Here is a 49,543-nt window from a genome sequence, read left to right as displayed (position 1 = left end):
CCCTTTTGTCTCCTGTTTTTCGCCAACGCCCAAACGCTTGGAATCCCGTTCTCCATCGTCGCGTTAAACAAATACAGATCATATCCCGCCACCGCCTTCAAACGGTCGACCATCAACCGCAATTCCTTGTCATCAGCAGAACCTGGGTCAAGGCGAGGGATCGGCAGTTGCGCGTACCAAGTCATCAGGAATGAATCGCGTTCCACCACTTCCAAAATGCCGTAGAAAATGGCCTCCTCCAAACTTCCGCCTAACGCGCATCCGTTGGAAGTTTCATAGACAAAGCCATCCCCCCCACATCCCAAGCTGTAATAGGCGAGCAACTTCGGAACCAGAATCGGACGCTCCTCTAGAAACGAATATCCCCATACCCAATCGATTGGGCGGTCAGGATCAAACGGTTTGAACGGAAAACCAGGCCGCGCATACTGTTCCTTTGTGTGCACCCCTACCTTGACGGGATGAAGGGCTTGATCTGCGAGATTGCGGTAACTGTCTTGGATCACTGTCCGTTTGCCACGAGGGGCCAGACCAGAGTACCGCTCCAATCCCTCCAAAATGGCAGTCAACTCGCTTTCTGCATAGGAATGAGTCCGGCCTGCTGATCCCTCATCCGCCGTGAATAGCGGCAGATTCACGCTCGCATCGGCAAACGGGGACATGAGGTCATGCATTTTCCCATTCAGAAGGCCAGTCCGGTAATCCAGATAGTCTTTAACCAGAACTTCCTTCAGGTCATCCATCGAACGGCAGCGGTAACTGTCGGTGCTGATCTTCGGACTTGGTTTAAGCGTGATTCGGGCCTCTGTCGGTGAATCGTCAGGCAATCGACCGCAAACCGGACATTGCGGATCGGGCAAAAAGAAGTGGCGTGAGCTTTTCAGCGTTTTCAGGTTGATCAAAAACACCCGTCCTTCCGAGTGGGCCCGTCTGCCTTGCAGCACCCTCTCTGCCTCCGCTACAACCAGATGAGCCACCTGCAAAAGCCCTGTGCGCGATGCCCACACGTCACGTGACCTTCCCCCGTACGCCGCCAGTCTCTGCTCAAGCTGCCACATTTCCTTGCGGTCGAATCCTGCCATGAGACGTCGCCAGTCCGCACACTGGGAGCACCCCGGCGTGCCCGGACGAACCAGCGGCCCGACCACGCCTTCGCCAAATGAAACAAAGCCGCGTAGCCAAGGGATGCCGCTCGGTTGCAACACCTCTTCCGCCTTTTGATGAACGGAGGGATGCCAGGCATCGTGCAACACCAGAGCCAAATCTGCCGCTTTTGGTACTCCTGCCTGTATATCCGTCTGACGAACGACCTGGCATTGGGTGGACAGTTCTTCAGATACGAAGTCCGCCAACTGCCCTTCTCCGACAACCATCACGACAGCGCTCACCGAGATTCCTCCTCTCGTAACAACACACCAAACACTCCTGCCAGTTCCTCTTGCAAAAATGGCTCCAAGGCCAGATCCAAGACCAAGAGCCGCTTGTGGTTCCGTTTCAAAATCTGCAAAGCGGACTGCAGGACCTCCGATTGTGCCTCATCTTCACACCCGGGGATTGCAAGGCTTTGCGGCACCTTTTCTTCAAGAAGTACGGTTGATGCCTCCAACGCTTGCATCGTGAGGCACGTCGCCTGGTTTTGTGCCTTCGTCAGCGCCTGTTGCAACGCCTTCCGCAAGGCGAGTGTCACATTCAAGCCTACACTGCCATACCAGCGGCCGCCCGTACCGACCCACACCACAGGGAATCCGGACACTTCTTCTCCCAAGCCAATCGTCGGTTCACCTTGCATCGTGGTCAATGCCTGCAAATAAAACTGGCAACGTTCATCTTCTACCGCTCTCAACTGCACATGAAAGACAGGAGTCTTCTGATCCTGTCGCTTGCGCAGCTCCTCATCCAGACACTTTTGCAATCCGCGGCAAACGCCTTCCGCAACCGTTTCCCCCGCTCCGACGCCGACAAATTCCTGCGGTTCTACCATGCCATCCTCAACGAGCAGCCCGACCATTCTCGACACATATGCTTCAATCCCGGCCAGCCCCGCTTCCCGCCGCGCTTCCACATGCGTCAGACCGGTACAAACTATGTCCGGCAACAGCTCAGCCGGTCCCTCCGACAGCGGATCGGCTGCCTGAACGCGGCACTGAGCCAACGGAAGCTGCTTCAGGTCCCCTTCCTCCCAAATATGGAAAATCCCTGATTCCTGCGATGTCAGCAGGCTGAAGTAACGAAGCAATCCATTCGACTCTCTCCTGTCCGCACTCCGTTCGAGCCGCAGATCGAGATCTTGAACCCATTTGGCTGCACGCCCGGTCACCAGCGGATGGGGCATGAATGAATGCCAGTTTCCTTCCAACGTCTCCAGATCCAGCAGGAAGAATTTATTTTTCCCTTCCGATTCGGTCACTCCTGTAACCGATTTAAACCATTCAAACACGATCACATTCGCCAACATCGCTCCTGCTGTGGAAGAGAAAGTGTGCAACTGCGGGTCTTTGCAAAGCGCAGATTGGTGCATGCGGCGCCACGCCGACTCCCAACAACTGTCAGAGTCAGGATGCACCAGTGGACCCGCCAGGCCCACCTGCTGCAGACATATGGCCGGGAGTAACACCTTCTTCTCCTCCCTGCAAACTGCATGAAGAACCCGCAGTTCCTCGACATTGCCCTCCTGCGACACATACAAAATCGCATCAAATGGCTGCACAGCCCCCTGCCAGGAACTCATCCCCTCCTTATGCAGAGTGACCTCCTCCATCGCCACCTCGGGGTCCGTTCTGCGGGCATGTGCCGCCAGTTCCGCCAACCGCTGCCGGTTGGTCTGTACCGAATCCGTGATCAGCACGTGGAACCGGGACAATCCAGATTCGAACAAGGCAGCAACCAACGAGACAAAAAACGGACCGGAGCCGACCGCCAACACTTTGGACTGACAATAGGACTGAAAACGGTACGCGCCCGAGCCACCAAAACTGTCCAAGAATTCAATTTGTGAAGCATACTTTTTGAGAACCTCATCCGGCAATTGATGTGGACGGTCTTGGCTCACATCCCGGACAAAGCCGTTTTGGTACAGGATTTCAGCGATTTCATACACCCGGTTCCGGTATGGATCCGACAATCCGTCTGTTATATCCTCTAACGTGTGCTCCCCGTTGAACATCGGTATGAGTTTTTCAATCCACTGATCGATCGTCCTGCCTTCCAAACGGAACGAGACTGAGTTGTTCCGAAAATACACACCGCCGTTGGGATCAGGGAGAAAAAACGTATCCCCTTTCACTTTCAGACGCATCGAAGGGTTCAAATTTGTCATTCCGCTCCTCCTTACCGTGAGCTGTTCTCAAATCTGCACCATTACTCTAGTATCTTATGTACGGCAATTTGTCCTTTATGGCTGATTTTAAGAGAAGAACCCCTGCCAGCCCAAAAAAATATCTGTGCAGGGGTGACCTCTTCTCCTCAGGCAGCCATGGTTTCCACTAGGAAACGATCCATGAAATCAACCACGGCAATTACCGCAACGAGCGCAATGGAAGCATTGGGCACAACGGAAGCATTGGACACAATTGAAGCATTGGACACAATTGAAGCATCTGTGACAATTGAAGCATTGGCGACAATTGAAGCATTGGCGACCAGCGCATTGGCGACCAGCGCATTGTTGAGCCAGCTCAGGATCATACTGGCCTTGATTTTCCCAAGGCGTCACCTCGCACTGCATAAACTCGTCAACGCTCAGCTTTTCGAGTTCTTTTTTGCATTTTTTGCAATCATCCATTTTTACAACCTCCGTTTATAAAATGAATAGGTAGCGCCAGCTCCGTAATCAGGAACGGGCATGAAGAACAGAACGAAAATAATCGATTGTCCGACGGGTGAATTCGAACCAAATACTCCGATCATCGAATATCTCCCTCGACAAAATATCTTATGATACACTATCCGCTCTTGTTACGGCTTCGAATAATATATTGAATCTTCGTAAAACGGAAGGAAGTTTACTTCACGGGATAGATCCTGACGGCGCATCCATCAGGCAATTTCTTTTCATTTTTTAACTGCCTATTACGCTTGGTTATCAGCCAGATCTCGATTAAATGTAATTACATGTGAAGTTTTGTCATGTAGGGAAGCTAGCGCTTTGCAAAAAAGCGTTTAGCAGTCTTTTGGTTTAGAAAACAGGTCATTCAAGGTCTCTGATATATTTCTTATATTTGCGATATTCTTTAAAAAAGGCCTTAACTTGATAGCAATGTGATTTTCCCTCGAATTAAATTTTCTCCTTCCGTAATCATCAAGGTTTTAACGAAAAAAAGAGCCTACTCTAAGCTATGCTTAATGCAGGCTCTTTCAATGTTTCCATTTAAGGATGTTGGTCTTGATCTCCTTCAGTCTGGGTTTTGCTAATGTGTTGGATATTGCCAGTACCAGTATTGATAGCAATTGGGTCCCTAGGTCCATAGCAGTTTACGCCACTACCATTGCAAATCATAATTTTATCAACAAGTTGTTAAGAAAAAAGTGCCTCCAATACAAAAAAATGGGTTATGTTGTAGAAAGGATGTATTTTTTTCATTTTGGGGATATAAAGTGATCTTAACTTCTCTAGCTGATGGACAACTAATCCTTTCTAGCCACCCAAATCGTCCAGTAGTCTTGTTCGACAATTTCCTGTGTACTACGATTGCGCAATCGTTCGCTTATATACTGAACCAAATATTTCAGTTCTGGATCTGATAGCTCGTGCAAAATGGACCGACCTGTTCTCGCTAAGAGATCATCCTTGAGTTCTTCAAGATCCGTGTAAATTTTTCTTGTCTCACATAATTTATGTTCATCAACGGATCGAAAACCCACCTTCAGCAAGGCTTCCTTTACGGTTTTGCTATCGTGTCTTCGTTTGGCTTCTTTGTCAATGAGTCTTGGATATACTTCAAAGAAATACCCCCGAATATGATTCTCATTCGGCGGTTGCAAGGCATCCTCCATGGTACGACTCTGCACAATTAAGATGCCGCTATGCTTCAATAATCGATAAGCCTCACGGAAACAGATTCCAAGTCCGTCAGATGGTGAATGAGTGCTCTTTCCAGAATCACATCATACTGAGAACCTAGTAAGTTAGTAGCAAGTGCATCCCCTTCAACAAAAGTGATTTGGGGATAGTCCTTGCAGTTTTCTTCAGCACTTTTGATCATTTCTTTAGAAAAATCGATTCCAGTAACATGTTCTGCGCCCATCTCGGCAAATGCCTTACAGTAAATACCACCACCGCATCCAACATCTAAAACATTTTTACCTTTAATATCAACGATATTTCGGATAGCGGACATCCAGGATGAATCAGCCCGACGTGTAGAATATGTGAAACGGTTGTCCTTAGAATGAAAGTCAATCGGCATGAGATACACCACCTAACTCGCTCTCAATCAGAAGTATGGAAAGACTGACCGTGACAGAGTTTGTCAAGCTCACGTTCACCCATACTCCCAACTTTCTGACCTTTCAAAATGGATTCGTGGCAAATCACGCAAATTCCTGTCAGGGCGGCAGATTTGTATCAAAGTACAGCTCAAATCAAGCATAAATAAGATTTAAAATGCGAATAATTGCTGTTCTATTCGGATCTTCTAGAATAGTGAATATCTGTTGAATTTGACTATTTCTGATATAAAATGGTTTGTGCGATACCGATGAAGTATTCGGATTCGCGGATAATATGGTTAATAACAACTTTAGCGGTTAAATTGTCTTTGATGGCTTCACTTTGATCCCTGATTTGCCTGCACAGCTCGATAAACTGTTCGCTTTGATCGAGACAAAATTTCACTAAATGTAATACATCTTGATAAACCTCAGGTGTAACATCATAACCAGAACGGATGACTGTTTCAATGAACCTTATTATACGCTGGTGTGTTTCGCTTAAAACCTTCTCCCATTCTTTTAGCGCCTCAACATATTGTGTTTCCAGATTTTTTACCAGTTCTCGAATAACAACCGTATGTTCTTCTTCTTGATGCTTCCAAAATTCAGCCTCATCCAAAATACGCAACGGCATTTGATCTCCATAATAATGTTGCATTTTCTTACCTGGCCCCCATTCGATATTTTCCTATTATTTAAATAAATGTATTCACAAAGATTGACAAACATGATTGGAATGACTCCTATTGAGGGCCTGTGGAGAGCAGCTGAACCAAAAGCCGAATAGGGGTGGAGGTAGTGAATTTCGAATTTGCGTAGAAGCTGTAGGTGGAGTAGCTCATTCATATAAACCTGCTCTTTTTTGTATAATATTATTTAGAAGATAGGGAATTTTATTTATGAAGTAATCATTTTGATTCTCTTTCTGATGCTTAAAAAGGGGGATGGTCATGGAACAAGAATATCTCTCTTGTGTACAGGAGGATTTTCGCTCGATCAAGCGTACCGGAGAAAAGGCAATGCAGCAACTCACTCTGGAGGAACTTCATTTTTCACCGGCCAGTGAATCAAACAGCATCGCTATTCTGGTTAAGCATCTCTCCGGCAATATGCTGTCGCGCTGGACCGATTTTTTGACCACAGATGGCGAGAAGCCCACACGGGATCGAGATGCAGAGTTTGAAGGGAGTTATGCTTCAAGAGAAGCTTTGATGAAAGATTGGGAAAAAGGTTGGCAAGTGGTTTTCGATACCATTGCAAGCTTGCGGCCAGAGGATTTGCTTAAAACAGTGACCATCCGCGGGGAGAACCATACCGTCATTCAGGCAATCCAAAGACAAGTCATTCATTATTCGTATCATATCGGACAGATCGTTTATCTTGCTAAATTAGTGAAAAATGAAGATTGGCAAAACCTGACGATTCCAAAGGGAAAATCACGAGAATATTTAGAGGAGATGCGCAAAAAAATAGAACAAAAAAAAATCCCTCAGATTAATGGGATTCAGCTTGATGGCAAACCTCCAGCCATATTTGACTCACCAACAACAAACTCATCACCTTTTTCGATGGGTTGCTTTTTTCTGTTAAAACCTTATTATTCCATATTCATTAAATATTCATATTGCTGGGAAGGAAACAAAATATATTTCATTGAATGTGGTATTAATTTACTGTTGAATAAAAAGTCAACTTAAATAGGGAGGGGGCTTGAGTGAAGAATCTATTTACCTCTTTCCTTGGCATAGTAATGGGATTATTCATCTTTTCAAGTACTACCTTCGCTGCTGATAATGGAAATGACGGTATTGACAAAAACTGTTCGGATTTTTCTACTCCCGAAGACGCTCAAGCATACTTTACAAACGATGGTGGTTCTGCAGCCAGAAATATTGACGATTTAGATGAAGATCAAGATGGAATTCCATGTGAAAATTTATCTTCGACAGGGGGAAATGACACGAATAACGGAGATAGTAGTACTAACAACGAAGACAGTAACACGAATAATGGCAATCAAAATACTGGTACATCCGAAAATCCTGGAACAAGTGATACGAATAACACAACCGATCAAGTAGGTGAAAAACTGCCCAATACGGCTACCAGTTATCCCAATTCAATGCTCTTGGGTTTCATTCTTCTCTTAATAGGGGTATTGGCTCTTAATCTTAAACGGAGTAAATAAATACTAGTTTTGGTATAAGATCCTGATAAAAAACGATTTTGGTCATAATCGAAAATAAAAGCATCGTTCAGTAAGAAGTTGAAAGATACAGAAATAATCAGTAAGATAACATAGTGTTTCCTAAAGAATGATACTTATCTAAAACTGGCCCCCTTTACCAGGAGTGACAGTCATGAACAAAGCATGGTCACCAGAGCATGTCGTATCCAAAGCACAAGCTGTACAATTAATCCAAGAGCAGTTTCCTTGCTTATCGGTTTCAAATATCAAACCCTGTGGTGAAGGATTTGATAATACCGTTTTTAAAGTCAATGATGCCTATGTTTTTCGCTTTCCACGCCGGGAATTGGGAGCTCAAATATTAGCTGTTGAAAATCGTTTCCTTCCTCTCCTGGTATCCAAACTCTCGATCACGATCCCAGAACCACTCTTTTTTGGAAAGCCTTCCACTGACTATCCCTGGATATTTACAGGATACCGTTTTGTTCCCGGAGAGTTACCAAGGAATGTATCGCTTGGACAACGGATCTCATCTGCTTCCATCTTGGCAAAATTTTTGCAGACATTACATGAGCTTCCCATCTCAATCGCTCAGAAATATAGAGTTCCTTTTGACCGATATGGCCGGTTGAATATCCCAAAAAGAAAGCAGCAACTGCAACAGTATCTGCAGCAACTGAAATCAGTATCTTTTCCTCTTCGATATCATCAGATTGAAAACATTATGAATACAGTCCCAACCAATCCCCCGATGGCCCCTTTAACCGTGGTTCATGGTGATTTGCATTGCAAAAACATTTTGGTAGATTCAAGCGGTACCATTTGCGGCATCATCGACTGGGGAGATGTACATATCGGTCACCCGGCCGTCGATTTATCCATTGTATACAGTTTTTTACCTCCAGAAGGGCGAAAACAATTCTTTGCGATCTATGGAAATGTACCGGAAGAGACCCAACGGGTTGCACAGTTTATAGCTATTTATGTTGCCGTCGTCCTATTATCTTATGGCTATGATTATCAAGATGAAGCCGTTATGAAAATAGCTAAGGACAGCATCTCCCTTGCACTTATGACTCAATAGGTCTCATTATCCATTTTTCAATAGAGCTTTGATCACTTAAAAATGGTCGATTAAAACAAAAGATAAATCATTGATCCCGTAACAAAAGCCGATCATCCAAAAGCCTACATAGGACGATCGGCTGATTTCACAAACAATCCTTTGGAGATCAGACCTGGCTGGAAATCCCATCAAACAAATCATGCTCTTGTTTATTAATGGGTCTTATGATCCGTTGCCAAGCGAGAATGAAGTAGTTTTTACCAGGAACATTCGAATCATCGCCAGCCAATACACCGGGAAATGCTTTATCGACAGACATATTTTGTGTTTTATGTTCCAACAGCGCTTTCATCACTTGAGGTTTGTATTTCTCGCACTCAATAATGGTGGTGATGGATGAATCAGGGTCTGTATAAACTTTTCTCCCCATTTTCTCTCCCATTGATGCCGGGATCGTCACATAGTACAGTTTTTTTACCGAGAAAACATTACTTTCTGTCACAGCTTTGTACGTAGCTTGCGAAATCGCGATATGATCCTTATGACCTGAAATTCCGTGCGGAGCAAAAGTTACAACCACCTGCGGAGCAATCTGTTTTAAATAGGCCATGATATCTTGACTTAATGTTTCGACCGGTACATCCGATAATGTACCATCTTTGTAGTTTAAAAAATGAAGATGATGCAGTCCCAGGTGAGCCACTGCGCTCTTCAATTCCTGTTCACGTACTTTTGGCAACTCTTCAGGAGAACATTGAGGCGGATTTCCTGTTTTTCCAGCCTCACCACGAGTTGCACAGATCAAATGAATCTCCACATCTCCCTGCTCAGCATATTTGGCAATCGTCCCGCCAACCGTAAACGATTCATCATCTGGATGCGCATAAACAAATAAAAGCCGTTTCATATGGAGACTTCCTTCCTTTTTATGTATATATTTATTATGAGTCAATAAAAGAACAGAAGCAATTTTAAAATTCCTCTATCACCCGTTTTATTACCCAGGAAATGGTATCATTGTAAAAAAACGATGAGCAAATTACCCTAAATAACGTTACAAAAGAATGATTTTGTAACCTTTTTAATAATATAACCTTTAAATAAAGCATTCATCATCGTAATATGCAATGAAAATTTTACACTTCGGATTACGTGTACTCCTCCAACTCTATAAATAAATGTTCACTTAATCCGAACCAAAAATTCTTATCCTTGCAGATGGCAGAACTGACACTTTAAACTTTAAAATATTTATATATCATGAGCCAAGAGTATTTAAATTCATAATTTATAAAAACTATATACTAAATACATTTTATTACTTGTATTTCTTATAAAATTGACATAAAAATCCTATCTATGCTAATTTAATTTCATAAATTAAATTTAAATAAAAAATGAGGTGATTAAAGGATGCGAAAATTCCCTTATCTATTATTATCATGTTTACTGATTTTGTCTGCTTGCTCTGACTCGGAAGCAACAAAAGTAGCCCCATCTTCACATAAAACACCTTCTCAGCAACAAGAACAGTCTATTGCTAAAGAACCTCCTATTCCAAAAGCGCCAACCAGCCTTCCAGGACTGCTAGAGTTTCCACCAGGAAAATTATTAATAGAAATGCAAAATGATGATGCCGGAATCTACTCATTTGCAAAAAAATACGTCGACCTAATGCCTAATTCCATGAAGGCTGATCAAGCTTATGATCGTCTGCTCTATTATTTTAATGAAGACTGGCAACACGTATTAAAACTTATTGATACCTATGACCCGTCCTTACGGATAAAACCGGAAAAGCTAAATCTATCTGACCAGTCCCCTGTCAAGATCAACATCAATATACTTTTGGATGCAGGACAAAAGACTGCTACGAAAGTAAGCAATCATCGTACTTTATTAGATATTCTCAAGAGAGAAATCGAAAATTCACTTCTTGAAATGAAGCCAGAAAATACCGTTTCATATCAATTTTCATTACGTACATATGGTGCAAAAACCGATCAGTATGCTCTTCTTACGTCTGATTTATCCAGTATTACTCAAAAACTTTCAATTATACAATCTGGCAACAAACAGGCCTCGATGTCTGTCGCATTACGTCAATTAAAAAATGATCTTGCAAAAGAGACTGCTACGAATACCATTAATGTTGTATACATCATAAGTGTAAATGATAGTTTTAAAGATAATCCAGATCAGCTTGCCAAAGAGCTGTCAACATCCGACATCCAAGCTTTAGTCAACGTATTTGGTATAAATGTTGATCAACTTGAAACTGAACGTCAACTAAAATCCATTGCAGCATCTAGCCAGGGTTTATATAATGACTTCAAACTCAATAACGACCAACTGCAAAGTAACAATCTTTCTATACCCAAATTGATTCCGAAAATCGATGAATCTAAGAGTATTTCAACCTGGGGTCAGATTATTTCAGAATTTAAACAGAGAGCCTTTGGATCTATCACCAAGGGTACTAATATCTCTCCTCATGGCTTTTCTTATGACGGTAATCCAAAAATGACGGCTGCACTCGATATGTTTGGAATTAAAATTGATCAAACTGAAAAAAGCTTTCTCTATGATCTTTTAAAGAAAAGACAGGAACTGATTAGCCAAACTGTACAACCAAGAATCCAATCCAAATTTGATCAGCTAAAGAAAAACTACGATTCAGCAGCAAATACAAAGCCATCATCATAAAAAAAGAAACATGCCGCTTATTTATTACCTAGGTGGCATGTTTCTTTTTTTCAGGTGATGGTCACCATAACGCTACTGGGTTCGCAAGAAAAAACCTTAGCTCGTGTGAATATCGAGCTAAGGTTTTTATATATCGAATCGAACCGACGTTAACGCAACTGTGGAACTTTCTCCAACTCTTTTTCAAATACCTCTGGCAGTGGAGCAGGGTATGGGTTTCCATACTCATCCCGTTTTACCCAGATAATATCCTGTTCGCCATAGGCCAATTTCTGTCTGTTTCCATCTGGACCCAGCTTGTAATATTCAAAGAACAGTTTGGCACCATATTCATACCGCTTGGATAACGACATTTCTACTTGAATGGTATCGAACGGTACTGCTTCGCGGAGGTGTTTCACCTGACTGTAAAGAGCGAGCCATTCACCCTGTTCACCTACTCCATGATACAATTCAGGAGCCAATTTATAGAAGAATTGATCGCGAACCTTGCTTTGCCAAATGGAATAGTTAGAGAAGAAGATGTTACCTACCAAATCCGATTCTTCTAAAGTGGTTTCGATCGTCGTCTTCTGCAAGATCATGCGATTTGCAGGACCTGTTTTAACCTCAAACAACTCTTTTCCCAGCAACTGGTCAGACAAGACAGTGGCTTTTCGCTCAAGAGAATGTCGATGCCGCATAATCGTTAAATTATCATCTAAATACTGTCTGAAATAATCCGGGAATGGACTTGGTCTTACTGTTCGCTCTGAATCATGACCGACAATCTCCACCCAAGTCAGGCCTTGTCTGCTAACCGCAATCAATTCCAAGTCTTTATCTTTTTTCACCTTATGCCAGTAATAAACCATTTCGATATAACTGTCATTTTCGATACGATCCACTTGAACATGAACTTCCATCACATCATGAGATCCTGCCTCGCCGAAAACCTCGGTTTGTACAAAATTGGTAACCATTCCATATCTTCCTGTAGCGAACTGCTTTCTTACACGTTCACGAACGGAGGACAAGGCTAACTCTCTTACTTTTCCGACCCAAGTGGCGTAACTCGAGATTTCTGTCCTTCTTCCCAATGTGAAAGAAATGGGATGAGTAAGTGCAAAACGATGAACAAAGCCGTAATCTGGATGAAATTCATCGTTAAGTAGTACTGCATTTGATTCAGATTGAGACATCTCCGATGAGACCACAATTGCTACCATTCGTTTCGTCGGCTTTGATAATTGTACAGGGATGGTAAGCACCGTATGATTCGACTGTTCCGTCTTCACCTTTAATAAAACGGCTTCGTCCAAAACTTCTCCGATGTCAATACCTTGGACATTTGCTCCGCTTGCTTTTTTCACAGCCTCTATACCAGCCCAGATGCGACTTCCAGCTTGGGCTACAGAATCACCCGATTCTTTTAAAGTCTGAATCAGGGATTGATACTTCGTTGTCAACAAGCGACTCCACTCTTCTTCGTCACGGTGGCTTTCGATCGGCAAGATATCACAGCCTTGTTCGGCCTTGCCAAGTACACAAATGGTCACTTCATCATCATGAGAGAAGGAAACATGGTAATCACTTGTGACAGTACCCTGTTTCAGTACGACGGGTTTTCCTGTTTCATTCCATGTGACCGAATAGACCTCATTAGCTCCAGCTTTCACAAGTGCTCTTTTAAATAGCGGAATCACTCTCGCCCGGCGCTGATCTTTCTTTTGCTTGTGAATCCCTGGCAAATGAGCTATGGTCATCACTGGAACTTCGATCTGGAACGAATCGGCAGATGCTTGAATCGCTTGGGCAAGTCGCCGTTCATCGGGGAAAGCGATTGTAACAAGCTCTTCAACCGTTGGGCGCTCCGGTTTATGCTCCATGATGTGTACCTTATAGCCCGCCAGAGTTTGGACTACCTGATTCTTTTCATCCAACACATCAACGGTATAGATATAGTAAGAATCCCCCTTCTCTTCGAGTCTGGCTACAGATTTCCATGTTCCTTTCATGTTTTCATAGAGTCCAAGTTTCTCGAAGGAAGCGATTTGTACTGGCAAGCACACATCTTGCGGTACGACCATCTGTACCGATTGCAACAAGGCATCATGATGATACGGATCGCCAAGCAAAAATTCTTCCATCGATTCTGCACGGGCTGTAAACTGACAGCTACCCGTTTTCTGTTCTTGATTGTATTTCACGTCATAGACCTTTTCGATGCGCTGATATAGAGGTCCCTGGAACATAAGTGGACCATAAAGATCTTCTTTTGGTTCAATGGCCAAAGGCTCCTCAGGGAAGGATACATCCTGTTTCTTCACTTCCACTTCTGAAGGGAATACAAAGGTTGCTGCAAAATGCGCCTTCGCAAAGCCCGTCTGTTCTGTTCGAATCTCTGTCACTACCCGTCTGTCTTCCAACACTTCTGCACGGACTTCAACTGTAACGCCTTTTTTCGGATCCAGCACAATTGGCAGTTTTAACTGAATATCCTCGATACGAACACGGCTGAAATCTTCGATTCCCGTTACATAAGAGACGGCTTGAGCCATGGCTTCCAGACCAAATACCGTCGGGAACAGATATGTTCCATTAAAAACATGGTCTTTTACATATGAATCTCTTTCAAGATCCAAGTGAACCCGAGTCACCAGCTCCACTTCCGGATAGTCGGTGACAATTTCTTCAATGAACCGAAACTCTTTTTCCCGTTTGACCGGACGTGGATGCCAGGTATCCAAACCATCTATTTTTGCTGTAACGACCACTTGTTTGGCCTGCGGATCATGATGGAACAGATGAACAAACCGTTCAACCCCTTCGGAAACCGGAATCGCATAGACTCCTTTCTTTTCCAGGAAATTGATACTGCCTGATCGTGCACCCATACCTACTTCATCCCATACGCCAAAAGCAACAGCCAACACTTGTGTTTCAAGATGTTCTTTTTCGAAACGGCGTAAGATGAGCTGCAACACTTCATTGGCAAATCCATAAGAAGTATTTCCGGCCATACCAGACAGACCCGTCAAGGAGGAAAATCCGATAAATAGCTTCGGTGGTTGGTCTTTCAACACGTCACAAAGGTTTAAAGCTCCGAACACCTTAGGTCCAATTTCTCTTAAAAAGGCTTCCAGAGTAATTTGCTCAGCCCGTCTGGAGTGCACAAGACCCGCACCATGAATCACACCTGTCACTTGTCCCAGCTCTTCTTGGACGGTTTTGATCAATTGTTCAACGGCACTTCGATCTGTTATATCACATTGGTAATATTGACAAACAAGGCCTTCTTGCCGGTAGCGCTCCAACGTTTTCTGAACTTCTCGGCTTTTCTCCAGAGCCGAGCTTCCAACCAGAGCCATCTTGGCTCCTGTCGATTTCGCTACCCCTAGAGCACACTCGGCTGTAATCCCCTTGGCACCACCGGTAACAAGGATCACATCCTCTTTTGTCCATTCAATCAAGCGTGAAGGATACGATTTTGGCCGTTGCACAATCGCCTGTGGAACACGTCTTACATTGTGCTCATCATATCCAACGGAAATAAAGGCATCTTCAGCGGAAATTTCCAGCAGCACATTTTTCACAATGGCTTGTGGTTTCAGTGCCGGACTCAAATCAATGACGCGAATCTTGGCATTCGGACGCTCCAAATGAAGACTAGCTGCAAAAGCATTTGCTGTACAAGTAGCCAATTCAATTTGATCCAAACGTGTTCCGAAGTAGCCACCACCATACTGAATATAGGTGATCGAAGCTTTATAGCCATAATCTTTCACTGGCTGGACCACACTTTGCAGTCTCTTCACGATTTCGGCAATATCTTCGTTCGTATCTGTTTTGGGCAGAATGACGACAATATGGCTAAACGCCTCATTCTTCAACAGATCTTGATCTTGCAACTCTCCAAATGTCACGATTTCCTGTGGGATCTGGTAATGATTCAATTCCTGCGACAATGCTTGAGCCAGAGCATGACGTTTTTGTTTCGCCACAATCAGGAAACGAGATGTCTCTGGAAAAGCAATATCTTTTATTGTCAACGGTTTTTCTACATAGTCGACCACAAAATTACGCACCCAAGTTCTCTTTGAGCTTTGTGGCTGTTTTGAAACGATCACTTTCGGTTTCTCCGGTTTGTGTTCGATCAATTGCTCCAGTTCCCGTTCAATATCCTTGAGTGTGGCGTTCGCAAACAATGTGGGATCCAATTTGCCTTCCAAATGAAACTCTTTGGCTACCTGACTGACTAATTCAGCCGATTTAATGGAATCCAGATTCAAATCATCCAACAAGCGCAAGTCCATACTGATCGATTCTCGTGGATAACCGGTTAACTTTGTTACCCATTTTAACAGGGAGTCTGCAATCGAGTTTTCGCCAGCATCCTCGCTTTTTTGTGGAACCAGGCTTTCCAAAGCTTGACTTACTTCTTTCAAAGTTGCATTGGCAAACAAGCTGGGATCGACACGGTCTGCCACGCCAAGTTCCTTTGCTACATTGGCAACCAGTTCAGCTGATTTGATGGAATCCAGATTCAGATCATCCAACAAGCGCAAATCCATATGGATCGATTCTCGTGGATAACCGGTGATTTGCTCTGCTTGCCGGATCAGCAAATCAGCGACATCATGACTTTTTCTTTCCTCGACTGCTTCTGATAGCTGATCAGGAAGTAGTGCCTGAACTTCACGGACAACCTCCTCAAGTGTTGCATTTGCAAATCCACTTGGATCAATTTGGTCAGCCACGCCAAACATATGGGCCAATGAAGATACAAGTTCAGCTGATTTAATGGAGTCCAGATTCAAATCATCAAGCAGGCGATGGTCAAGCCGGATTGAATCCATCGGATAACCTGTCCGCTCTGCTGCTAACTGTATCACAGCTTGTTCAACATGATGTACAGACTGTAGAGCCGGTTGAGAAACCTGCCTTGCAACTGGTTTCTGCTCAACGGTTTGTTTCAATTGAGGTACAGAAGACATTACATTCATATGTTTCAAGTCAGCCCGAATCACATCAAGTATAAAGGAGCCTCTCTCCTTCAGATACTGATTGATCACATCCGCAGGCAAATCTTTCGCTTCAGGCAAGTTGAACGAAACATCGATCTCGCCAGCATCCCCTGGGGATGGTACAGATAAAGGATTTTCGCAAGGATTGACGATAAAATTCTTTTCGCTAGCGGGAACAAAAGGACGAACCAAACGGTTTTCGTACAAGGCTTCCCAATGGACTTGTCCGCCTTGTACAAAATAAACGGCCAGGAATTGATGCAAATCATAATCCATACCCGGTCTTGACTCGACAGGGAAACATGCGATCGTACCCTGGAATTGATCATTCACCAAACCTGTTAACACACGCCCTGGTCCCACTTCCACCAACAGATCACATTTTTCTTTCATCGTGGAAATGAGAGAAATAAAATCGACCTGACTGATCACTTGATTGGCAAAATATTCTTTGCCATTAGAAAGACTTTTTAACTCTTTCCCATCCATTCCAGAAATAAACGGTACCGATAATTTCACGGACTCCACCGGAACGGGTGCATGCTCACGCAATGTATTCGCAGCCTGATGCACCAGCTCAGAATGGAAAGCATTGGAAACAGGTAACATGACCGCTTGAATCTGACGATCCTGCGCAATCTTTACTGCTTCAGCAACCGCTTCTTTCTCACCCGAAATCACTGTTTGCATCGAACTGTTTAAATTGGCAACTACCACATAACCAGACACTTCTTTTAAAATCTTTTCCACTTCTTCCTGATTGCAACGCAGGCTAGCCATCGTACCCGCCTCTTCTTCGGAAGCAGACATGGCTTTTCCTCTGATCGCGGCAAGTTGGAACAATGTTTTTTCATCGTAGGCACCAGCCGCATATAGAGCAGATAATTCACCCAAGCTATGACCAGCGACTACATCCGGCTTGATTCCCAGACGCTCCAGGAATTTTGCCCACAAAACAGAGGCCAAACAAATCGTAGGTTGAGCTACTTCTGTCTGGCTTAACTGTTTTTCCCATTCCTTGATTTCTTCCTGGTTTCGTGCCTTATCCAGAGGACGGAACATACGTTCTTTTCCTTGCGGCAACACTTCCCATACTTGCTCCGCCAATTCTCTGGCCCAAGGGAATCTTTCGAACAAGGTACGCGCCATATTTACTTTTTGCGATCCCTGTCCGGGGAAAAGGAAGCCAACCCGGTGCTGATTCACTTGATTGCTGATCCATACTTGCTTCTCCAAGTCAGCATAGACTTCACCTTCAGCCGGGAAATCGTTTGCCAGCTTCTGTTCCATAAATTCCAATCGCTCATGCAAACGGTCAGGATGATCTGCGATCAGTGCAGCCCTGAACCTCGCTCCTGCTTTGACATTCTTTGTCAAATGGCATGCCAGATCAACAAGTTCAGCGATACTCATACCTTCGGCCATTTTACGAACTTGTTTCACTTGAGCGAGCAAATCTTCTTTTGAGTCTGCAGCCAACACAAACAATTCGGTATCTTGATTCGAAACGAGCAGCGCTCTTTCTTCAATTTCCGGTTTTAATTCTTGCTTGGGTAAATCAGCGGATTCCAACGTTACATGGCAGTTAATGCCGCCAAAGCCCATTGCTGAGACACCCGCACGCATTTGCTGATCAGGTTCCCGAACTTCACCTTGCAAGATGGGATAAATACTTTGTGCGGCCGTATAGAAAACATCATTGGGTTCCTTGCAGGCTGCTGTTGGTACAAGCACACGCTGATTGACCGACAACACGGCTTTGATCAATCCGCCAATTCCTGCTGCTGCTTTGGTATGGCCAACCAATGATTTGAAGGAGGTCACACCACATGAACGCGATTCAGTTTTCCCAAATGCATCTCTGGCCAATGCAATTCCTTCCAATTCTGTGCGATCTCCCACAACGGTTCCTGTACCATGTCCTTCAATAAAATCCAACTCATGTGGAGAATAACCAGCCATCTCATATGCCCGGCGCAAAGCAAGAGCCTGGCCTTCTGCTTTAGGTGCTGTGACGCCACCTTTTCCATCCGAAGAAATTCCCCATCCACGAATGACAGCATACACATAATCTCCGTCTCTTCGGGCATCTTCCAGACGTTTTAGAACAACAAAGCCACAACCTTCCCCTGGAATAAATCCACTGGAATTCCGGTCATATACGTTCATATCTTTACTGGTTAAAGCTCCAGCTTTGGCAAATCCAACGATTTCCATGGGGTCCAAGCTGATATCGATTCCTCCAGCCAAAGCCAGATCCAGTTCACCATTGGCTAATTTACCAGCTGCTGTAGCCACAGCAAGCAAAGAGGAAGAGCAAGCACCATCGACCACATATCCGCCACCATGCAGATCGTAATAATTACAAATCCGGCCTGCGATGGTATTCGATAACCAGCCTGCCAAAGAATCTTCTGTAACAGGTGGAAACGCAGATTTATATATGTTTTCCATATGCTTTTCCAGCTGATCGATTAACTCGTTAGACAAACCTTGAGATTTTCCTGCGGCTCTAAGCGTTTTACGAACATATGGCCAACGAAGTCTCATGATTTGGGAGCGTGTAAATTCACCTGTTAATGTATTTCCCAATAAAACACCTGTTTTTGTTTTGGGTAAATTTTCACGGGAATATCCAGCATCCGATAACGCTTGCGTAGCAACTTCCAACGCTAGCCAATGAACAATATCAGAAGATTCATATGTAGTTTTTGGAATCCTTCGGCCAGCCCAATCAAACTCAAAGCCATCAATAAGGGCTGCATACCGGGTATATGTTTTATCTGGGGTGTCAGGATTTGGATCATGATAATCCGCTAACGGCAAACGTTGATCCGGCATTTTACGAAACTGCCGCCGACGGGAGAGAATGTTTTCCCATAATTCCTTAATATCCTTTGCTCCCGGATAATGGCATCCTATTCCGACTACAGCAATAGGATTATCATTCATAATAACAATTCCCTCCATTTTTTATATTATAATTTAATTATACTATACTACTTTTATAAAAAAGCGTACCATTTTTATAGGTAAAATTTTTATTAATAAAATTCATAATAAATAGTATTTTCTCTCTCAAGACACATAATAAAGCCATCTATAACCGATAAATACAATTCCAAACAAATAAGCTCGCTTTATTCGCGAGCCAAGACAGTCTGATTTTATAAGTATCTGCTTAAAAGATATAATGAGTCCATATGGCAGTTTTTAATTCTGTCACGATTTGACTCATATAGAAAAGACAAACTGAATGACAAACTTATATGAATCAGAGAAATGTTGCCATCAAATAGAAGGGCAGAAATTTAATACATTTCCTCCTTATAAAATGGTTCTATGTAGGAAAGATAGAGGTCAATGTAATCTCCTGCCCTGATCATCTCTTCAACCAGGAAGCTGTCATTAAAACTGGACACTGCTTGCTGGAAGGCTTCATCGCTTTCGTAGTACATATCCAGTTGGAATAAATATTTGGTTTCATCAAGTTCTACGTTTGGACTGATAAAGGAGAATGGGACGAAGTGACATAACTCAACATGGGAAATCCCTTTGATCTTAAGGATATTGGGAATGATCTGAGTCCGCAAATAGTTTGCAAATGCATCTGTATCTTTGGTTTCTTCATGGTAACGAAAGAGCATCGTAAATTTCAGTTTCATATTCAATCTCTTCCCTTCTAAGAGACTAATTATAATTATTATAATGAGTCATTTACAAAGTTTTTCTATCAAAAACAGAAGAATTTGGTTGCGATTTTAGTATAGGAATAAATGGAGATTTTTTCAATTCCTTAATGGCTTAAATGCCAAAAATAAATTATAACTTTCATTCTTTTACTTATTAATTCTCTATTCACATCGGTTTACCCTTGTATGTAAGGAAAAAATTTTTTATGAACTGAAACCGTTACCAAATTCAATGAACTTAAGACCTCTCTCCTAAACTAATGTGCAATTTTTCTCCCAGCCAAAAAAACATTGCTCATAATGGCACACAAGATAAACCCGATCGTCAACCCAACGACTCCCTTCCATTCGAACCAGGGCCATATGACACCAGGCAGCCAGGCACCCAAACTTCCACCCAAATAGTAAAAGCATTGATAAAGGGAAGTAGCTGCTCCTTTCGATTCGCAGGCCATATCTGTGACATGGGCTGTGGCCGATGATTGGGAAGAGAAGTTGCCAAAGGTCAAAATCGAAGCACCGATGATCAAGGCCAGGACCGATGGATATAGCGTAAGCATAATTCCCAGAGCTCCAATCAGATGTCCAGCGGCCATCATGGTTCTACGCCCCAAGCGATCAGACAAAAAACCCGTTAATGGAGCTGAAAACACGCCAAAAAGATATGTAAGATAAAGTGCAGAGATTTCACTGACACTGAGATGAAATGGTTTCTCTTGTGCATAAAAAGGCAAGTAATTGAAAAAACCGATAAAGGCGAAAAACTGGGAAAAGCCAATGAAAAAGGTCCCGATCAAAGCTGGATTTTGCAAATGAGAGAAAAACACCTGTTGAGCGGGTTTCGATTGATTCTGTGATGTGGGCAGAAACAGGAGGAGTATGCCAATCACCAATGTACATAAAGCAATGAAACCAAAAACTTCATGCCATGAATATCGTTCGGCAATTGGCCCCGAAAGTACTCTTCCGAGTAACCCGCCCGTCACCGTTGCACTTACATAAATGCCCATGATTCTACCACGTTGATGGTTTGGAAACTCTTCAGATGCATAAGCCATCAACATCGAAGTGACACATGCAATAAACACTCCTTGTAACAATCGCCAAATCAATACCCAAAAGAAGGACGAAGCAAAATACAAGGCCATGCTTGGTACGACCAAGGACATGTTAGCAATCAGAATGAGTTTTTTCCGATCCCACCGATCTGAAAAAGTAGCCAGGCCAAATGAGGCTATCATTAATCCCATGATCGTGACAGATATGGTCAGACTGGCTGTCGACATGGATATGTGAAACTCTTGCACAAACAACGGAAGCAACGGCTGTGGCGCATACAAAATGATAAAAGCATTCGTTGTTGCAATAAACGTAAGGAAAAGACGAATCATCTTTGATCCCTCAATCTCTTTTGGGTTCTTTATTTCGTCTCCCTAAACTATTTCCCGCAAATCAAAATCCCAAACAAAAAGTGAAAGGAGTGTCAAAAAAAAGCGAGCCATTTTTCACGGCATCGCTTTCGATTAAAATGCTCCTTTCAAATGATCAATTCGCTTGGGATGAAAAGCTTCATCCAGCAATACAGAAACCACATCAAATCGTAAGGGATATTGATCCAAGTGACGTTGTTGAATATATTGAAGGGCCAACCGTCGTACCTTTTGCTGTTTACGGCCATCAACCGACTGAAATCCATAGCCAAAACGCTGCCCGCAAGTCGTTCGCACTTCAACAAAAACGAGTTCTTGTCCATCCAGAGCCACAATATCCAGCTCGCCCAATCGTGTAGACCAATTGCGGGATAAAATGCGCCATCCTAACCCAACCAGAAAATCTGCCGCTGCCTGTTCGCCCGTTCGTCCTACCTGTTGGCGTCGATCAATCGTCAATGACTATCCTCCTAACCGACCTGATCCGCATGTCTGCTTTGCTCCATGATCTCTTTGACTGGTGCAAAGCTGCGACGATGAATCGGGGAAACTCCCCATTTGACCAAAGCTGCCAGATGCTCAGGTGTTCCATACCCCATATGCTTGTCAAATCCATAGTGCGGATATTTTTCAGCTGCCTGTATCATCCATTCATCACGAGTGGTTTTCGCAATAATGGAGGCGGCAGCAATGGAATGACTCAATTGATCCCCTTTAATAATCCCTTGTTGTGGAATTGAAATACCGGGTATCTTTACTGCATCCACCAGCAGATAATCGACCTGGCAGGAGAGCTTTTGGATCGCACGCCGCATGGCTTCATATGTAGCCTGTAGTATGTTGTATTGATCAATATATTCGACATCGACAATGCCTACACCCACTGCCATGGCCTGCCTCTCGATTCGATTCCTCAGCTCATTTCTCTCTTCCCTTGTCAATTGCTTCGAATCGTTCAAACCAGTTACATCAAAGTCAGAAGGCAATACAATAGCAGCTGCCACCACAGGTCCGGCCAGCGGTCCCCGTCCTGCTTCATCCACTCCTGCAATCACCTGATAGCCTTGCGTCCAGCCAGCCCGTTCATATTCCCACATTGCTTCCAGCCTGGCTCTCTCTTTCTGCAGCCGTTCCTGTTCACGTAAATAACTTTGAGCCAGTTTACGAACACCGATTCGTGAATCTGCCATCAGCAACTCCAACATCTCCGGACTGACTTCCTTTTGTTCACTCAGCCACTTTTTCACTTGTTGAATGGTCATTGTTTTGAACATGCTCTTCTTCCTTCTCCTCCCAGTCTTCTGGCCATTCAAAAGAAATACGTCCCAATCGTCCTGATCGAATATCATTCAGGAACAGTTCAATCGCCTTGTCATAATCGATTTCGCCACCCCGTTGCAAACAGCCACGTTTCTTTCCAATCTCAGCCAATAATTCCACTGGTGCCTCTGGCAAGTGAGTCAACTTATAGCGTTCCTGAAGCAAGTGAGGATAACGTTTTGTGAGGTATTCAATAGCATACAACGCTACCTCATCTAAAGGTAAAATCTCTTCTTTAATGGCCCCACTGACAGCCAAACGCATCCCTACCTGCTGATCGTCAAACTTTGGCCACAAAATCCCAGGGGTATCCAACAACTCCAAGGTTTGTCCCACCCGAATCCACTGTTGGGCTTTGGTTACACCTGGCCGGTCTCCTGTTTTCGCTGCATTGCGTTTGGCCAAACGATTGATGAGAGACGATTTGCCTACATTGGGAATTCCCAATACCATGGCTCGAACCCGTTTTAACTGAATGCCTTTTTTCTCTCGCTTGGCAAAGAGATCCTGCAACACTTGTTCACATACGCGCTGAATTTGACCGACCCCTTTACCGGTCTGAGCATCAATCGGCAACACACCGATTTGTTTTTCCTGAAAGTAACGTACCCATTCCTTATTCACTCTTTCATCAGCCAGGTCACATTTGGTCAATAAGATCAACCGGGGCTTGTTCTTCACGATTTCATCCATCATCGGATTGCGGCTCGACAAGGGAAGGCGTGCATCAAGCAGCTCAAATACAATATCGACCAACTTGAGCTTTTCGGCTACCTGCCTGCGCGCCTTTGCCATATGTCCCGGAAACCATTGAATCGTCATCTGCTGTCACCTACTTTACCAATCCATTTCATTTCTGCCCATGGCCAGATAATCAAATCAGCCCTGCCAACCAGCTGTTTAATCGAAATCGGTCCAAAATCACGGCTGTCCAGACTGTTTAGCCGGTTATCTCCCATCACAAAAAGTTTTCCCACTGGAACTTTTTGGGGTGGAAAATTGGTCGTATATGTATGGGACAAATAGCGTTCCTGTACCTGTTTGCGATTGATGTAGATCTTTCCCCCATGGGCTTCGATTATATCCCCACCTACAGCAATCACCCGTTTGATATAGATCCGCTGATGCGGGCCATAGAAGATCACAATCTCCCCACGTTTCGGTTGATATAAAGCATAAATCCACTTATTGATAACCACCCAATTTCCCTGGTGAAAAGTGGGCAACATGGAAGGCCCGGACAGAGGAACAGGCTGAAACAAAAAGGTACGTACAACAAGCGCCAACAAGAGTGCGATACCAGTATACCAAATCCACTCGAAATATTCTAAGCGAATCCGTCTCATGACGGGATTTCTTTTTACCACTGATTGACTCATCATATGAATGCAGACGTTCGCTGCTTTTACCCCTTTCTTTCAAGAACATTCCGAATTCGATGCGGAAAAATGACAGAAAAAGAATGATTTTACTCCAAATAGTATATCAGGAATTTTTTGTAAAAACAATAAAAAAGCGGTCTCATGCTATTCACAAAAAAAGCTTGATATTCAAGATTCCTTGATCATCAAGCTTTTGTTTACCATATCCATTTCATATGGCTAAACGGCCAGTAAATCCAATCTGCACGCCCTCTGATCTTATCAAAGGGAATGGTTCCAATTTCACTGCTTCGGCTGTCGATGCTGTTGATCCGATTATCTCCCAAAACAAAGACATGTTCAGGTGGGACTTTTGTCGCTGGAAAGTCATCTGTACGGATATTATTGGACAAATAAGGCTCATTGAGCTCTTTTCCATTGATCAAAATACGATGATTTCTGGCTTCTACCGTTTCACCGGGCAGAGCAATAATCCGTTTAATATAATCTTTTTGTGAAGGGGTAGGAAACACAATGATTTCTCCACGCTTGGGATTTCGAAATTTATAAATGATTTTATTGACCAACACCAGATCCCCTGTCTGCATGGTTGGCTCCATGGAAGGGCCTGTTACCATGGACGGCTCAACGACAAAAAGACGGACAATCATCGCCAATAACACAGCGATGACAATCGAAATCACCCACTCTTTGTGTTTAAAATGATTCCGCTTGGTTTTTGGTCTTCGATTTCTTCGCAAACGTTCCGAGCGGGAAGGAAATATTTGATCTGTAGGCGTTTTTTGATCCATAAGAACCTGCTACGAATAACAGACAAACCCTCTATACGGATCAAATCAATGAAATATGATACCCATTTTCTTATCATGCTCTCTATCTTATGAGGATTTGCGCCCTGTTCGCAACAGGATAAACACCTCCCAAAACACATTGTTTTCTACCACTAATGGATAAAAGGAATGGGCTTGAACGAATTCAAGCCCTCCCTTTCGCCATTTATTTTTGATGAATTTCTTTAATACGAGCTGCTTTACCACGAAGCTTACGTAGATAGAACAGTTTGGCACGACGTACTTTACCACGACGTACAACTTCAATTTTATCAATAACTGGAGAATGCAATGGGAAAGTACGCTCAACACCTACACCATAAGAAACCTTGCGCACAGTAAAAGTTTCAGAAATACCGCCACCGCGGCGTTGAATCACTACACCTTCAAACACCTGAATCCGTTCGCGTTGACCCTCTTTTACTTTTACATGAACACGAAGAGTGTCACCCGCACGGAATTGAGGAATATCATTACGAAGCTGCTCTTGAGTTACTTCACGCAAAATTGGGTGCATCGTTCCAACCTCCTTTCAAGCCAATTGTATGTGAACCACGCCTATTTCCAGCGTACGATCGACCGGAGTTATTTTATCATACGCCCTGGTTGAAAAACAATTACTCACGCTTGCCTTGTACACGCTCCAAGCTCTGGAGAAAAGCTTTATCTTCTGGAGTCAGTTCAACAGATTTCAAGAGATCTGGCCTTCTTTCCCACGTTCGACGCAAAGATTCTTGGCGGCGCCATTTTTCAATATTACGATGATGGCCTGACAAAAGCACCTCTGGAACCCGATAACCGCGATATTCCGCTGGCCGAGTATAATGAGGATGCTCCAACAATCCCGTTGAAAAGGAGTCAGTGACTGCTGAAACCTCATTTCCCAAAACACCGGGAATGAGCCGAGTCACACTATCCATCACCACCATCGCAGGCAATTCGCCACCTGTCAGGACATAATCGCCAATCGAAATCTCTTCCGTACACAGGTATTGCCGAATCCGTTCATCATATCCTTCATAATGACCACATATGAAGATCAGATGAGAATGACGGGCTAACGCTTCGGCTTTACGCTGGGTGAATGGTTCACCTTGTGGTGACATTAACACAATCGGTGGTCGGTCAGACACATCTTGGAGTAAATGATCGACAGCTTCAAAAATTGGTTCCGGTTTTAAAACCATCCCCCCACCCCCACCATAGGGGGTATCATCCACTGTCCGGTGCCTGTCTTTGGCAAACTCGCGAAAGTTGACCAAATTGGTTTGTACAATCCCCTTTTCATGCGCCCGTTTGATAATACTACTATTTAAGAAGCCATGAAACATCTCGGGAAAAAGGGTTAGTACATCGAAGCGCATCTTAGCCAATGTTACTCCAGTCCTTCCATCCACTCGATGGTAATGCGTTTCTCCTCGGTGTCTACCTGTTTCACCACATCATCAATATACGGAAGAAGAATTTCTTTTCCTTTGTCTTTGGGACGAACAACCCAAACATCGTTCGCGGGTAATTGCAGGATTTCCCGTACCTGCCCCAGATGACGGCCATCGGTCGTAAACACATCACAACCGATAATCTGGTAAAAATAATACTCGCCCTCATCTTCCTGAACAGGTACTGCATCCCGGATCGAAACGACCAGCCTTCCACCCTTATAGGGCTCTGCTTCATTGATATTGCTCCATTCGGCAAACTTCACCAACCACACATTTTTATGTGGTCGACCTTTTTCCACCGTAAGCAAGAGCGGCTCAGACAAACTGGGATGCTGAAGCAGGAGTTGACTTCCAGGAGCAAAGCGCTCTTCCGGAAAGTCCGTATCAGGGAGAATGCGAACCTCTCCACGAATGCCGTGGGTAGAAACCAATCGGCCCACCCGCAAATATTCAGTTGGAGACAAGATCACTTCCTCCTTTGACTGCTTCAATTTGCACCCGTTTATTTTCTTTCAGTCCGCCTGCTTGCACCACGTTACGAATGGAGTGAATCACTTGTCCTCCAACTCCAATCACTTTCCCCAGATCTTCCGGCGCTACAGACAAGCGAAACTTAATCTGATCATCGCTGATCTCTTCGGTTACACGAACCTGGTCAGGATGATCTACCAAGGATTGAGCAATGTATTCAACCAGTTCTTTCATGTTAGAACCTCCGCTCATGTATACAACAGCGCACTTATTTCTTTTCTGCTTTGTCCAAAATACCTTGCTTGCGCAGCAAGCTACGGACTGTATCCGATGGTTGAGCACCACGAGCCAACCATTTGAGCGCTTTTTCCTCATCGATTTTGACGTCTGCCGGATCGGTCAATGGATTGTAGTAACCGATCTCTTCGATGAAACGTCCATCACGTGGAGAACGAGAATCTGCTACCACCAAACGATAGAAAGGAGCTTTTTTTGCACCCATACGTTTGAGACGAATTTTTACTGCCATGTTTTCACCTCCTACACAGGATTCCTTTATGACATAAACGGGAAACGGAAGCCCCGTTTTTTCTTTTTCGCCATTTTTGCCATCGAAGAAAACTGTTTCATCATTTTCTTCATATCTTCAAACTGTTTGAGCAGTCGGTTTACATCCTGTACGGTTGTTCCACTGCCTTTAGCGATTCGTTTGCGACGACTTGCATTAATAATCTCGGGATGCAATTTTTCTTCTTTCGTCATCGAACGAATAATCGCTTCTACTCGTGCAATCTGTTTTTCATCTACCTTGAAGTTTTTCAGTTGCTTGATCTGGCCTGCTCCAGGCAGCATTGCTAACATATCTTCCAATGGTCCCATTTTCCGCACCTGTTGCAGCTGGTCCAAAAAGTCTTCCAATGTAAATGTTTGTGTTCGCATCTTGCGCTCAAGGTCTCGTGCCTTTTCAGCGTCCACAGCTGCTTGTGCTTTCTCGATCAAGGTGAGCACATCACCCATTCCCAAAATACGGGACGCCATGCGATCAGGGAAAAACGGCTCTAGCGCATCCGTCTTTTCACCCATTCCGACAAATTTGATCGGACAGTTGGTTACTGCTTTGACGGATAAAGCAGCACCTCCACGGGTGTCACCGTCCAACTTGGTCAAGACGACGCCTGTCAGGCCGAGTTTCTTGTTAAAGCTTTCGGCTACATTCACTGCATCCTGCCCAGTCATCGCATCGACAACCAACAAGACTTCATCTGGTTGTACTTTCTCACGAATCGCCTTGAGCTCTTCCATCATCGTCTCATCGATGTGAAGACGACCCGCAGTATCGATGATGACGTAATCATGATGGTGCTCTTTCGCATAAGCCACACCCTGTTCAGCGATCTTCACCGGATCTTCTTTCTCACCCAGTGAAAATACAGGCGTATCCAACTGTTCACCCAACACCTGCAATTGCCGGATCGCCGCTGGACGATAAACGTCTGCAGCTACCAACAGAGGGTGATGATTTTGCTTGGACAAGTATCGAGCCAGCTTACCGGAAGTGGTTGTCTTACCAGCTCCTTGCAAACCAACCATCATGATGACTGTCGGAGGGCGGTTGGATTTAACCAGCTTGCTCTGCTCTCCTCCCATCAGTTCGGTCAACTCTTCGTTTACCACTTTGATGACCTGTTGACCGGGAGTCAGGCTCTTGAGCACTTCCTGTCCGACAGCCCGTTCCTTCACCCGATTGATAAAGGTTTTAACCACTTTAAAGTTTACATCCGCTTCTAAAAGGGCAAGGCGCACTTCACGCATCGCTTCTTTCACATCGGCTTCTGTCACTTTACCTTTCCCTCTTAGCCTTTGCATGACAGCTTGTAGCCGTTCGGCTAAACCTTCAAATGCCATAGTGCCCCTCCCCATGATTTGGACTAATCTATCTCTAACCATCTGGCGATGATCGGTTCGACCGTCTTTTTCGCCTCCGGATATCTTTCCAGTTGTTGCGACAGTTCCTGGGCGATCTTCCGCCGCTCATGATATTTCTTCAGTAAGCCTAGTTTATTTTCCAAGTCATGTAAAGTGGCTTGTGCACGTTTAATCGCTTCAAACACTGCTTGCCGGGAAATTCCCTGATGTTCGGCAATTTCCCCCAAAGACCAGTCTTCCAGATAATATAATTCTAACAAAGTCTGTTGTTTTTCTGTTAACAATGAACCATAAAAATCGTACAAGAGGTTCATTTCCGTGGTTCGCTCCAGCATGGGAGTCACCTCAAACCTAGCCGTCAAGGCTTTAACCTTTACAGGTAACTATCTTATGCCAAAAAAAGATAGGTGTCAAGTATTTTTCCTTAACAAGATCAAAAACAAGGATAGGCCTTACCATTTAAAAACGCTCCAGCACCCATGGGCGACTGGAGCGTTTGGCTTACTCTCCCACACTTTGTTCCAACTCTTCCTCTTTGTTGATGGCATCCTTGAAGAGAGCATGCACAAATTGGGCTGGGTCAAATTCCTGAAGGTCATCAGGCTTTTCGCCCAGACCGACCAATTTGACTGGTACCTGCAATTCATTGCTAATGGCGATCACAATTCCACCTTTGGCTGTACCATCCAGTTTGGTTAAAACGATTCCGGATACATTGACTGCTTCGCCAAAGGTTTTGGCTTGCATCATCGCATTTTGACCGGTCGTGGCATCCAGAACAAGTAAAACTTCATGGGGAGCATCCGGAATTTCTCGTTGGATGACGCGATGCACCTTTTTCAGCTCTTCCATCAAGTTCACTTTGTTTTGCAAACGACCTGCGGTATCACATAACAAGACATCGGCTTTTCGGGATTTGGCCGCCTGAATGCCATCATAAATTACAGCTGCAGGATCTGCACCAGCTTGATGTTTGATTACATCAACGCCTACACGCTGCCCCCATACTTCCAACTGTTCAATCGCTCCAGCCCGGAAAGTGTCGCCAGCAGCCAGAACGACTTTCTTTCCTTCATTTTTGAAGCGATGAGCCAGTTTTCCGATGGTCGTTGTTTTACCAACACCATTGACACCCACAAAAAGGATGACAGTCATACCATCCGGGTTCATCTGGAGCTGATTGCTTTTTCCCTCCAGCTCCAACATATCGGAAATAATTTCTGAGAGAAGCGGTTGTAACTCGGACGGTTCCTTGATCTTGCGCTCTTTGACTTCTTGACGCAAGCGTTCCACCAACTCCATGGTGGTGGTAACTCCCACATCGGCACTGATCAAAATCTCTTCCAGCTCTTCGAACAGTTCCTCATCAATCTTGCTTCGCCCTGAGAAAAGATCAGAAATGGCTCCTACAAATGAAGTGCTGGTTTTACTTAAACCGCTGATAAACTTTTGCGTTACCGATTCGGTTTTTTGGGCTACTTTTTCTTTTAACCGTTTAAAAAAGCTCACCTTGCATCCCCCTATTCATGCGTTGCAGCTACTTCTCTTTCTACATCATACTCTTCCAGCTTCACTGACACCAGTTTTGAGACCCCTGATTCTTGCATGGTAATTCCATACAATACATCCGCGCCTTCCATCGTATGCTTGCGGTGGGTAATCACAATAAACTGCGTTTGATTGGCAAACTTGCGCATATAGCGGGTAAAGCGGGTCAGATTGGCTTCGTCTAGAGCAGCATCCACTTCGTCCAGGACACAGAAGGGAACAGGCTTGATCCGGAGTACTGCGAACAAGAGAGCAATTGCGGCCAGAGCCCTTTCTCCTCCTGATAACAAAGTGAGGTTTTGCAGTTTCTTGCCAGGGGGTTGTGCAACAATCTCAATACCTGTCTCCAAGAGGTTGTCTGGCTCTGTCAAGTGAAGATCGGCTCTGCCTCCGCCAAACATCTGCACAAATACCTCCTGGAACTCTGTACGAATCATGGCGAACGCTTCCGCAAACCGTTTTCCCATTTCTTCTTCAATCTGACCAATGACTTCATATAAGGTTTGTTTCGCTTGTAACAAATCGGCCTCCTGGCTTTTCAAAAAGCTCAATCGCTCAGTCAGGCGCTGATGTTCCTCAATCGCTCCCAGGTTGACTTCACCCAAAGCGGTGATCTGCTGCTTGATGGAACGAACTTGCCGCTCGGCCTTGTTTGGTTCCTCCGGACGGGCATATAACTCTTTCGCCCGTTCATATGTCATTTCATACTCTTCCGCCAGCTTTTGCAAGAGATGATTCAGTTCGACATCCAAACGGTTTACACGTACTTCCCCGCTCTTTAGCTGTTCAGACAGTTTACGCAATGTTTGCTGGTCAGCCCGAATCTCCTGCTCCTGCTCTTCGCGTTCCCGTCTCAGCTTTTCACGCTGTTCACGTGCTTTCGCCACTTTTTCTTGTGTAGTGAGCTTTTTCTCTCGCAATTGTTCGATATGTACAGCCAGTTCTTCCAACTCCTGCGTTCCTGTTTCCTTCTGCTGATCCAGTTGTTCCAATTCGGCTTGTGCTTCTTCTTTTTGCTGACGGAGTCGATTCCATTCCTGCTCCATCCGTTCCAGATTTTCCGCCAAGTTGGCTGTTTCCTGACGCAGTTTGGCAACAGTGACTCTCCATTCCGTCAACTGTTCATGGACATCTGCCTTTGCCGTTGCCTGCTCCTTCACTCGCAATTGGCAAGCAGCCATTTGCTCTTCCAATTGACGGATGGCCTGCTCCAAGCTTTGTGCCTGTTCTTCAATTTCTTGGTAACGATGTTTCAATTTTTCGCGTTTCTCTTCGGATTGCATACTCGTTTGCTTTAATAGGGCAAGTTCTTTCTTTATTCGTTCAACATGATTGCCCAGTTCCCGTTTTTGTCCGCGCAATTCCTGTTCTTTCAGGCGGCGCTCTTCACCCTGGGTACGGATCTCTTCCCAGTCGCGTTCCAGTTTTTGTTTTTGTTCATAGAGTTGGGCAAGACTTTCCTCCACCTGGTTCCATTCTTGCTTCAGCTGGGCAATTTGTTGCTCCAGTTCTTCGATTTGCCGGGAACGCCCCAATAAATTGGTTTTGGACTGTTGGCGACTTCCTCCTGTCATCGAACCGCCCGGATTCACCACATCTCCATCCAGGGTTACCACCCGATAACGGTACTGCAATTGCCGGGCAATCTGATTGGCCTGTTCCAATGTTTCAGCCACCACAACCAGGCCCAGCAAATGGGAAACGAGTTTCTCATATTTTGCATCGGTTTGCACCAAATCAGATGCAATCCCCACAAATCCAGACAGATTTTGCAATCGCTGGACATCCTGGTTGGACAAGGTGCGTCCCTGAATGACATCCAGTGGCAAAAAGGTGGCCCGTCCCAATCGCTTCTCTTTCAAGTAAGCGATTCCCTGGCGCCCTGTCTGCTCATTCTCCACGACGAGATGTTGAAGGGCTCCGCCCAGTGCTGTCTCAATAGCTGCTTCATACTTTTCGGGTACCTGAATCAATTGGGCAACGGCTCCCTGCACTCCTCGTAGCGAACCCACGCCACGATCACGGGCTTTCAGGATCTCTTTGACACCCTGAAAAAAACCTGTATGCTCTGCTTCCATTTCCTTGACGACATCGAGCTGGGAGCGCAAACGGTTATATCGCTGTTCGAATTTCCGATTCTCTTGCAGCAAACTTTTCTCCTGGCGTTCCAGATGATTCCGCTCTTCAACCAGCAATCGGGTTTGCTCTACTGCCTGTTTCAGTAACCCTTCGATTTGACCAATCTGTTTCTCCACTTCCACAAGCTGCGCCTGACCCGAAGCAATTTGTGACTCATACGATTCTTTTTGCTCTTGATATTTTTTTACCTGCTCCTCCAGTTGCTCCATTTGCTCGATCACATAACGCTTTTCACTATTCAAAGCCACGAGCTGATTGCGCTGCTGTTGCAATTGCCCGTTCCACACTTCCAACTGTTCCGCCTCATCTTCAGCAAATAAAGCCATCTTTTCCTGCGCTTCCAAACATTTGGCTTCGGCTTCTCTCAGCTCCTGTTTTTTCTCGGCTAACCGCTGATCCACCTTCTCTTTTTCTTCCTTGAGACGATTCATTTCCATCTCAAGTGCCTGAATCCGTTCCCGCAGCTGTTTACGGGCATTTTCCCTGCTCCGACCTCGTTCCAGCCATACTTCCCGCTGCCCTTCTGCTTTTTCCAATTCTTCACTCACTTGTAACAGTTCGGCCTGCACCTGTTCAAAATAACGATCCAGCTCACCCAACTGATATTTCAATTCCTCCAACTGTGCCTCTTTTTTGCTCACTTCCGTGGATAATACCAGTTGCTCCTGGGTCAACTGTTTGACTTCTTGAGTAGCTTGTTGCCACTTTTCATGCAACGTTTCGATTTTATGTACATACAATCCGACTTCAATTTGTTCAAGCTCTTTTTTCAATTCTTTATACTGCTTGGCTTTCTCCGCCTGCTCTGTCAATGGCCCCACTTGTCCATCGAGCTCATGAATCAAGTCATGAATCCGTGCCAGATTCTGTTCCGTATTTTCCAATTTCTTTTCGGCTTCTTTTTTCCGGGTTTTGTATTTTACGATTCCGGCCGCTTCTTCAAAAATGGCACGCCGGTCCTCAGATTTGGTACTGAGAATATCATCAATACGACCTTGTCCAATCATCGAGTACGCTTCTTTACCGATTCCTGTATCCATAAACAATTCGGTAATATCTTTCAAGCGACAAGGCTTTTTATTCAATAAATATTCACTTTCTCCGGAACGGTATACACGTCTGGTTACGGTTACTTCCGTATAGTCAACGGGCAGTTTTCGTTCCGTATTATCAAAGGTGATGGACACTTCGCAGTAACCGACAGGTTTTCGTGTATCACTTCCCGCAAAAATGACATCCTCCATTTTGGAACCACGAAGAGATTTCGCACTTTGCTCTCCAAGTACCCAACGAATGCCATCGGTTACATTACTCTTTCCGCTTCCATTGGGTCCAACGACTGCGGTAATCCCCGGCACAAACTCAAGTTCAGTGCGATCCGCAAACGATTTGAAACCAATCATTTCCAAACGTTTCAAGTACATAAACTTCCCCTCCTCTCTATATGGTCAACTGCTATATTTTAGCATAAAAAAACATCCAACGAGAGAAATCATTTGGATGTCCAGATGTTTTTTAACCCATCCCGAAGTGCAGGAGAAATGTATCAATCCATATTTTCAGGATTGCTCCATACAAATCATATTTTCTATAGTATAATTTATTTTTGAATTATTTCATTTTCAATACGGAGGACTTATTTATGATAGACAAATTATTACACAAACTGGAACCCTTGTGTCATTCAGAGCGTATTCGTTATATGATCCAACTCGGTAGAAATTGGAGAATGAAAGGTGATCAAGATGCACAAGAAATCATCGCTCAATTGGAACAAGGCGATTTCTATCAACGCTATCTCGCTCTCTATTCCTGTTATGGTAGTCTCGATGCGCAGCATGTAATGCGAGCGATGGGCGATTCATCCAGAACGATCCGTTCCTTGGCCACAAAACTGGCAGTCCTCATTTGTGATGATCAACAGATATGCACCTTGCTGGATCAATCACCTCTTTCCACCCGAACCCGATTATTAAAAGGGTTATGGAAACGCAAACGGTTCCAATGTATTGACACCTATTTGGAGCAAATGGCAGCCAAACAAGATCCCAAGTTTGTGGAATACCTTGCCTTTGGATCTCCTTCACTCATCGAGAAATATATCCATATCTGGATCAATCGAACCCATTCTGATTTATGGACAAGAATAGCGCGAAATTACCCCAGACAAATGGTTGATTTATTACAACAACAACTCCAGCAAGGAAAATTTCAAAAACAATGGCTGTGGTGTATCCGTATCGTTCTACCTATTTTGGTTGAACACTGCCCTGAGCAAACCCTTTCCCTTGTCGATGCGTTACGTCATCACGTTTCGCTAACTCAAATTCCTCTGACTCCACTTTCCAAACGTTGTCCAAATGAAATCGTCAAGATGATTTTGGAAACAGAAGAAGAGATCCCTATCCAACTTGGCCCGATTGCCCATCGATTAAATCCCGAACAATTACTCGCTTTGATCAAAAAACAGCCTCAAACCTTGTTGCAATCCAGGAATCCAGTTCACTGGTTTCGCCGCTTGGACCCAGAAACACGCATCCAAGTTTTTCAGGCCTGTCAATATCAGTGGCGTAATCAAGATGGTTTGATCAGTCCAGATATTCTCTCTCTTTTACCTGGCGAATTACGGGAACAGGAAGCACGTCGCCATCTGCGTTTACCCTGGATTCAAGCGGGAGATGATCCTTATCTTCGGCTTTCTTATGTAGAATTTTTAACATGGAATGAGATGATGAAGGAAGTTACCCCTCACTTAAACAGCCCAGAGGAGTCATTACGTGCTCATGCCCTCTCGAAATTGATTTTGTCCGTTCGTTTCCAACGAAAACATCTATCAGATATGTTAGCCATTGTCAAAGAGAAACGATATGAGCCGGATCCGGTGAAAAGTGAGATCTTTCACAGTTTGGCCCAATTACCACCCAGTATCTGGAAAAATACACACCTCATCGAGCTGGACATCATTCTTCGTTCTGCCTTTGATGCCAAAGACCTTTCACACCAAACTTCCAGTTTCATTCAAGATTTGCTGATCCGTATGATTCCTTTTCATCCAAAATGGGCCTTGGAGTGGATCACCATTCTAATGAAAGAAAGAGGAACCATTTATTTGACATCGCTGGAGCAAAGGTTCACGGATGACGATATCCACCAGTTAAAGCCAATCATCCTTCCCATTTTACAAGCCTGGAGACATCGTGAACGCGATCCGCAACTTTTAAATTTCGCAGAAAGTCTCGGCAAACGATTGCAGGTATTTGATGAACTGATTGATTTGTTGGAAGATGCTTTAATGGATATCACTTCCCATTCCATAGGGGATCGCATCCTCCATGTCATTCAGAAGTACCGTCCCGATCGTTTTCGAACGCTTGTACCCAAACTGCTGGAACATGATCAGAGCTGGATTGTTTTCACAGCGATCCATGAATATGTACATAAACATCGCCAAGACTTGCTGACTCGTTATCATTACCTGGAACGTAGATATCGAGGACGTTTTACAACGGGAAAAACACATATCATTTTTCTTTTAGACAGAGGTTTTCAGCGTTGGTCCACAAAACAACAAGAATTATATGGGAAACTCCTCATCCAGGTCATTATGGATTCAAAGCAGGATCTACCAACCGTACAGACGGCTATTCGCCAATTATCCCAACTTCCATGCCTGGATCCGACGTTTCTCGTTCAACTGGCAAAAAACGCAAGAGAACCGATCCGAGACTGGGCCTTGCAAGCCTTGGGCAGATTGGATAGTGGGCAAGGAGTTTCGACTTTAATCGAGGCACTGCAAGACAATCGTGCCAGAGTAGCCATTTATGCTTTACGTCAGGCTCTTATCGATATGCCACCCAAACAGGCTGTCTCTATCTTATTACAGACACCCCAGGATAAAGTCACCGTATTTAAAGAGGTTGTACGCTTACTCGGCGATTTGCAAAATGACGAAGCATATCAGGAACTATTGAAAATAGCGAAGAAACCATTGCATCGCGATGTGCGCATTGCCTTGCATCGCGCATTGTGGAATTATCTCGAACAGGAAGAAACATGGAAAATCTTCAGTGAAGACGCATCTTCTGATGATCCACATATTGCCCGATCGATCTGTCGGATTCCTGCTGACATTATGTCTTCGGATGTCAAAACACGTTGGATCCAACTCTTGCAAAGTATGCTAAAGCACCCTGAGATTTCGGTTCGTTTAAATGTACTGAGCCAATGGATTACGCTTGCCCAGATGGATCAACTGGAAGATCCAGGGACGGAGCTATTGCCTTCTCTTCTCCGCTGTTTGCAATCATCTGCTGAAACGGAAGTCACTTTATCGGCCTCTGCCATTTATCACATATACAAGGAGATGCCTTCTCCCGCTATTGGACAGGTCTTCAAGCAGATTCTACCGAACCGTCGGGTATTAAAAATCGCTTTGGACGTGCTATTTGAACAAATCCAATGGAGACGGCATTGGAATGGTGCACAATTGGAACAAACGGTTCGTGAAGTTGTGAAAGTCCTGGCGAGCGATCCGCTCACCATTGGATTTCGTCTATCCTTGATCATCCAAGTGTTGCCCTGGCCAGAAGTCATGCAAGAATGCCAAAGCGCAGTAGCTCGAAACGAAATCACTGCCGAAGCATTGATCACTGCAATCCATACCTTCGAACAACTTTCATCCAATCGGAATCTCAAAGGAATGGAGGAATTGGAACTTGCATTCTCTTCCAGTTCGCACGAATACCTACGTCGCCTGGCTCTTGCCGCTCTGGTATCCCAAGCGAAGCAAAACGGTTGGAAAGCTAAGTATATTCAGCGACTGAAGCAATACCGCCAGGATTCGTCACCGCTCGTTGCTTCTGCCGCACAATTTACGTTGCCCGAGCAAGAATGAATATCCCAAATAAACAAGCGATATCCAGCTGCATCGATGACATTTGGTGCAAAATCTGATAAGCCCATAATAAAACAGCCGCCCAAGCACGTTTCTCTATCCCTGAAAATATGGATATGTTACTCCTGCGCTCCGGGATGGGTTCCTTCCTCCGTGACGACTTCTGTACCATCACAGTCACTCCACAAGGAACCCATCCCTCCGCTTTATAGAAAACAGTTTCATCCCTCTGATCATGTTGCTCGGCAACATGAGGGTCTATCCTGGAAACAGCTTGGCGGCTGTGTTTCTTTCTTTAGAAAACCCGACGTCCCAATGGTACATCATGATCCACTTGTAAAAGGGATACAGCTCCCTCTTCGGTTTCTACTCCCAGTACCAATACTTCCGACTTGAAGTCGGCAATTTGCTTGGGTGGGAAATTGGTTACAGCAATCACTTTCTTCCCAACCAGTTCCTCCAATTGATAGAGCTTCGTAATCTGCGCACTGGACTTTTTAACCCCAATCTCATCTCCAAAATCAATCCATAATTTATAAGCAGGTTTCCTTGCTTTCGGAAATGCTTCAGCCCGAATCACCTTCCCCACACGCATTTCCACTTTTTCAAAATCGCCATATGTAATTGTAGACACAAGCGTCACTCCTTTCTGACATCATTCCCTATTGTTCAAGCTGCATTGAAAAAATACTACTTCCATTTTCTCATACCCTTCTGTCCGAACAAGTCTACCGAAACCGAGACTGCCATGAAAATATGGATACGTTTATTCTGCTCTTCGGGATAGGTTCCTTCTTCCGTAAAAACTTCTGTACCATCACAGTCACTCCGTAAGGAGCCTACCCTTCCGCTTTACAGAAAACAGTTTCATCCCTCTGATCGTGTTGCTCGGCAATATGAGGGTCTGTTGACAAACCCAGCAGATAATAGAAAATGTGTCAACAAGCTGTGATGCTTATATCTTTTCATTTATCAAATTTTCAATTAAAATAGATTTGCTCTATCTATTATAAATAATCTTAAAATCAGGAGGAATATTTCGTGCCCTGTAAGAAAAAAGTTTTCAACGTTTTCGCTACAACGTTTCTCTGCTCTGCCTTACTTTTACCCATCTCCCCCGTAAACGCAAAACAGCCCAAAACCGCTCATCTAACCATTATGTCCACCAGCGATCTGCACGGCAACATTATGCCCATCCAGTATACAGACAATAAACCGGCAGATGTTGGTTTAGCCAAAATCTCTACTCTGGTTAAACAAGTAAGGAAACGCAATCCAGAAGCTCTTCTCCTGGATAGTGGCGACACCATTCAGGGTTCCCCGCTGGAGTATTACCATGCCCGGGTTGACAACAAGCCCATCGACCCGATGATGCTTACCATGAACTATTTGAAATATGATGCCATGGCGATCGGAAACCATGAATACAACTACGGCCGTCAAGTGATGGAAAAAGCAAAAAATGAAGCCAGATTCCCATGGCTTTCAGCCAATACTCTAAAAAAAGGAACCGATCAAGTTTATACCAAGCCTTACAAAATCATCAAAATGAAAAATGGGATTCGGGTCGGGGTACTGGGCCTGACCACGCAAAAGGTACCAATCTGGGAAAATCCTGAGCATATCAAGCATCTGGATTTTATCGATGTAGTAAAAGCAGCCAAAAAATGGGTTCCCATCATGAAAAAGAAAGAAAAGGCAGATGTGATCTTTGTGTCTTACCATGGTGGTCTGGAACATAAAAAAGATGAAAAAGGGAATATTATTCCGCTACCAGAAACAGATGGAGAAAACCAGGTTTATCAACTGGCGACCCAAGTACCTGGAATCGATGTCATCCTGGCTGGACATATGCATGTGCCGATCAAAGAGGTTCGTGTGAATGGGGTATTAATTACCGAGCCAAATAAGTGGGGTTCTCACTTATCGGTCGTGGATATGGATTTGATCAAAGTGAAAGGTCGTTGGATCGTAACACATAAAAAAGCAGATCTACTCGAATCGGCCAATGTCGAACCCGATCCCGTAGTCCTCAAACTGGTCAAATCCTATGAAGACGCAACCCAAAAATACCTCGATCAGCCGGTTGGTAAAATCACCGGGGATATGGTCGTAAAAGATCATCATTATTTCCGAACTCATGACAATGCTTTGATCCAATTTATCAACAAAGTCCAAATGGAAGTCAGCGGAGCCAAAATTTCTTCCACTTCCCTATTTGACAACAACGTCACTGGACTGCCTGAAAACGTTACCACTCGCCATATTTTAAGCACATATATCTATCCCAACACGCTCAAAGTCATCAAAGTCAAAGGCAAAGATATCAAAGATGCATTGGAACAAACAGCCACCTATTTCAAACAGAACGATGGTACCCAACCGGTGGAAGTGAATCCGAAATTCATTACTCCCAAAGTCCAACACTACAACTACGACATGTGGGAAGGCATTCGCTACACCATCGATGTATCCAAACCAGAAGGACAACGCATTGTCGAACTGACTGACATGGATGGTAAACCTTTAGAAATGGATAAAGAATACGAAATCGTGCTCAACAACTACCGCGCTGGTGGCGGTGGCAACTATACCATGTTTGCCGGAAAGCCAGTCGTTAAAGATATTAACATCGAAGTTTCCGAGCTGATCACCAACTACATTCGTGAAAAGCAAAACATTCAAGCGGAAGTGGATCATAACTGGAGAATTATCGGCGGGAAAGTGGATTGAAAACGAAAGAATAACGGAAGAGTTTTTATTGCATCTCTGTCGTCGATGACCAGATTTTTTCAATGGCTGGACATCGACGACTGCCTGTTTCTATTTATCAGTAGCAGACATGGATACACATCCAAAAACGTACATTCCTTCATTCTCTCAAATAGTCAAATAAAGCCTTCCCCACATCCGCAATCAAATTCCGGCGTGAAAACGCATCGGTTCCATGTGAGGTAAGAACGGCTACATAAGCTATTTTTCCATTCACAGACAAAATCCCCGCATCGTGTTCATAATCTCGCATTTCCCCTGTCTTATGAGCAATAAAATCATGGCCTTCCAAATGATCCAAAATCTTCCCAGGGAGTTTCGCTTGGAATTGTTGCTTCTTTAGTACATCCAAGGCACAATTTTTATAGGTTTCATTGAGTAGACTACCTTCCATGATCTCCTTGAAAAATCGAACCATATCACCAGCGGAAGTAAAATTCTCCAAACCACGCCTTTTAGCCGCATAGTCCATCAACTTTCTTCCCAGCAAAGTCTGATCACATTTTAACTTTGAGGCTAATTGATTCACTGCATCAAATCCTACCTGCTCAATTAGTAAATTGGTTGCTGTGTTGTCCGAAACCATAATCATGAGGGAGATCAAATCCTGTAACGAGACATAAACTTGCTCCCTTAAACTAGATAGAACTCCAGAGCCACCTACACGCTTCTTCTCTGGAATTTGGTAAAGCTGGGATAAGGATAATCGCCCCTCTTGAACTTGGCGATAGGTTTCGATCATAATCGGTACTTTAATTAAACTGGCTGCCAAAAAAGGTTCATTTTCGTGAAAGCCAATCCATCCTTCTTCCGTTTCCACAGCAACTCCTGCTTTTCCTGAAAACGCTTCCAATAATTGTCCTATTTTCTCCTCCAACTTTTGCAAGCTCATAGATCAACCGCTCCTCTCTTTTTAGACGATCATTATTTCTTTATTTTCCACATATATATTCAATGCTTCATTTTCACTTTCATTTTTTACTCAAGGGGAATTAAAAATATGCGAACATAGAATCCGATTCAAGTAAACACCAGCCATTTTGTGCAAAATAAATAATCCAGGTTGCTGACATAGTATCCGTATGCCGGTTTTTCTTTTCCATTTCACTCCCCCACTATAATACGGGCAAAAGTCGCTCAACTGGAAAAGGAGCACCGTTGTTTGTCATTAATCTGAATCTATTCGATTCTTAAATCTCCTATATTTATACGTGTATTCCCATTCAATGATATAGACTTCACTTTTGTTTTTAGTCAAAAATCAATGATTTTTTCATATAATCTCTATCTTATTTTATCATTCATTATTAAAATTAAATATGTATCCAAAGTCCAATCTCATGGAGTGAGGTGACGTGTGTGAAGAGAAACTTTCGTACAAAGGTGAGTGCTTTAGGCGTATCTGCTCTCACTTTGTTAACGGCCTCTCTCGTCAACCCTTTTCATTCAGCAGAAGCAAAAGGAGTTGAAGAGAAATTCCATCGGCAAGTGGATGTCCAGATTCTCAGCGTCAATGACTTCCACGGCCAACTGGACAAAGAGCAAAAAGTAGATGGAAAACCGGCTGGTACGGCTGCGTATTTGGCTTCTTATCTGAAACAGCGGGAAAAACAAAATCCAAATACCTTGCTGGTACATGCTGGAGATGCTGTTGGTGCCAGCCCACCCACTTCCGCTTTGCTCCAAGATGAACCCACCATCAAAGTCTTAAATCAAATGGGCTTTGATGTAGGAACCGTTGGCAATCACGAATTTGACGAAGGCGTCAAAGAAATGAAACGCTTGATCTACGGCGGGTATCATCCCAAAACCGGTTATTTCACAGGAGCACGCTTCCCTTATACCGTAGCCAATGTTGTCGATAAAAAAACCAGGAAACCGATTTTACCTCCTTCTGTCATCAAGCAGGTAAAAGGCATTCCGATTGCTTTCGTTGGTGCCGTCACCACAGAAACGCCAAAGATCGTCATTCCAAGTGGAGTAAAAGATGTAGAATTTATCGATGAAGCCGAAGCAATCAACCGTGAAGTGCAAAAGTTAAAGAAAAAAGGTGTTCAGGCGATCATGGTGCTCCTGCATGAAGGAGGCTTCCAGGATACAAACACGGGAAATATTACCGGTCGTGTTGCCGATATCACCAAAAAATTGGACCCCGAGGTGGACGTGGTCTTCTCTGGACATACACACACGTTTCTCAACGGAACGGTTGACGGAAAACTGGTGGTTCAAGGGTTAAGCTATGGGAAAGCATTCGCTGATGTAGATCTCGTGCTGGATCGCAAAACCAAAGACGTTGTATCAAAGAAATCTGAAATTGTCTTTACCAAACATGAGGGCATGACCCCAGATCCGGTTGTGGATCGCATGGTCAAACGCTTCCAGGAGCAAGTCGCTCCTATCGTCAATCAAGTGGTCGGTAAAACGTCAGCTCCGATCACCAAGCAAGCCAATGAAGCTGGTGAATCTGCGGCAGGTAACCTGATTGCCGATGCACAACGGTGGAAAATGAAAACGGATTTCGCCTTTATGAACCCAGGTGGTATACGGGCAGATATTCCACAAGGCGATGTCACCTATGGAGATCTTTACACCGTCCAACCTTTCGGCAATGACTTGGTTTCCATGAAGCTGACAGGCGCACAAATCAAGAAACTGTTAAACCAAATCTTTACGGATCCAAACTATCCACGTTTCTTGCAGGTTTCCGGTCTCACCTATACCTGGGATAAAAACCGCCCAGCAAACGACCGAATCGTGGAAGTGAAAAAAGCAGACGGTACCCCACTTGATCTAAGCCAAACCTATACGGTCACAGCCAACTACTTCCTGGCAGACGGCGGTGACAGCTTTACCGTGTTCAAGGAAGGAACAGACCGTGTAACGGGTCCGTCTGATCTCGATGCATTGATCGAATACATCAAGCAATTGCCACAACCATTCTCAGCTCAAATCGAAGGTCGCATCAAGCAAGCAGGTAACTGACATGCAAACCTAACAATCCAAGCTATGCAAAAACCTCTGTATCTGTTTTTAAGATACAGAGGTTCTATCATTTCCATATTCATTGGATTTTCAAATCTCCTTCCAGCGAAAAGGCATAAATCCTCTGATTAGTTTCCACCCACAGCTCTTCGTGCTACTCCTTGATAAACGATCAGTCACTGGAGACCATTTTTCTATATGTTTCATGACACAACTTAATTCACATTAAAAAGATTACCCTTATTTTTTATGATTATTTCTATTTAACAATTTAATATAATATCAGTCAAAGAAATCGGAAGGAGCCAAGAAAGAAGATGAATACAGCTGATTATCAAACCTTTTATCAACTCAACCGAGCTTGTGAAACTGGAGACATCCATCGACTGAAAGAACTATTAAAGGAAAATCCTTTACTAGTCAAGCAAACCTATAATCCTTTCATAACAACCACTCCTTATGAAACAGCCATCGTAAATAACCAAATAGAAATCGTGAAGTATCTGATCGAAACCGGAATTCCTCTACCAGAAACATCACTTTTCTACACAAGCTCCAAAGAAATGTACCAATTTTTACTTAAGTTTAAAGAGGATTTTGAGACAAGTGAATGGGTCAGTGCAGCTTGTCGATTTGGAGATCTCCCCTTACTCCAAGAATTTTTTCAAAACAAATCAATTCTCGCACAGATTCTTCAGCAAAAACCGAATTTCATGAAAACAGCTATTCTTTTTAACAAGCTTAACATCGTCAAGTATTTGATAGATTTAGGTTTTCCTATTCCCGGGCATGCCATTTACTGGGTTCGATCCAAGGAAATGCTTGAATTCCTACTTGCACATGGAGCCACATATGACCGAGAAGATCTTCTATACAAAGCTTGTTCTTATGGAATGATCACTTTACTAAAACAGCTTTTGGAGGAAGATGAACAGCTCATCCATTATTATATCAAGAACAACACGAAATTCTTCGAAGCGGTTATAAGCAATGATCACATTAAAATGGCTAAATACTTCATAGAACTAGGAGTTCCGATTCCTGAAAAAGGCCTGCTCGAAGCAAAGTCAAAAGACATGGTTCAATTATTAATAGAGCATGGAGCATCATACGAAGTACAAGATTCCTTATTTCGTGAAACTCCTTTACATAAATATGCAAAAGCAGGCAATACAGAAGCCGTTAAGGTTCTGGTTCAGCATGGAGCCAATCTAGATGTAGAAAATGTTAAAGGCGAAAATCCTTTGCATTTGGCTGCCCGAAGTGGAAATATTGAGACAGCTCGCTATCTACTTGATCAAGGGATGAGTGTACACAGTAAGGATGTTAAGGGAAATACACCTTTACATCTTGCCATGCAAAGTAAAAGTAAAGAAATGATTGACTTACTTATCGAATATGGGGCAGATATTCAAAGGCGAAATCATTCGGGAGAGATGCCCCACCACACCGTTTCTCAAGATCACCCTCTGTATGATTACGTAAATGAGAAGGTGGAACAGTTGGCTAATCCCTATGCTGCAGGAGAGCTTCAACCTCACCTGCTCCATCTACATCCAACTAAAGAAGAGCTGTTAGCCATTTTACCACAGGCCGGAATAGCAAAAAGGTACTTTCAATCCAAACCGGAATGGATAGAGCGGATACAGACAGATTTACCTCACATTCGAGATATTTCCATCTCACCAGATGGAAAATGGGTTGCCTTGGTTAGCTCACATATACGAGGCATACAGATCAGAGATTATGAAACATTGCAAGTTGTTAAAACACTGGAACATGAGTACAATTCCTTTCATTGTGTCCAGTTTGCCTCAAACGGTAAATGGATTTTTGCAGATGGTTGGTATTATGATTTAAATCAAAACACTTGGCAATGTATCGACGAGATCCGGGATATTCAAGAGGGACGTGGAGATATCTCACCTGATTCCAATACCATTGCTATTGTGTACCGTGACGACTATGGCGATGTTCTTGTCCTTTTGTATGTGAAGCCAAAGAAATGGGCAGACCTGGCTTACAATTCGAAGGGAGGTCCATTAGGAGAAATTCATGATGTATGCTTTAGTCCCGATTCAAAGATGGTCGCCTTCTATGACGAGGTGGATGTAGATAAAATCGGTCAACTGGTGGTCGCTTCAAACGAAGATGACCAAGAGATCTGGAGAGTGACTGTTGAAAATCCAATCACCTCCAGGTTCGATCGTCCTTTAAGAAAAGTACATTTCACCGAAACAGATGTGATTTGCACAGCCGGCAAATATATCATCTTCTGCGATCCTGGGACCGGAGAAATCAAACGAAAATGGATGGCAGATCCTGACCATGAAATTCAGGATATGGTGGTAGATGACAGAAGGAAAAGATGTTGGATCATCGTCAATAATAAGATCAAATGGATAGAATATGAACAACAATCATAAAAAAGCTGGTGGCCAATGGGCTTGAACAAGTAAAATGGTGTTAATCTTTTACCATCCGTTACATTTACGTCTAAACCTTATTCGATCAAGTACTTAGCACTGTTGAGATCACCCAAATGTGGCTATCATTTTAATAAAGAACGAGGCCTCTTAAACCACCGATTTACGCTTCAAGGAAGAACGATGATGAGTTCCCTGCACTTGGAACAATTCTACTAATCTCTTTCTTCCTTCTGCTCCATGCTCCAGAATAAAATTCAACTCCGCTGCAGTGAGCAATTTGACGCTAACTAAACGAATTTCACCGAAAGGTGTGGAAATCATTTGCGGAACGTTGGGAGCGTCCACACCAATAAGAATCCCAACGCTTCCTTTTTCATTAATAAATTCTTCAGGAACATCGATCCCGTATAATTCCATGGAAAGCACACCATATTGCTCCAGTAATTCTTTTACCCCACCATGACTGGCAGCATTTTGAGCCATTTGATACAAAAGCTGAAATTGCCATGATTGCTGTAGATTTGCGATAGATGTTCGAAGGCCAGGATCTTCGGATTCAACGAAAAATTCTAGACCGAAACCCAGATTTGCTTCTTGTGTGTCGTCGAAAGGATCAGATAATCCATCACTAGCCAGAATGACAGAGTGTGATGCTTCTACTTTAATGAAAGCCTGGCGTAGTGCTGGCCACTTTGGTCCACCCATAAATGCCGGATTGATGATATGTGTTAATACATAAGGATCTACTTTTCCTAAGTTCTCCCAAAAACGGCTTCTGGCTTCAATGGTTTGATCAATCCATTCCATGCTTGTGATTCCCTCATTTCTTGATGTATGTATACTTATATTTTCAATTTTATAGACTGTACAGAAGGACATCAATCGACCTGAAATTCGAAAATAATTCCGAAAAAGAAAAGGCAATCGTTTTGAAGAGACAATGTTTGTGAAAAACAATGAAGGTGACCCTAATGGATCACCTCCAACTATCTATCAGGTTATGGGCTATTCACAATGCTTTTCAAACGCCTGACGAATCAAAGTCATGACATATGGAATCTCTTCTAACGATGATAGCTTTACTTCAACATTTCCGTTTCCATGGTGACCAATATTGGAAACATCCCGGCACATTTCTTTTGGATCATGAATCTCATCCAGGTCCAGATTCAAAAATAACTTCAAACCACTTCGCTGTGGTGTGACATCTACAAAGTTTGTTGCTGCTTTATATGCAATATAATACTTCTTGACTTCTTCTTTGACTGAGCTATCCAATTCCAGAATTTGACCTCTGATCTGCTCAAACAGCTCCTTGACAGATCCAACAAGTACATGTTGAAACTGTGCAAGCGAGTAACTGCCCTGTCGATTCCCATGCTCGTCCTGCTTGTACCTTTCCAAAACCTCTTCCGGCAATTGCGGAGATTTCCAGATCTCCAATGCCCGATTGGCCAAAAGTTCTGCCCGTTTCAAAATCTCCTCTTCATCCCACTTGGTCAGGTGAGCCAGGCTTCGGTTTAACCACAATGGGCTGTGTTTAAATCCGCCTTCCATGTTCTGTTTCTCATGAAATGGCTTGTCACTCAGTTCAGAATTATAGCCTGTTAACGTTAGATTCCCAATCGTATGCAAGTACGTTTTCTGTACTTCTTCCCAATTCTCCCCTAGCATCTCCTTCCACTCATCGGATAGGTTTCGATTCTGCGGCAATATATGTTCAACCGTATAGTTCTGTACCTGGACAGGTTCCTTCCTTCCGTAATTCTCTAACTTTCTCAGCAAATAATTTCGACTGCGAAAATGATAGATATCCTTTATCTTTAACTCTTTTTCAAACTCGATATCCGTTGGGAATCGGCGATAGGAAGTCTTTAACAGAAAAGCCGCTTTTAAGCTTTCCAGATAATGTTCTTTATCAATTTCCTTATATAATGCTGCGAATGTTTTGTTTAGAGAGTTGGCTGGAATTCCACAAATCGCTCGCCGAAATACATAGCTCTCTACCAACTTCAAAATCTCAAGAAATTCACTTTTATCAATAACGTCTTCATCATAATCATGATACACTTCCATGAGAAATGGATAGGCTACATCTACCTTAAGAGTTCGGATATCCTGCAACACACTTTCAATATCCGGATCCTTTGACCGTAATGCAAGATAAAGATAGAAAGTACCATACTTATATATATCTTTGATAATCTCTTCGACAGAAAGGTCGCGGTTCTGATCGACGTATTGCTTGAAACTTTCGTAGACCGAACCGATATTTGGAATTTGTCCCGTTTTTAATGTAAGATAGTCGCGTATAAAGCGGTCAAAGTATTGTTGATCATTCAGTTCATCAAATTTCTGTTCCAATTTATACCAGTAGTCATTATAAAGTCGTTCCTGTTTTTTTGCTTCAAGACCCATCAGGAAATAATTTCGAATCAAATCGGCTTGCGACAAATCCAATCCTGTAGAGTTCAAGCTTTCAAAAATCAATTGCGGATTATCTTTATCACGATCCAGGGCAATATCGACCACAATGAGCTTCATCAATCCCTGATAAACCTGATCCAATGTCAACTTGCTTTTGCGCAGCTTTTCCAAAAAGAACTGATAGTTTCTGGCGATTTTGGTGTGAGCATAGTCTTCCAGCTCTTTTCCTTCAATCACTGCAATAAACGCCTCTCGATCTTTACGAGTGAGGTAGATCTTGTATCTCTTTTCATCCTCTTCATCAGCGTTAAACAGATAATAATTTCGAATTTTTTTGGCGGATATCAATGTACATTCTTTTTCACCTGAGCTTATCACATCAGCAAAAGCCGCAAGGAACAAGCTAATCGTAGTTAAACGTTGCTGTCCATCAATGACCAGTAATTGTGGAATGGAGGTAACCTGGTATAATCCTTTTTCAATATATACGACAGAACCCAAAAAGTGGGCAGCCAATGATTCATCACGTGCCACTCGCTCAATATCATTCCACAGTTGTTGACATTGTTTTTGATTCCAGCTATATGTACGTTGATAAATGGGTATTTGAAACTGCTTGACCCCTCTCATGAAATCCAAAAAGTTTGTCTCTGTTGCTTTCATATAATCCTTCCTTTTCTTTAGGCTCATTCTATTTTCCAATTAAAGTATACTTGAAAGCATCATTCTATTTCAAAATAAACCAAAGAAAAAATATCAGAGGTGTCAATGATCAAAGAGAAAAAATAAAAAAGCGATCCGTTTTCCTGGTCGCTTTTTCTCTTTATTTGTATACATCACCACGGCGGTTATCCATTGTTATTACGAAGAGAAAATAATCAATCACAAATCATCTTTTTGTACTTCCATCACTGAAAAAAAGAGCGAAAAAAGCGGATTTGCAGCTGATTTTCCCTGCTTTTCACCTGGGCCAGGGCTGCCCGGTAAAATTGATACTCTTTCATATGAGGTCCTTGTGGGTTCATGTAACGTTTGCGAAATTCGAAAGAATTGACATCCTCTACCAACTCCAGGCCCCTTTCTTCCAGATAAGCGGGAAGCTCTTCCGGGATCATGCCAAAAGTCCAAGGTTCCCTGATTCGTCTCAGCAATCGATAAATCCGTTTCATATTCGGATCTTCTGCCAGGGTGTCAATGGTCTCTTTATGTACATAGTTGACACTCCACACGGCTGAAGCCGTGGGATTCTTGGGTCGTTAGCGTCCGCAGTCCGTTTCCGTTTTGAACAACGCCCAAGTTCAGGGGTGTGTCATCACCCCGTCCCATGCAGTTCTACGGCACTAAGCCGCATGTACCCACATGGGCGGTGTACCTGTTACCAGTACGCTAGGCTACTAACCCGGAAATGGCTTTAGCTATATTGATCGCTCCATTCAGATCAGCATGGCAGGTATAACCACACT

At 43.7% G+C, this 49,543-nt stretch carries 36 protein-coding genes and 1 pseudogene; 9 read left to right on the top strand and 28 right to left on the bottom strand.

What is annotated here, in order from left to right:
* The coding region (locus BMZ78_RS16255; RefSeq protein WP_093231464.1) for a TOMM precursor leader peptide-binding protein at positions 1-1,388 on the bottom strand (1,388 nt) is incomplete at its 3' end.
* Complete coding sequence (locus tag BMZ78_RS16250) at positions 1,385-3,316, bottom strand: putative thiazole-containing bacteriocin maturation protein (RefSeq protein WP_093231463.1); 1,932 nt, start codon at positions 3,314-3,316, stop codon at positions 1,385-1,387. The genes BMZ78_RS16250 and BMZ78_RS16255, both read right to left, overlap by 4 nt.
* 180 nt (positions 3,317-3,496) lie before the next feature.
* On the opposite strand from BMZ78_RS16250, the gene BMZ78_RS16245 reads away from it, so the two are divergent.
* Entirely contained in the window at positions 3,497-3,802 is a 306-nt protein-coding gene (locus tag BMZ78_RS16245; RefSeq protein WP_093231462.1) for a hypothetical protein, read from the top strand.
* An 821-nt stretch (positions 3,803-4,623) separates the two neighbouring features.
* On the opposite strand, the gene BMZ78_RS19515 is transcribed toward BMZ78_RS16245, so the two are convergent.
* The 3 genes from BMZ78_RS19515 to BMZ78_RS16230 all read right to left on the bottom strand — a co-directional run bounded on the left by BMZ78_RS19515 (position 4,624) and on the right by BMZ78_RS16230 (position 6,088).
* Complete coding sequence (locus BMZ78_RS19515) at positions 4,624-4,980, bottom strand: hypothetical protein (protein WP_341849649.1); 357 nt, start codon at positions 4,978-4,980, stop codon at positions 4,624-4,626.
* A gap of 47 nt (positions 4,981-5,027) precedes the next feature.
* Complete coding sequence (locus BMZ78_RS19510) at positions 5,028-5,405, bottom strand: class I SAM-dependent methyltransferase (protein WP_341849648.1); 378 nt, start codon at positions 5,403-5,405, stop codon at positions 5,028-5,030.
* Positions 5,406-5,662: 257 nt separating this feature from the next.
* The gene (locus BMZ78_RS16230) at positions 5,663-6,088 is read right to left on the bottom strand and encodes a DUF2935 domain-containing protein (protein WP_093231460.1); all 426 of its coding nucleotides are present in this window, start codon (positions 6,086-6,088) and stop codon (positions 5,663-5,665) included.
* Between the two features lie 286 nt (positions 6,089-6,374).
* Between BMZ78_RS16230 and BMZ78_RS16225 the strand changes: the two are divergent.
* From BMZ78_RS16225 to BMZ78_RS16215, 3 genes and pseudogenes are all read left to right on the top strand, one after another.
* Positions 6,375-6,893, top strand: a pseudogene (locus BMZ78_RS16225) (DUF1572 family protein); the annotation flags it as partial.
* Between the two features lie 251 nt (positions 6,894-7,144).
* Positions 7,145-7,618, top strand: a complete 474-nt coding sequence (locus BMZ78_RS16220) for an excalibur calcium-binding domain-containing protein (RefSeq protein WP_093231458.1) — start codon at positions 7,145-7,147, stop codon at positions 7,616-7,618.
* A 172-nt stretch (positions 7,619-7,790) separates the two neighbouring features.
* Positions 7,791-8,702, top strand: coding sequence for a phosphotransferase (locus tag BMZ78_RS16215; RefSeq protein WP_093231457.1), 912 nt, complete (start codon positions 7,791-7,793; stop codon positions 8,700-8,702).
* 148 nt (positions 8,703-8,850) lie between these two features.
* Here the strand turns inward: BMZ78_RS16215 and BMZ78_RS16210 are convergent, their stop codons facing one another.
* On the bottom strand, positions 8,851-9,591 hold the full coding sequence (locus BMZ78_RS16210; RefSeq protein WP_093231456.1) for a PIG-L deacetylase family protein: 741 nt from the start codon (positions 9,589-9,591) through the stop codon (positions 8,851-8,853).
* Between the two features lie 506 nt (positions 9,592-10,097).
* On the opposite strand from BMZ78_RS16210, the gene BMZ78_RS16205 reads away from it, so the two are divergent.
* Complete coding sequence (locus BMZ78_RS16205) at positions 10,098-11,390, top strand: vWA domain-containing protein (RefSeq protein WP_093231455.1); 1,293 nt, start codon at positions 10,098-10,100, stop codon at positions 11,388-11,390.
* Positions 11,391-11,539: 149 nt separating this feature from the next.
* Here the strand turns inward: BMZ78_RS16205 and BMZ78_RS16200 are convergent, their stop codons facing one another.
* The 17 genes from BMZ78_RS16200 to smc form a co-directional block, all read right to left on the bottom strand.
* Positions 11,540-19,348, bottom strand: a complete 7,809-nt coding sequence (locus BMZ78_RS16200; protein ID WP_217645021.1) for a type I polyketide synthase — start codon at positions 19,346-19,348, stop codon at positions 11,540-11,542.
* A gap of 359 nt (positions 19,349-19,707) precedes the next feature.
* Positions 19,708-20,061, bottom strand: coding sequence for a hypothetical protein (locus BMZ78_RS16195; RefSeq protein ID WP_093231453.1), 354 nt, complete (start codon positions 20,059-20,061; stop codon positions 19,708-19,710).
* A 284-nt stretch (positions 20,062-20,345) separates the two neighbouring features.
* Positions 20,346-21,479, bottom strand: coding sequence for an MFS transporter (locus tag BMZ78_RS16190; protein ID WP_093231452.1), 1,134 nt, complete (start codon positions 21,477-21,479; stop codon positions 20,346-20,348).
* A gap of 132 nt (positions 21,480-21,611) precedes the next feature.
* Positions 21,612-21,977: a YraN family protein gene (locus BMZ78_RS16185; RefSeq protein WP_093231451.1), complete on the bottom strand. Its 366-nt coding sequence runs from the start codon at positions 21,975-21,977 to the stop codon at positions 21,612-21,614.
* Between the two features lie 11 nt (positions 21,978-21,988).
* Positions 21,989-22,792 carry a ribonuclease HII gene (locus tag BMZ78_RS16180; protein WP_217645020.1) on the bottom strand — a complete coding sequence of 268 codons (804 nt, stop codon included), beginning with the start codon at positions 22,790-22,792 and terminating at the stop codon, positions 21,989-21,991.
* Positions 22,746-23,660 (bottom strand): ribosome biogenesis GTPase YlqF, encoded by a 915-nt coding sequence (gene ylqF / locus BMZ78_RS16175; RefSeq protein WP_093231450.1) that lies wholly within the window; start codon positions 23,658-23,660, stop codon positions 22,746-22,748. Before ylqF ends, BMZ78_RS16180 begins: the two co-directional genes overlap by 47 nt.
* On the bottom strand, positions 23,657-24,184 hold the full coding sequence (gene lepB / locus BMZ78_RS16170) for a signal peptidase I (RefSeq protein WP_175482525.1): 528 nt from the start codon (positions 24,182-24,184) through the stop codon (positions 23,657-23,659). The genes ylqF and lepB (BMZ78_RS16170) overlap by 4 nt, the downstream gene beginning before the upstream one ends.
* A 233-nt stretch (positions 24,185-24,417) precedes the next feature.
* A complete protein-coding gene (lepB, locus tag BMZ78_RS16165; RefSeq protein WP_093231448.1) occupies positions 24,418-25,011 on the bottom strand; it encodes a signal peptidase I in 594 nt (197 codons plus the stop codon).
* 205 nt (positions 25,012-25,216) lie between these two features.
* The gene (gene rplS / locus BMZ78_RS16160; RefSeq protein ID WP_093231447.1) at positions 25,217-25,567 is read right to left on the bottom strand and encodes a 50S ribosomal protein L19; all 351 of its coding nucleotides are present in this window, start codon (positions 25,565-25,567) and stop codon (positions 25,217-25,219) included.
* 100 nt (positions 25,568-25,667) lie between these two features.
* A complete protein-coding gene (gene trmD / locus BMZ78_RS16155) occupies positions 25,668-26,414 on the bottom strand; it encodes a tRNA (guanosine(37)-N1)-methyltransferase TrmD (RefSeq protein WP_093231446.1) in 747 nt (248 codons plus the stop codon).
* A gap of 11 nt (positions 26,415-26,425) precedes the next feature.
* The gene (rimM, locus tag BMZ78_RS16150; protein ID WP_425263945.1) at positions 26,426-26,962 is read right to left on the bottom strand and encodes a ribosome maturation factor RimM; all 537 of its coding nucleotides are present in this window, start codon (positions 26,960-26,962) and stop codon (positions 26,426-26,428) included.
* Positions 26,943-27,197, bottom strand: coding sequence for a KH domain-containing protein (locus tag BMZ78_RS16145; protein WP_093231444.1), 255 nt, complete (start codon positions 27,195-27,197; stop codon positions 26,943-26,945). The genes rimM and BMZ78_RS16145 overlap by 20 nt, the downstream gene beginning before the upstream one ends.
* A 34-nt stretch (positions 27,198-27,231) precedes the next feature.
* Positions 27,232-27,492 (bottom strand): 30S ribosomal protein S16, encoded by a 261-nt coding sequence (gene rpsP / locus BMZ78_RS16140; protein ID WP_093231443.1) that lies wholly within the window; start codon positions 27,490-27,492, stop codon positions 27,232-27,234.
* A 26-nt stretch (positions 27,493-27,518) separates the two neighbouring features.
* Positions 27,519-28,868: a signal recognition particle protein gene (gene ffh / locus BMZ78_RS16135; protein WP_093231442.1), complete on the bottom strand. Its 1,350-nt coding sequence runs from the start codon at positions 28,866-28,868 to the stop codon at positions 27,519-27,521.
* A 23-nt stretch (positions 28,869-28,891) separates the two neighbouring features.
* Positions 28,892-29,224, bottom strand: coding sequence for a putative DNA-binding protein (locus BMZ78_RS16130; RefSeq protein WP_093231441.1), 333 nt, complete (start codon positions 29,222-29,224; stop codon positions 28,892-28,894).
* Positions 29,225-29,390: 166 nt separating this feature from the next.
* Entirely contained in the window at positions 29,391-30,398 is a 1,008-nt protein-coding gene (ftsY, locus tag BMZ78_RS16125) for a signal recognition particle-docking protein FtsY (RefSeq protein ID WP_093231440.1), read from the bottom strand.
* An 11-nt stretch (positions 30,399-30,409) separates the two neighbouring features.
* Positions 30,410-34,000 (bottom strand): chromosome segregation protein SMC, encoded by a 3,591-nt coding sequence (smc, locus tag BMZ78_RS16120; RefSeq protein ID WP_093231439.1) that lies wholly within the window; start codon positions 33,998-34,000, stop codon positions 30,410-30,412.
* Between the two features lie 218 nt (positions 34,001-34,218).
* Between smc and BMZ78_RS16115 the strand changes: the two genes are divergently transcribed.
* Positions 34,219-37,470 (top strand): HEAT repeat domain-containing protein, encoded by a 3,252-nt coding sequence (locus tag BMZ78_RS16115; protein WP_093231438.1) that lies wholly within the window; start codon positions 34,219-34,221, stop codon positions 37,468-37,470.
* A gap of 295 nt (positions 37,471-37,765) precedes the next feature.
* On the opposite strand, the gene BMZ78_RS16110 is transcribed toward BMZ78_RS16115, so the two are convergent.
* Positions 37,766-38,104, bottom strand: a complete 339-nt coding sequence (locus BMZ78_RS16110) for a tRNA-binding protein (RefSeq protein WP_093231437.1) — start codon at positions 38,102-38,104, stop codon at positions 37,766-37,768.
* Between the two features lie 407 nt (positions 38,105-38,511).
* On the opposite strand from BMZ78_RS16110, the gene BMZ78_RS16105 reads away from it, so the two are divergent.
* The gene (locus BMZ78_RS16105) at positions 38,512-40,203 is read left to right on the top strand and encodes a bifunctional metallophosphatase/5'-nucleotidase (protein WP_245739883.1); all 1,692 of its coding nucleotides are present in this window, start codon (positions 38,512-38,514) and stop codon (positions 40,201-40,203) included.
* Between the two features lie 139 nt (positions 40,204-40,342).
* Here the strand turns inward: BMZ78_RS16105 and BMZ78_RS16100 are convergent, their stop codons facing one another.
* Positions 40,343-41,134 carry a serine hydrolase gene (locus tag BMZ78_RS16100; RefSeq protein WP_093231436.1) on the bottom strand — a complete coding sequence of 264 codons (792 nt, stop codon included), beginning with the start codon at positions 41,132-41,134 and terminating at the stop codon, positions 40,343-40,345.
* A 467-nt stretch (positions 41,135-41,601) separates the two neighbouring features.
* Between BMZ78_RS16100 and BMZ78_RS16095 the strand changes: the two genes are divergently transcribed.
* Both BMZ78_RS16095 and BMZ78_RS16090 read left to right on the top strand, forming a co-directional pair.
* Entirely contained in the window at positions 41,602-43,224 is a 1,623-nt protein-coding gene (locus BMZ78_RS16095; RefSeq protein ID WP_245739882.1) for a bifunctional metallophosphatase/5'-nucleotidase, read from the top strand.
* Positions 43,225-43,541: 317 nt separating this feature from the next.
* Positions 43,542-45,650: an ankyrin repeat domain-containing protein gene (locus tag BMZ78_RS16090; protein WP_093231435.1), complete on the top strand. Its 2,109-nt coding sequence runs from the start codon at positions 43,542-43,544 to the stop codon at positions 45,648-45,650.
* Positions 45,651-45,800: 150 nt separating this feature from the next.
* Here the strand turns inward: BMZ78_RS16090 and BMZ78_RS16085 are convergent, their stop codons facing one another.
* The 3 genes from BMZ78_RS16085 to BMZ78_RS16075 all read right to left on the bottom strand — a co-directional run bounded on the left by BMZ78_RS16085 (position 45,801) and on the right by BMZ78_RS16075 (position 49,249).
* Positions 45,801-46,460 (bottom strand): suppressor of fused domain protein, encoded by a 660-nt coding sequence (locus BMZ78_RS16085; protein ID WP_175482524.1) that lies wholly within the window; start codon positions 46,458-46,460, stop codon positions 45,801-45,803.
* A 198-nt stretch (positions 46,461-46,658) separates the two neighbouring features.
* Positions 46,659-48,743 carry a DUF262 and DUF1524 domain-containing protein gene (locus BMZ78_RS16080; RefSeq protein ID WP_093231433.1) on the bottom strand — a complete coding sequence of 695 codons (2,085 nt, stop codon included), beginning with the start codon at positions 48,741-48,743 and terminating at the stop codon, positions 46,659-46,661.
* A gap of 245 nt (positions 48,744-48,988) precedes the next feature.
* Positions 48,989-49,249 (bottom strand): hypothetical protein, encoded by a 261-nt coding sequence (locus tag BMZ78_RS16075; RefSeq protein WP_093231432.1) that lies wholly within the window; start codon positions 49,247-49,249, stop codon positions 48,989-48,991.
* Between the last annotated feature and the right edge of the window lie 294 nt (positions 49,250-49,543).

The organism is Thermoflavimicrobium dichotomicum, from assembly GCF_900114055.1.
GTDB classification, from domain to species: domain Bacteria; phylum Bacillota; class Bacilli; order Thermoactinomycetales; family Thermoactinomycetaceae; genus Thermoflavimicrobium; species Thermoflavimicrobium dichotomicum.
The sequence above is the reverse complement of the archived record's forward strand: the minus strand, read 5'-3'. Positions and strand labels throughout refer to the sequence as shown.

Excerpts from the sequence above, each read along its gene's own strand:
- trmD (WP_093231446.1), bottom strand. The coding sequence starts at position 26,414 with ATGCGCTTCGATGTACTAACCCTTTTTCCCGAGATGTTTCATGGCTTC.
- BMZ78_RS16180 (WP_217645020.1), bottom strand. The coding sequence starts at position 22,792 with ATGTTCAAAACAATGACCATTCAACAAGTGAAAAAGTGGCTGAGTGAA.
- BMZ78_RS16205 (WP_093231455.1), top strand. The coding sequence starts at position 10,098 with ATGCGAAAATTCCCTTATCTATTATTATCATGTTTACTGATTTTGTCT.
- BMZ78_RS16130 (WP_093231441.1), bottom strand. The coding sequence starts at position 29,224 with ATGCTGGAGCGAACCACGGAAATGAACCTCTTGTACGATTTTTATGGT.
- BMZ78_RS16200 (WP_217645021.1), bottom strand. The coding sequence starts at position 19,348 with ATGAATGATAATCCTATTGCTGTAGTCGGAATAGGATGCCATTATCCG.
- BMZ78_RS16245 (WP_093231462.1), top strand. The coding sequence starts at position 3,497 with ATGAAATCAACCACGGCAATTACCGCAACGAGCGCAATGGAAGCATTG.
- rpsP (WP_093231443.1), bottom strand. The coding sequence starts at position 27,492 with ATGGCAGTAAAAATTCGTCTCAAACGTATGGGTGCAAAAAAAGCTCCT.
- smc (WP_093231439.1), bottom strand. The coding sequence starts at position 34,000 with ATGTACTTGAAACGTTTGGAAATGATTGGTTTCAAATCGTTTGCGGAT.
- BMZ78_RS16215 (WP_093231457.1), top strand. The coding sequence starts at position 7,791 with ATGAACAAAGCATGGTCACCAGAGCATGTCGTATCCAAAGCACAAGCT.
- ffh (WP_093231442.1), bottom strand. The coding sequence starts at position 28,868 with ATGGCATTTGAAGGTTTAGCCGAACGGCTACAAGCTGTCATGCAAAGG.
- BMZ78_RS16080 (WP_093231433.1), bottom strand. The coding sequence starts at position 48,743 with ATGAAAGCAACAGAGACAAACTTTTTGGATTTCATGAGAGGGGTCAAG.
- BMZ78_RS16085 (WP_175482524.1), bottom strand. The coding sequence starts at position 46,460 with ATGGAATGGATTGATCAAACCATTGAAGCCAGAAGCCGTTTTTGGGAG.
- BMZ78_RS16145 (WP_093231444.1), bottom strand. The coding sequence starts at position 27,197 with ATGAAAGAACTGGTTGAATACATTGCTCAATCCTTGGTAGATCATCCT.
- BMZ78_RS16075 (WP_093231432.1), bottom strand. The coding sequence starts at position 49,249 with ATGAAACGGATTTATCGATTGCTGAGACGAATCAGGGAACCTTGGACT.
- BMZ78_RS16090 (WP_093231435.1), top strand. The coding sequence starts at position 43,542 with ATGAATACAGCTGATTATCAAACCTTTTATCAACTCAACCGAGCTTGT.
- BMZ78_RS16250 (WP_093231463.1), bottom strand. The coding sequence starts at position 3,316 with ATGACAAATTTGAACCCTTCGATGCGTCTGAAAGTGAAAGGGGATACG.
- lepB (WP_093231448.1), bottom strand. The coding sequence starts at position 25,011 with ATGGATCAAAAAACGCCTACAGATCAAATATTTCCTTCCCGCTCGGAA.
- BMZ78_RS16195 (WP_093231453.1), bottom strand. The coding sequence starts at position 20,061 with ATGAAACTGAAATTTACGATGCTCTTTCGTTACCATGAAGAAACCAAA.
- BMZ78_RS19510 (WP_341849648.1), bottom strand. The coding sequence starts at position 5,405 with ATGCCGATTGACTTTCATTCTAAGGACAACCGTTTCACATATTCTACA.
- rplS (WP_093231447.1), bottom strand. The coding sequence starts at position 25,567 with ATGCACCCAATTTTGCGTGAAGTAACTCAAGAGCAGCTTCGTAATGAT.
- ylqF (WP_093231450.1), bottom strand. The coding sequence starts at position 23,660 with ATGACGATTCAATGGTTTCCGGGACATATGGCAAAGGCGCGCAGGCAG.
- lepB (WP_175482525.1), bottom strand. The coding sequence starts at position 24,184 with ATGAGACGGATTCGCTTAGAATATTTCGAGTGGATTTGGTATACTGGT.
- BMZ78_RS16230 (WP_093231460.1), bottom strand. The coding sequence starts at position 6,088 with ATGCAACATTATTATGGAGATCAAATGCCGTTGCGTATTTTGGATGAG.
- BMZ78_RS16210 (WP_093231456.1), bottom strand. The coding sequence starts at position 9,591 with ATGAAACGGCTTTTATTTGTTTATGCGCATCCAGATGATGAATCGTTT.
- BMZ78_RS16115 (WP_093231438.1), top strand. The coding sequence starts at position 34,219 with ATGATAGACAAATTATTACACAAACTGGAACCCTTGTGTCATTCAGAG.
- BMZ78_RS16100 (WP_093231436.1), bottom strand. The coding sequence starts at position 41,134 with ATGAGCTTGCAAAAGTTGGAGGAGAAAATAGGACAATTATTGGAAGCG.
- BMZ78_RS16190 (WP_093231452.1), bottom strand. The coding sequence starts at position 21,479 with ATGATTCGTCTTTTCCTTACGTTTATTGCAACAACGAATGCTTTTATC.